The 55590-nt window shown below is 63.1% G+C and carries 55 protein-coding genes (2 of these 55 cut by a window edge); 22 read left to right on the forward strand and 33 right to left on the reverse strand.

What is annotated here, in order from left to right; all coding sequences use genetic code 11:
• The 4 genes from kdpE to AC1DY9_RS10725 all read left to right on the forward strand — a co-directional run.
• Positions 1-10, forward strand: partial view of a two-component system response regulator KdpE gene (gene kdpE, locus AC1DY9_RS10710; protein ID WP_457281362.1) — the final stretch only. It extends 695 nt beyond the left edge of the window; only the last 10 of its 705 coding nucleotides appear in the window; its start codon lies beyond the left edge, outside the window; the stop codon is at positions 8-10.
• An 84-nt stretch (positions 11-94) separates the two neighbouring features.
• Complete coding sequence (locus AC1DY9_RS10715; protein WP_457281361.1) at positions 95-955, forward strand: pseudouridine synthase; 861 nt, start codon at positions 95-97, stop codon at positions 953-955.
• A 110-nt stretch (positions 956-1065) separates the two neighbouring features.
• Positions 1066-1443: a response regulator gene (locus AC1DY9_RS10720; RefSeq protein ID WP_457281360.1), complete on the forward strand. Its 378-nt coding sequence runs from the start codon at positions 1066-1068 to the stop codon at positions 1441-1443.
• A 231-nt stretch (positions 1444-1674) separates the two neighbouring features.
• Positions 1675-3009, forward strand: coding sequence for an esterase/lipase family protein (locus AC1DY9_RS10725; protein ID WP_457281359.1), 1335 nt, complete (start codon positions 1675-1677; stop codon positions 3007-3009).
• A gap of 34 nt (positions 3010-3043) precedes the next feature.
• Here AC1DY9_RS10725 and AC1DY9_RS10730 read toward each other — a convergent pair whose 3' ends face one another.
• The 14 genes from AC1DY9_RS10730 to AC1DY9_RS10795 form a co-directional block, all read right to left on the reverse strand.
• Positions 3044-3541 carry a hypothetical protein gene (locus tag AC1DY9_RS10730; protein ID WP_457281358.1) on the reverse strand — a complete coding sequence of 166 codons (498 nt, stop codon included), beginning with the start codon at positions 3539-3541 and terminating at the stop codon, positions 3044-3046.
• 314 nt (positions 3542-3855) lie between these two features.
• Positions 3856-5949, reverse strand: a complete 2094-nt coding sequence (locus tag AC1DY9_RS10735) for an SdrD B-like domain-containing protein (RefSeq protein WP_457281357.1) — start codon at positions 5947-5949, stop codon at positions 3856-3858.
• Positions 5946-6773, reverse strand: a complete 828-nt coding sequence (locus tag AC1DY9_RS10740) for a COG1470 family protein (protein WP_457281356.1) — start codon at positions 6771-6773, stop codon at positions 5946-5948. The genes AC1DY9_RS10735 and AC1DY9_RS10740 overlap by 4 nt, the downstream gene beginning before the upstream one ends.
• A complete protein-coding gene (locus AC1DY9_RS10745) occupies positions 6770-7261 on the reverse strand; it encodes a hypothetical protein (RefSeq protein ID WP_457281355.1) in 492 nt (163 codons plus the stop codon). Before AC1DY9_RS10745 ends, AC1DY9_RS10740 begins: the two co-directional genes overlap by 4 nt.
• Positions 7258-7920, reverse strand: coding sequence for a hypothetical protein (locus tag AC1DY9_RS10750; RefSeq protein WP_457281354.1), 663 nt, complete (start codon positions 7918-7920; stop codon positions 7258-7260). Before AC1DY9_RS10750 ends, AC1DY9_RS10745 begins: the two co-directional genes overlap by 4 nt.
• A gap of 86 nt (positions 7921-8006) precedes the next feature.
• The gene (locus tag AC1DY9_RS10755) at positions 8007-8645 is read right to left on the reverse strand and encodes a hypothetical protein (RefSeq protein WP_457281353.1); all 639 of its coding nucleotides are present in this window, start codon (positions 8643-8645) and stop codon (positions 8007-8009) included.
• A 35-nt stretch (positions 8646-8680) separates the two neighbouring features.
• Positions 8681-9316 (reverse strand): hypothetical protein, encoded by a 636-nt coding sequence (locus tag AC1DY9_RS10760; protein ID WP_457281352.1) that lies wholly within the window; start codon positions 9314-9316, stop codon positions 8681-8683.
• 837 nt (positions 9317-10153) lie between these two features.
• A complete protein-coding gene (locus AC1DY9_RS10765; RefSeq protein WP_477666490.1) occupies positions 10154-10528 on the reverse strand; it encodes a Csu type fimbrial protein in 375 nt (124 codons plus the stop codon).
• A gap of 312 nt (positions 10529-10840) precedes the next feature.
• Positions 10841-11737, reverse strand: coding sequence for a hypothetical protein (locus AC1DY9_RS10770; protein ID WP_457281350.1), 897 nt, complete (start codon positions 11735-11737; stop codon positions 10841-10843).
• A 168-nt stretch (positions 11738-11905) separates the two neighbouring features.
• Positions 11906-12772 carry a spore coat protein U domain-containing protein gene (locus tag AC1DY9_RS10775; RefSeq protein WP_457281349.1) on the reverse strand — a complete coding sequence of 289 codons (867 nt, stop codon included), beginning with the start codon at positions 12770-12772 and terminating at the stop codon, positions 11906-11908.
• Positions 12769-15159, reverse strand: a complete 2391-nt coding sequence (locus AC1DY9_RS10780; RefSeq protein ID WP_457281348.1) for a fimbria/pilus outer membrane usher protein — start codon at positions 15157-15159, stop codon at positions 12769-12771. The genes AC1DY9_RS10775 and AC1DY9_RS10780 overlap by 4 nt, the downstream gene beginning before the upstream one ends.
• Positions 15160-15176: 17 nt before the next feature.
• Positions 15177-15908 (reverse strand): fimbrial biogenesis chaperone, encoded by a 732-nt coding sequence (locus AC1DY9_RS10785; RefSeq protein WP_457281347.1) that lies wholly within the window; start codon positions 15906-15908, stop codon positions 15177-15179.
• A gap of 2 nt (positions 15909-15910) precedes the next feature.
• The gene (locus tag AC1DY9_RS10790; protein ID WP_477666491.1) at positions 15911-16465 is read right to left on the reverse strand and encodes a hypothetical protein; all 555 of its coding nucleotides are present in this window, start codon (positions 16463-16465) and stop codon (positions 15911-15913) included.
• 37 nt (positions 16466-16502) lie between these two features.
• Complete coding sequence (locus tag AC1DY9_RS10795) at positions 16503-16970, reverse strand: Csu type fimbrial protein (protein WP_348044688.1); 468 nt, start codon at positions 16968-16970, stop codon at positions 16503-16505.
• 274 nt (positions 16971-17244) lie between these two features.
• Between AC1DY9_RS10795 and htpG the strand changes: the two genes are divergently transcribed.
• Complete coding sequence (htpG, locus tag AC1DY9_RS10800) at positions 17245-19134, forward strand: molecular chaperone HtpG (RefSeq protein ID WP_477666492.1); 1890 nt, start codon at positions 17245-17247, stop codon at positions 19132-19134.
• Between the two features lie 165 nt (positions 19135-19299).
• On the opposite strand, the gene AC1DY9_RS10805 is transcribed toward htpG, so the two are convergent.
• The 4 genes from AC1DY9_RS10805 to AC1DY9_RS10820 form a co-directional block, all read right to left on the reverse strand.
• Entirely contained in the window at positions 19300-20373 is a 1074-nt protein-coding gene (locus AC1DY9_RS10805; RefSeq protein ID WP_457281344.1) for a serine/threonine protein kinase, read from the reverse strand.
• 146 nt (positions 20374-20519) lie between these two features.
• A complete protein-coding gene (locus AC1DY9_RS10810; RefSeq protein WP_477666493.1) occupies positions 20520-21623 on the reverse strand; it encodes a DUF2855 family protein in 1104 nt (367 codons plus the stop codon).
• Positions 21624-21779: 156 nt separating this feature from the next.
• Positions 21780-22196, reverse strand: a complete 417-nt coding sequence (locus tag AC1DY9_RS10815) for an organic hydroperoxide resistance protein (protein WP_477647553.1) — start codon at positions 22194-22196, stop codon at positions 21780-21782.
• A gap of 67 nt (positions 22197-22263) precedes the next feature.
• A complete protein-coding gene (locus AC1DY9_RS10820) occupies positions 22264-22722 on the reverse strand; it encodes a MarR family winged helix-turn-helix transcriptional regulator (protein WP_477666494.1) in 459 nt (152 codons plus the stop codon).
• Positions 22723-22848: 126 nt separating this feature from the next.
• On the opposite strand from AC1DY9_RS10820, the gene AC1DY9_RS10825 reads away from it, so the two are divergent.
• The gene (locus AC1DY9_RS10825; protein ID WP_477666495.1) at positions 22849-23778 is read left to right on the forward strand and encodes a class I SAM-dependent methyltransferase; all 930 of its coding nucleotides are present in this window, start codon (positions 22849-22851) and stop codon (positions 23776-23778) included.
• Here the strand turns inward: AC1DY9_RS10825 and pcaQ are convergent.
• Positions 23775-24731: a pca operon transcription factor PcaQ gene (gene pcaQ, locus AC1DY9_RS10830; RefSeq protein ID WP_477666496.1), complete on the reverse strand. Its 957-nt coding sequence runs from the start codon at positions 24729-24731 to the stop codon at positions 23775-23777. The two genes, AC1DY9_RS10825 and pcaQ, sit on opposite strands and share 4 nt — an antisense overlap.
• A gap of 140 nt (positions 24732-24871) precedes the next feature.
• On the opposite strand from pcaQ, the gene pcaH reads away from it, so the two are divergent.
• From pcaH to AC1DY9_RS10845, 3 genes are all read left to right on the forward strand, one after another.
• Positions 24872-25585, forward strand: coding sequence for a protocatechuate 3,4-dioxygenase subunit beta (pcaH, locus tag AC1DY9_RS10835; RefSeq protein ID WP_477666497.1), 714 nt, complete (start codon positions 24872-24874; stop codon positions 25583-25585).
• 19 nt (positions 25586-25604) lie between these two features.
• Positions 25605-26210: a protocatechuate 3,4-dioxygenase subunit alpha gene (gene pcaG / locus AC1DY9_RS10840; RefSeq protein WP_477666498.1), complete on the forward strand. Its 606-nt coding sequence runs from the start codon at positions 25605-25607 to the stop codon at positions 26208-26210.
• 223 nt (positions 26211-26433) lie between these two features.
• Positions 26434-26817 (forward strand): VOC family protein, encoded by a 384-nt coding sequence (locus AC1DY9_RS10845; RefSeq protein ID WP_477666499.1) that lies wholly within the window; start codon positions 26434-26436, stop codon positions 26815-26817.
• A 228-nt stretch (positions 26818-27045) separates the two neighbouring features.
• Here the strand turns inward: AC1DY9_RS10845 and AC1DY9_RS10850 are convergent, their stop codons facing one another.
• Positions 27046-27861, reverse strand: coding sequence for a siderophore-interacting protein (locus tag AC1DY9_RS10850; RefSeq protein WP_477666500.1), 816 nt, complete (start codon positions 27859-27861; stop codon positions 27046-27048).
• A gap of 367 nt (positions 27862-28228) precedes the next feature.
• Here AC1DY9_RS10850 and AC1DY9_RS10855 point away from each other — a divergent pair, with 367 nt between their 5' ends.
• The gene (locus AC1DY9_RS10855; protein WP_477666501.1) at positions 28229-29338 is read left to right on the forward strand and encodes a mechanosensitive ion channel family protein; all 1110 of its coding nucleotides are present in this window, start codon (positions 28229-28231) and stop codon (positions 29336-29338) included.
• Here the strand turns inward: AC1DY9_RS10855 and ddpX are convergent.
• Together ddpX and AC1DY9_RS10865 are read right to left on the reverse strand one after the other, a co-directional pair.
• Positions 29325-29921, reverse strand: a complete 597-nt coding sequence (gene ddpX / locus AC1DY9_RS10860) for a D-alanyl-D-alanine dipeptidase (protein WP_477666502.1) — start codon at positions 29919-29921, stop codon at positions 29325-29327. The two genes, AC1DY9_RS10855 and ddpX, sit on opposite strands and share 14 nt — an antisense overlap.
• Before the next feature lie 85 nt (positions 29922-30006).
• Positions 30007-31506: an AMP nucleosidase gene (locus tag AC1DY9_RS10865; RefSeq protein ID WP_457281652.1), complete on the reverse strand. Its 1500-nt coding sequence runs from the start codon at positions 31504-31506 to the stop codon at positions 30007-30009.
• 116 nt (positions 31507-31622) lie between these two features.
• Here AC1DY9_RS10865 and AC1DY9_RS10870 point away from each other — a divergent pair, with 116 nt between their 5' ends.
• Genes AC1DY9_RS10870 through AC1DY9_RS10880 form a run of 3 tightly spaced genes read left to right on the forward strand, consistent with a single transcriptional unit; the run spans position 31623 to position 35659 of the window.
• On the forward strand, positions 31623-32981 hold the full coding sequence (locus tag AC1DY9_RS10870; protein ID WP_457281332.1) for a S1 family peptidase: 1359 nt from the start codon (positions 31623-31625) through the stop codon (positions 32979-32981).
• Positions 32978-33976, forward strand: a complete 999-nt coding sequence (locus AC1DY9_RS10875) for an FHA domain-containing protein (protein ID WP_457281331.1) — start codon at positions 32978-32980, stop codon at positions 33974-33976. Before AC1DY9_RS10870 ends, AC1DY9_RS10875 begins: the two co-directional genes overlap by 4 nt.
• 54 nt (positions 33977-34030) lie before the next feature.
• Positions 34031-35659 (forward strand): alpha/beta hydrolase family protein, encoded by a 1629-nt coding sequence (locus AC1DY9_RS10880; protein WP_477666503.1) that lies wholly within the window; start codon positions 34031-34033, stop codon positions 35657-35659.
• A gap of 127 nt (positions 35660-35786) precedes the next feature.
• Here AC1DY9_RS10880 and gorA read toward each other — a convergent pair whose 3' ends face one another.
• Both gorA and AC1DY9_RS10890 read right to left on the reverse strand, forming a co-directional pair.
• Complete coding sequence (gorA, locus tag AC1DY9_RS10885; protein ID WP_457281329.1) at positions 35787-37154, reverse strand: glutathione-disulfide reductase; 1368 nt, start codon at positions 37152-37154, stop codon at positions 35787-35789.
• A gap of 60 nt (positions 37155-37214) precedes the next feature.
• A complete protein-coding gene (locus AC1DY9_RS10890) occupies positions 37215-38105 on the reverse strand; it encodes a LysR family transcriptional regulator (protein WP_477666504.1) in 891 nt (296 codons plus the stop codon).
• 140 nt (positions 38106-38245) lie between these two features.
• Here AC1DY9_RS10890 and AC1DY9_RS10895 point away from each other — a divergent pair, with 140 nt between their 5' ends.
• A complete protein-coding gene (locus tag AC1DY9_RS10895) occupies positions 38246-38899 on the forward strand; it encodes a glutathione S-transferase family protein (RefSeq protein WP_457281327.1) in 654 nt (217 codons plus the stop codon).
• The gene (locus AC1DY9_RS10900; RefSeq protein WP_457281326.1) at positions 38896-39855 is read left to right on the forward strand and encodes a pyridoxamine 5'-phosphate oxidase family protein; all 960 of its coding nucleotides are present in this window, start codon (positions 38896-38898) and stop codon (positions 39853-39855) included. The genes AC1DY9_RS10895 and AC1DY9_RS10900 overlap by 4 nt, the downstream gene beginning before the upstream one ends.
• On the opposite strand, the gene AC1DY9_RS10905 is transcribed toward AC1DY9_RS10900, so the two are convergent.
• Positions 39852-40775, reverse strand: coding sequence for a LysR substrate-binding domain-containing protein (locus tag AC1DY9_RS10905; RefSeq protein ID WP_457281325.1), 924 nt, complete (start codon positions 40773-40775; stop codon positions 39852-39854). The two genes, AC1DY9_RS10900 and AC1DY9_RS10905, sit on opposite strands and share 4 nt — an antisense overlap.
• Positions 40776-40870: 95 nt before the next feature.
• Between AC1DY9_RS10905 and AC1DY9_RS10910 the strand changes: the two genes are divergently transcribed.
• Positions 40871-41122, forward strand: a complete 252-nt coding sequence (locus AC1DY9_RS10910; protein WP_457281324.1) for a DUF2917 domain-containing protein — start codon at positions 40871-40873, stop codon at positions 41120-41122.
• A gap of 17 nt (positions 41123-41139) precedes the next feature.
• On the forward strand, positions 41140-41925 hold the full coding sequence (locus AC1DY9_RS10915) for a crotonase/enoyl-CoA hydratase family protein (RefSeq protein WP_457281323.1): 786 nt from the start codon (positions 41140-41142) through the stop codon (positions 41923-41925).
• Between the two features lie 88 nt (positions 41926-42013).
• Here the strand turns inward: AC1DY9_RS10915 and AC1DY9_RS10920 are convergent, their stop codons facing one another.
• Positions 42014-42814, reverse strand: coding sequence for an IclR family transcriptional regulator (locus AC1DY9_RS10920; RefSeq protein ID WP_477666761.1), 801 nt, complete (start codon positions 42812-42814; stop codon positions 42014-42016).
• 106 nt (positions 42815-42920) lie between these two features.
• On the opposite strand from AC1DY9_RS10920, the gene AC1DY9_RS10925 reads away from it, so the two are divergent.
• The 4 genes from AC1DY9_RS10925 to AC1DY9_RS10940 all read left to right on the forward strand — a co-directional run bounded on the left by AC1DY9_RS10925 (position 42921) and on the right by AC1DY9_RS10940 (position 47876).
• Entirely contained in the window at positions 42921-43892 is a 972-nt protein-coding gene (locus AC1DY9_RS10925; protein ID WP_457281322.1) for a Bug family tripartite tricarboxylate transporter substrate binding protein, read from the forward strand.
• Between the two features lie 7 nt (positions 43893-43899).
• Positions 43900-45180: an alpha-hydroxy acid oxidase gene (locus AC1DY9_RS10930; RefSeq protein ID WP_457281321.1), complete on the forward strand. Its 1281-nt coding sequence runs from the start codon at positions 43900-43902 to the stop codon at positions 45178-45180.
• Between the two features lie 23 nt (positions 45181-45203).
• Positions 45204-46652, forward strand: a complete 1449-nt coding sequence (gene dbpA / locus AC1DY9_RS10935) for an ATP-dependent RNA helicase DbpA (RefSeq protein ID WP_457281320.1) — start codon at positions 45204-45206, stop codon at positions 46650-46652.
• 357 nt (positions 46653-47009) lie between these two features.
• Positions 47010-47876 (forward strand): transglutaminase-like domain-containing protein, encoded by an 867-nt coding sequence (locus AC1DY9_RS10940; RefSeq protein ID WP_457281319.1) that lies wholly within the window; start codon positions 47010-47012, stop codon positions 47874-47876.
• 28 nt (positions 47877-47904) lie between these two features.
• On the opposite strand, the gene AC1DY9_RS10945 is transcribed toward AC1DY9_RS10940, so the two are convergent.
• Entirely contained in the window at positions 47905-48552 is a 648-nt protein-coding gene (locus tag AC1DY9_RS10945; protein WP_477666505.1) for a cysteine hydrolase family protein, read from the reverse strand.
• A 121-nt stretch (positions 48553-48673) separates the two neighbouring features.
• On the opposite strand from AC1DY9_RS10945, the gene AC1DY9_RS10950 reads away from it, so the two are divergent.
• Entirely contained in the window at positions 48674-49696 is a 1023-nt protein-coding gene (locus AC1DY9_RS10950; protein ID WP_477666506.1) for a GlxA family transcriptional regulator, read from the forward strand.
• Between the two features lie 114 nt (positions 49697-49810).
• On the opposite strand, the gene AC1DY9_RS10955 is transcribed toward AC1DY9_RS10950, so the two are convergent.
• From AC1DY9_RS10955 to AC1DY9_RS10980, 6 genes are all read right to left on the reverse strand, one after another.
• Positions 49811-50791, reverse strand: a complete 981-nt coding sequence (locus tag AC1DY9_RS10955) for a branched-chain amino acid ABC transporter permease (RefSeq protein ID WP_457281316.1) — start codon at positions 50789-50791, stop codon at positions 49811-49813.
• A gap of 2 nt (positions 50792-50793) precedes the next feature.
• Entirely contained in the window at positions 50794-51678 is an 885-nt protein-coding gene (locus AC1DY9_RS10960; protein ID WP_457281315.1) for a branched-chain amino acid ABC transporter permease, read from the reverse strand.
• A 172-nt stretch (positions 51679-51850) separates the two neighbouring features.
• On the reverse strand, positions 51851-53044 hold the full coding sequence (locus AC1DY9_RS10965) for an ABC transporter substrate-binding protein (protein WP_457281314.1): 1194 nt from the start codon (positions 53042-53044) through the stop codon (positions 51851-51853).
• Between the two features lie 77 nt (positions 53045-53121).
• On the reverse strand, positions 53122-53826 hold the full coding sequence (locus AC1DY9_RS10970; RefSeq protein WP_457281313.1) for an ABC transporter ATP-binding protein: 705 nt from the start codon (positions 53824-53826) through the stop codon (positions 53122-53124).
• A complete protein-coding gene (locus AC1DY9_RS10975) occupies positions 53827-54600 on the reverse strand; it encodes an ABC transporter ATP-binding protein (protein WP_477666507.1) in 774 nt (257 codons plus the stop codon).
• Between the two features lie 545 nt (positions 54601-55145).
• Positions 55146-55590, reverse strand: the end of a protein-coding gene (locus AC1DY9_RS10980; RefSeq protein WP_477666508.1) for a DUF6600 domain-containing protein. Its footprint extends 1946 nt past the window's final position; the window shows 445 of its 2391 coding nt (coding positions 1947-2391); its start codon lies off the right edge, out of view; the stop codon is at positions 55146-55148.

The following is a 55590-nucleotide window of genomic DNA, read 5'->3' on the forward strand; positions in this document are numbered from 1 at the left end:
GGTGGCCTGAGAGCCGTACCCGGTGGCATTTAAGTGCCAAATACGCCTGTAGCCCACGAATAACCTGCGCGAGCAGCTATAAAATAGATAGCAAATGACTGAACCTCTCAAACCCGGCCCGAGGCCTGTCGGCGCCGCCGTACGAATCCAGAAAGCCGCGCCGGCAGCGACTGCACTAGGCGCACCGGCCCCCACCGTGCGGCTGAACAAGCGCATGGCCGAGCTGGGCCTTTGCTCTCGCCGTGAAGCTGATGACTGGATCGCCCGCGGTTGGGTGCGTGTGAACGGTGCACCGGCCGTCATGGGGCAGCCGGTGGCCGTGGACGCACGTATCGAGATCGACCGCCAGGCCGAGCAGCAGCAGCGCCAGCAGGTCACCATCCTGATCAACAAGCCGGTCGGTTATGTCAGCGGCCAGGCCGAAGACGGGCATGAACCGGCCGTGGTGCTGGTGCAGCCGCAAAACCGCTGGCGTGAATGCAACAGCCGCATGCGCTGGGGCCATGAGCAGTTGCGTGGCCTGGCGCCGGCCGGGCGGCTGGACATCGACTCCATCGGGTTGCTGGTGCTGACGCAGGACGGCCGGGTGGCGCGCCAGCTCATCGGTGAAGACTCGGAGATCGAAAAAGAGTATTTGGTGCGCGTTAGCTACAGAACTGAAAAAGGGGACGAAACGGCCAACGTGCAGGCTTTGTTCCCGCGCGAAAAACTGGCGCTGCTGAATCACGGCCTGAGCCTGGACGGGCAGGCACTCAAGCCCGCGCAGGTGTCATGGCAAAACCCGGAGCAGCTGCGTTTTGTGCTCAAGGAAGGCAAAAAGCGCCAGATTCGCCGCATGTGCGAGCAGGTGGGCCTCTTTGTCACCGGCCTGAAGCGCGTGCGCATCGGCAATGTCAACCTGGGCCACCTGCCGGTCGGCCAATGGCGCTACCTGGCACCGCACGAGCACTTCTAGTCTGCCCTGTCAGGCTCTGCCCGTCCTGTGGGCCGTGCGTCCCTCTGTCCTACCCGGATGCGCGTCAACGGATGGCAGTTTCCCGTAGGCCAAAGCCTAAAGTGGGTTGTATGGCACTTATTACTTACCTGGTTGAAGACAACGAGATCGTTCTTGAGAACCTGATAGAGGCGCTCAAGGAGATTGCCGCTGTCCAGGTAACGGGCCACGGCGCCACCCAGACCGAGGCCACCCGCTGGCTGAAGCTGCACAACGGTGAGTGGCATCTGGCCATCGTGGACCTTTTCCTGAAGGAAGGCAGCGGGCTGGGCGTGCTCGCAGGCTGCCGCAACCGTGAGCCCTACCAGAAGGTGGTCGTCCTGAGCAACTACGCGACGGATGAAATCCGCAGGCGCGCCGCCGAACTCGGGGCTGATGCGGTGTTCGACAAGTCCAGTGAGCTCGAGGGCCTGTTTGACTATTGCCAGGAGCAAACGACCTTGCACTAGGTGGGGATCAAGGGCGCGTACTCTTGGCATTCCCCCTGGAACGGCGCGCTGAAAGGTGGCATCTTGCGGTCTGGTGGCTCGTCTTAGCCACCAACACCGTAGTTCTTCTGCTATTAAATTAATAGCTGATTGCGCTGGTCCTGCTTGGCTTAACGCCATTTTTTCCTTATAAAACTGCTGCGGTGGAACGACCCGCTGGCGCATGGGCTCCCATAGCGCCACAATCGCGCCATGAGCACACCAGAACGGCCTGACGCCACGGCCACCATCCCCAAACCCGGGTCTTTCAGGTTGCCGACCTGGCTACATGTTTCCGACATCCAGGGGCTGGCCCAGCTTGCCACGCAGGCCACCCTGGGCGTCACGGGCCTGGCAGAAACCGTGCAGGGCAATGTGTACAAAGCCGTTGCCGCACCGTTTGGCCTGCTGGGTTCAAGGTTTGTCGACAGTGCGCCGGGAAGCAGCGGTGTCAAGCCTTCCGGCATCACGGGCTGGGTCTACGGCAGCATCAGGGGCGTCACGCGGCTGGCTGGTGGGGCGGCCAATGCGGTGTTGTCGCGCGCAGTGCCGCTGGCCGGCGCGCAGGCTTCTTCGCCGCAGCGCGAGGCCATGCTTTCGGCCCTGAACGGCGTCCTGGGAGACCTGCTGCTGGACACGGGCAACCCGTTGGCTATCCACATGAGCTTGCGCCATGAAGGCCAGCCGCTGGTGCTGGACCCAGAGGCGCTGGCTGCGCGGCTGCCGCGCGCGACGGGAAAGATTCTGGTGATGGTTCACGGGCTGTGCATGAATGACCTGCAGTGGTGCGGCAACAGCGCGCTGCCGCAGGGCCATGGCGGCCAGCTGGCGCGTGACCTCGGTTACACACTGGTATACCTGCACTACAACACGGGGCTGCATACCTCGGCCAATGGCGAGCAATTGGCCGGCCTGTTGCAGCAGCTGGTCAAGGCCTGGCCGCAGCCGGTGCAGGACGTGACGCTGCTGGTGCACAGCATGGGCGGCCTGGTGGCGCGCAGCGCCTGTCACCACGCAGCCCAGGCGGGCCACAGCTGGCTGCAGCAGCTCAAGGCCATGGTGTTTTTGGGAACACCCCATCACGGCGCGCCGCTGGAGCGTCTGGGCAGCTGGGTCGACGGCGTACTGGGCAGCAACCTGGTGACGCGGCCCTTCGCCAGGATCGGCCAGGTGCGCAGTGCCGGCATCACTGACTTGCGCCACGGCAACGTGCTGGAAGCCGATTGGCGGCAGGCGGGGCGTTTTGAGCGTGGCCCCGACGTGCGGGAGGTCGTGCCCCTGCCCGCGGGCGTGGATTGTTATGCGGTCGCCGCCACCACGCTGTCAGCCGGCCGCGGCCCCCTGGTCCCGGTCAGGGAGGCACTGGCGCGCAAGATGGTGGGCGATGGGCTGGTGTCGCTGGAAAGCGCCCTGGGCCTGCATGAAGAGGCGGCCCGCACGCTGGCGTTTGCGCCGGAAAACCAGTGGGTGGCGCAGGGCATGAACCACATGGAATTGCTGGGCCGCCCCGAGGTGACGCGCCAGCTGGTGCAATGGTTGGGCCGCTAGCCTTCCTGGCGGCCGGGGGTTTTACGCAATCTGGTCAGGGGGTGACCAGGCTCACACTGACGGGCCAGCTGAAGTTGGAGGCCGAGGCGTCTGCGCCGGGTTTGCGTTCCTTCAGGCTGAAGGCGTGTTGCAGTGCCAGTTCAAAACGGCCGGGACGCAGTGCGCAGACCCGGTAGCCGCCATCGGCAGCCTCAACGCGGGTGCCCGTGCTGCCGCTGACGTTCAGCTGCCAGCCCGCTACCTGCTGCTGATTAAGCTGCAAGTCCATGCAGAAGCCCTTGCCCAGGGTCGATACCAACACCATGCGCTGTGTGGCGGAAATGAGGGATCCCGTGGTGTCGGCAGAAAGCAGGGCTGCCGGGTGGCTGTTTTCCAGGATACGAAGCACAGCTGGAATGACGATGGCGAAATCCAGCTTTGTGCTGGCTTGGGGTTTGTCAACACTCAGCATCTCGCCAGCTCGTGAACTCTGCGGTATGCAGAACATGGCCACCAGCAGCGCCGACAGCGCCATGAGGCGGCTGAAAGACATTGGGTAGGTGCTGCAGGAGGACACGGAGCTGAGCCTGTGAAGTGATTAAGTACGCCTCAATAGTAACTAAATTGATAAAAGTGATGCAAGACATTAATGCCAGCAAATGTGTGACTTATTTACCGGTTTATTCGGTTTTTCAGCAAATTTCAGTTTGATTTTGATTGTTTCATCAAATTCCTGCCAGGCGAACCCATCGATTTGTCAATTTTTGAGTTTTCCGAGGGCTGCCGCGGCCCCGAGCTCAGACGTTCTGAGTCTTGACGCAGCTATCTCAGCTCACACGGGCTCTCCGTGGAGTGGAGGCGGTGTTTTCAGCGTTCGCGCTGCACGGCGAAGTCGAGTGAATTGGTTTGGCGTACCAGAATGACGGTCTTCGCAGGATCGCGAAGAACCGGGCTCCAGGGCAGCGGGACGTTGTCTGGAGAAACTTCGATCAAATGCTCTCCGGCTGCCACGTAGGGAAACTCGTAGCGGCCCTGGCTGTCGGTTCGTGTCACATAGCGCCGGTCGAGGATGACGGTGACGCCAGGCACGCCGCCTTCAGACGCTTCCCTGCGGCCATTGCTGTCTGCGTCGAAAAACACCGTGCCTGTGAGCCCGCCGGAGCCGGTTCCGGGCAGGCCGCCTAGCGGTGCTGTGGAGGTGCCGGCCCGGTCCTCGTAGCGCAGCAGCAGCTGGATGCTGCGGTTGGTCTGGGTGGTTGCAATGGCCTGCTGCGTTGCTGCCGTCAGGGCCGAGACCACCAGTGCCGGAAGCGGCTCCTGGCCACGTGACTCGGTATACCGGAGGGAAAGCGTCCAGCCGCCATAAGGCTGCCAGCTCACGCCGACGTTTGCATTGACCGACTCGCCTCCGTCGCTGCGGCGCGCACCTCGCACCGACCCATCCAGCGACCATTGCGACCACGGCGACAGGGTGCCGAGAATGCCCCAGATCAGCCCGGTAGTGGGACTCACATTGCCGCTCATCCGCTCCCATGCCAGCGACGTACCGAAGGTGGCCGGCAAGACAACCGGCCAGCTTTGGTCTACCCCGAGCCGGGTCGTCCGGACGCCGGATGCGTTGGCCAGGTCGGCGCGCCATTGGGTTTGGCCCCAGTCGCTGGCGCGACTCCAGGACAGCTGCGCCGACTGGCCGGGGCTGGTGATGGTGCGAAAGCTCAGCGCCGCGCCCACCGAGTTGCGCGAATCGAGCAGATAGCGGCCGTTGACGTTGATAAAAGCACTGCGTCCCGACGCACCGCTGCCTGCGCCGGCACGGCTCACGCTGTCGCTCAGCTCGACCGCATACCCGGCTTGCCACTGCCGGGTAGAGGTGTCGGCCTGCCAGTAGACGCCTTGCAGGTCGCTGGCGAGAACTGTTGTGCCCCAGCGCAAATTGGGTTCAAAGCGGAAAACACCGGCCGTGTTGCGCCAGCGTTCGGTTCGCCATGCGGCATCCAGCCAGAGGCCGGTTGCGACGCCGCCCTGCGTGCTGTCACTGCGTACCACGTTGGCCTGCATGCGCAAGCCGCCGATGCGCTCACTGGGCGACCCATAGCCGGTAGCCAGGCCCGGGCCCCACGGCGCTGCGCCTTCCCAGGACGCAGCAGCAAAGTAAGCGCGGGTGTTCAGTGCGTTGCCGAAGCCCGCGCCGTCCGAAATGTTTTTGCCGTCGATCAGCTGGAATGCGGCGTCAGTGCGGCTTCCCGCCCCCAGTGCATCCCCGGTGGGCAGGCGAAATTGCGCACCGGCAGACCCGATGCTGCCGCCGGAGGTCTGGAACCCGGCGGCATCCAGCCCGCTAAAGAGGCCGGTACGTCCCGCGGCTGCGTTCAGGTCTACGGCGTCGTTCAGGTACCACTGCCCACCAATACCCCGGATGGGCGTAGCCGGCACCGATACCCTCCCGGTACCGCGGGCCAGCCGGGTGCTGACGGTATTGATGTCACCCGCGTTGTGGTTGGCAAACCAGCCGTCGTCCAGCGGCAGGGCGCGCTGGTCAATGCGCCAGGTGCTGCCGCTGTTTTGGGCCTGGTTGCCCGGCGCATTCGATTGCTGCTGGACCAGGTTGGCATTGACCGAGAGTGCGCCGTGGTTCGGTGTGTCCACGAAGCCGCCTATGCCCAACGCGCGGGAGGTTGTGTCGCCGCCGCCGCTTTGTTTGAACAGGGAGTAATCAACACGCCAGCTGCGCGGCCAGCCGGCTTCGTTGTATTCGCTGGACTTCAGCTGCAGGGCGCCGTCAGGATCCGGCACGCCCTCCATGACACGGTCTACATAAGGCTGATCGGTAGCGGGTGTGGCGGTTGCCTGCGCCAGGGCCGTAGCCGTTGCAAATCCGGCGCCAAGCCCCACGAGGCCGATGCGCCACCACTTCGGTGGGAAGGAAGAAGGGATGATCGGCGTGTGCGCCCGTCGCTTCATGGGGCGAAGCGCTGCTCAATACTTTGTGTTTGGCCTTTGCCCCACTCGAGCTTGCCGCGCACCGTGACGGGATAGCGGATTTGCGCGGCGGTGTCCTGGTCTCCCGGCCTTGTGGCACTCAGCGAAATCGTGCGCGTTTCGCCGGGAAGTATGGGGGTGTTGGCAGGTGAGAATTCCAATGAGGTGTTGGACGCATCGGTGCCGTTCAGAAAACCGGTGATACGGCCGTGGGCGGTGCCGCTGTTGCGGATCTGCAGGACCGGTGTGGGCTTGCCATTCACGGTCTGGACGCCCGAGCCGGCGACGCTCAGCTCTGGTGTGGCGCCGCCGATGGCAACGTAGACCACCACGCCGAGACGGGCGGAAAAAGGAATGGGCGGGCCCGACTCCATGCGGGTGACCTGTTCCTGGCCTTCCAGCATGATGGCAAAACGGCATTCACCGGGCTTTGCGTCGGGCGGCACGTTGACCTCAAAACGAAACCGGTAAGGGCGCCCACCCGCGACGGTGAGTTCGCGCCGCTCGATGGACACCCATGGGCGGCAGCTGCCGGGCCCCAACTCCTCAGTGAAAGTGACGGAGTTGTCCATGCCAAACCGCCAGTCCGCTGTCTTGATGCTGAACGTGTTGGCAATTGAGGAGGCATTGGTTATTTCCATGACCTGGCGGATTCGCTCGCCTGGTTTGACTTCAAGCTCAAACCGGGGAGGCGACACTGCCAATGCAAATTCGCTTGCCGTCGCGACAGGTGCAATCAGGGCAAAGGCCAAGCCAAGAAAGCCAGCGGCATACCGCGGCATGGCAGGCAATTGGAGACGGGTCATGGCGTATCTACCTCGAAATAAAACTGCAGGGCCTGGGAAGACGTCAGCGCGCGCCCATCTGTTCTGAGAAGCAGCTCAACGGTTTCTTCCAGGGAAGCTGCACTGACGACACCGTCGAAGATCAGGGTGCGCCCGCCGGAGCGCAGTGAGCCAGGCAGCAAACGCCCCTGGGTTCGCCAGGTGACAAAGATGGGCTCGCCCGCGACTGGGGCAAGTCCCATGTAAAGCCTGACCGGCTGGTTCAGCCAGCGAGAGAGGTTCAGGCGCAGGGCGACCCGCAGGCTGGCCTCCACGGAGTTGTCGGCACCGCGGCCGGGAACCAGTTGCCGCCAGCGCATGGGGACGACGCTCTGGGTCGCGACGGTGCCGGTGTCATCCACGCGGGTCGTGGTGGCGGCTGCGTGTTGCGCAGTCAGCACGTTGGCAAGCAGCAGGAGGGCGGCAAATCCGATGAGGTGTGACAGGCTGACCGGTCTTTTCATCATCATGGGGAGGTCAGGGTGTAGCTGACGCGGCCGGTAAAGGTGCCCGAACCCACCAGTTGGGTATTGGCGTAGTTGAACTGCAGGCAGCTTTCAAACCAGGTGTTGCGTGTAACGCTGAGCAGCGTTTGTGATGCACCGCCTACAAACGTTCCGCTGGGGATGGTGGCGGTTGGGTCTGATGCGCCGCCGGAAACCCAGGAGATCGTATTGAACGGAATGGTGTCGCCCGTGGCATTGACCAGAGAGGCCGGTGCGGTGGCGGTGAGTGTGGCGTTGGCGCCGGTGCCTGGTGTGCGGTAAAAGCCGCCGACGTAAACCTGCGCGGGCACCGTGCAAAAGGCAAAGCTGTCATAAGGGCTGGCCGTAACGGTGCTGTCGGTTGTCATGGCGCTGGTGCCGGCTCCGATGTTGGCCGCTGGAATGGTGACCGAAACGCGATTGATGGTGGAATTGTTGCCGGGCGTGCCCCCTGTACTGAAATTGCCGCCGGTCATGGTTCCGGCGCCTACCTGCAAAAACAATGACTTGGTGCCTGCTGTGATGGTGACGACAAAGGCCTGGGCGCCCACGCATGCCAACGCGCTGCCTGACAATGTGACGATGCGCAGCATTGGCAACACACTGCTGCGAGTGGGCAGGAGGAGCTTTGATGGTGCGCGCATAAGTGTCACTTTACGCTAACTGACAAGCATTAACAAAAAAAGCCCCGTCAGACGGGGCCTCCATTCAAGCGCTCATGTGGCGCTGCTTACATCTGGGTGGCGGTGTAAGTGACGCGGCCACCATTGGCAGATGTGCCGTAGGTACCAGCCGCAGGCAGCGTGGAGTTCAGGTAGGTGTAAGTCCACTTGCCTTCGACGCGAACCAGCCTGTTGGTGGCGGTCAAACTGGTCAACGTGCCAGCTCCACCGGTCGCGTTGAACGTGGGATGGGTAATGGCGGCGTTGGTAAAGCCGGGTGTGGTGGCTGCCAGTGCGGCGCTGGCCACACTGATCTGGCTCCAGGGGATTGCTTCGGCGGCGACACCGGTCGTCAACTGGCCGGTGGTGTTTGAATTGAGGTTGATGTTGCCACCGTTGCCATAAACACGCACTGTCACGGCACCTGCGGTCAGGTCGCCGCCGACACCGGCGATCACGGTGCTGTCGCCCACATTGGCGCCGGGCACAGTAAAGGAAATACTGTTGATGGTGCCATCGGTAGCCGTGTTGCCACTGCTGGTGCCGACGCGCAGGAACAGCACTTGCGGAATCACGATCGACATGTCCACGCGCGCGTTGGCTGTGGAGCCGGTCACCGCGGCTGGGACGTATGTGGATTCCGCATGGGCGGTAGCGCTGAACAGGCCAGTCAAGCCCAGGGTGCTGACAAGAAGGAGTTTTTTCATGATGGTTCCTAAGGGATAAATGGTTAAGGGTTAAGTTACATCTGCGTGGCGGTATAGGTAACACGACCACCGTTGGTGGAAGTGCCATAGGTGCCGGCTGCGGGAAGGGTGGCGTTGAGGTAGGTGTAAGTCCACTTGCCTTCGACGCGAACCAGCCTGTTGGTGGCGGTCAAACTGGTCAACGTGCCAGCTCCACCGGTCGCGTTGAACGTGGGATGGGTAATGGCGGCGTTGGTAAAGCCGGGTGTGGTGGCTGCCAGTGCGGCGCTGGCCACACTGATCTGGCTCCACGGAATTGTTTGGCCGGTGGCGTTTGTGAGCGGACCGGTGGTGTTTGAGTTCAGGTTGATGTTGCCACCGTTGCCATAAACACGCACTGTCACGGCACCTGCGGTCAGGTCGCCGCCGACACCGGCGATCACGGTGCTGTCGCCCACATTGGCGCCGGGCACAGTAAAGGAAATACTGTTGATGGTGCCATCGGTAGCCGTGTTGCCGCTGCTGGTGCCGACGCGCAGGAACAGGACCTGCGGGATGACGATTGAAAAGTCCAGGCGCGCAGTGGCTGTTGAACCAGTTACTGCGGGCGTGGTGAATGTGGACTCTGCGTGGGCCGGTACGGCCAACAAGCCAGCGAGGCTCAAGGCGCTTACTAAAACAATTTTCTTCATTAAGTTTCTCCAGATCATGGTGATGAGGTGAATCGGGTGTTCAGGCTTTTTTTGAACGTGAATGGACTGTAACTAGGCGTTTCGAAAAAAGGTGGCTTTACATTCGTAACGCGGGCGACAAATGGTAAATACGTCACGCTTAAGTCATTGAAAACAATGGATTTATGCGAAATGGCGACAAGAAAGAAGCCTGCTGAGAGAGATGTAACGAAAGCCGATGGTCGCTAACTGTGAGATATTTCCCAAATTACTGTAACGAGTCAGAAACAAATTACCGTCGCCTGCTCGGCGGATGTTTTTCTCTGCTTTTCGCGAAGCAGTACGGTTGCTTGAGGGGTGGCGCTCTGCTCTTGTGTGAGCGATGAGCGGTGGCATTGGTCGATGAGCCCGTAGAACGCGCTGCTTGAAGCGCCAGCTCGAAGCGGGCATTCAAGCGATCACGAGAGAAGGGAGCTTGGTTTGAGCAGGTTGCCTGCGCCCCTAACGAGAAGGTCTGGCGCGCGAAGCTTGTGAGGGTCTTTGTCCGTGGAAGCGATGAGTGCGCCGCTGGGATCGCGTGCTGCATTCGCAGGCGCGCAGACAACACAGCAGCAGAGGCTGGATCGCTGATCTGTTGGCTGTAGCGTGCGAAGAGTTATCGGCAGAACTGCAACGCTCAGTGTCGGCGTCACGGTAGATGCTGTGGGGACGTGTATTCCAGAGGCGCCAGCAGATCGCCGTTCCTTTTGCGGAGATGGCGGTCAGGCGCGTAGCCGCACGCATGCTGATTGCCAACAGCAGCTTGAAGGCCGGATTCGCGAGGCGCGGAGCGAAGATGGGGCGGTGCGTCGCCTGCCGCTACCAGGAAATGGTCAATTCAACCGGGTCGCGGGAATTCATGGGTTTGCCCGCCACCACAGCCAGGCGGCTACCTGCGCCGGAATCAGACATGGTGTTCATGCGTTGTGTCTGACCGCTTCTATTGGTCGATGCGGCAGCAATGGCCTGAATATCCACGGTCGCCGGGCAACTGATGCGCAAGGTGCCAGCCTGGCCGTCTGGCTGGCCGCGATGGGTGCAGCGATGGTCTGCCGTGACGGCTTCGCTGAAACTGCGCAGCATGATGGTCACACCGAAGGAGCCGGAACTGGTTTGCGCCTGGGCTGCACTGTGAATCCCGAGCAGGGACTGGGCGGCCAGGACGGCGATAAAAGCAAATTTGATGGTTTTCATGGTGCAACTCCTTAAAACTATCAGTTGTTGCAGTCATGCTATCGAATTTATTAATTTGAATCAATTGGTAAAAGTCACCTCATAACTGTTAATTAGTGACATTTCACACAAATTGATTTTTTAATTTGATTTATTCATTTAATTGATGAAATCCCAATTTTATTGGGGTTTTCTTCAGTATGAGGGGTGTCAGCCTCAATTGGGGCGCGACAGGGCTGTGGAATGCTGCCCTTATTGGGCATAAAAACAGCAAAGCGCCCGGCGGCAGGCGCTTGCTAATAGCGCGCCAGGGATGCGCGCTGGCCGTTAGTGTTAATAGGTGACGGTGACCGTAACCCCGGTCTGGGTGGCAGTGCAGGTGGCTGTGGAACAGGTGCCCGCCTGGCCGGCTGCAATGGTGCCTGTCACCGTATAGGGCTGAGCCCGGCCATCGCCCGTTGCGCTTGCACTGCTGAGTGCCAACGTGTAGTTGAGACCCAGCAATGTGCCCGCTGCCGGCGATAGCGCCAGGGCATAACTGGTGCCGCGAGTGCAGTCGACCGTGAAGTTCATGGTACTGGTCTGGGGGGTGGGCGCAAAAGAGATGTAGTTCAGCGTCAGTGTGGACGGAGAAATGGCGCCCGGGGCCGTATTGCCTGCAGCCACCTGCCCCACAAAGCATTGGGCGATGATGCTCACGGTGGGTGTAAAGGTCGTGGTGGCAACGACGGGGCCGGCAGTGGCTAGCTGAAGGGTCGTGATAAAGGTTTCGTCATAAATGCCTGCCGTGTTTCCGGTTTGTCCGGCCACCACGCGGAAGTTGTAGGTCAGGGTGGTGCTGGCGCTTAGCGCAGCGCCAAAATTCAAGGTCCCATTCACCCGCCCGGTGCCGGTATTGACCCAGTCGGTCGTGGTCGCATTCTTGTAGATATTGACATCGAGCCGGTCGGCATTGATGGTGCCGCCGCCGTGACGGAAAACCCGGCGGGAGAGGCCCGTGCGGCTGCCGTAATCAATGCTGACCCAATAAGTGGTGCTGTTGGCGTCCGTCGACAGCCGGGTGCAGTTCACGGTGATGGTGCCGCTGGCATTGGCGGCGGCGGCCCCGTTGGTGTAATTGAGGTCTACAGACGTGGCTGCGAGTGTGCAGGTAATGGCTGCTTTAGCTTGCAGCGCGCAGGTGCACAGCAGGGCTGCCAGGGCAATGCGCAATGCGTAAGAGACAATCATCGATGGGCTCCGTTAATCGCCCGGGCCTTCGCTGGCGGGACGACTTCTAACTGCTGATGGTAACGTTTTGTAGCAGTACTGTGCATGGTGCCGTATTGCGTCGTTCCCGTGGGTACTGGTGTCGAAAAATCGTGACAAAAATCACGCCGGCGGAAAACAAGATGGATGTCAGTAAGTAATGGTCAGGGTCCGCATCTGCGTGCTGGTGCACGCGCCCGTTGCACAGGTGCCGGATTGGCCGCCTGGGATGGTTCCGTTGATCGCGAAATTCTGCGGAAAACCCGTGCCAGTCTGACCTGCGGGATTGCTCAAAGCCAGGGTGTAATTGAGCGCGAGCAGGTTTCCCGCCGTCGCGTCCAGCGCCATGGTGTAGGTTTCGCCGATGGTGCAGCGCACGGCATATGCCGTGCTGGCTGCGGCCGCGGCGAGCTGAAAGGAGGCGTAGTTGAACTGGATGTTGCCCGGCGGCGTGCTGAGCAGACAGACGGACTGGTTGTTGATGCTCACGGGGAATGTGGGGAAGACATCCACGTTGCCGGGGCCGTTGTCATAGCGCAGACGCATGGTCACGGTGTCGGTGAAGAGTTTGGCGCTCTTGTTAAGCCCGGCCGCTATGCGGCTGTAGAAGACATGGGTGGCACTGGCCGTCAGGGCGCCGCCGAAGTTGACCGTTCCGGCGAAGTCAGTGGCCGTGGTTCCGCCCCATGCGCCGTTGCCTGGTGCCGTCCTGTAAAGCTCGTAAGCGATGCGGTTGGTCTGGCCGTTGCCGTTGACCGCCTGGTTGGTGTTCCCGGTGGGGTTGAAGCCGTTATCGGCCTGCAAGGTGTAGTCTGAGCTGGCTGGATCTGTGGGGCCGCGCGTGCAGTTGATCGTCACGGTCCACGCGCCGTCTGTGGGATTCGGGTCGTTCTCAAAGTACACCGTCTGCACAGGCGTCGCCGTGGCGTTGCAGATCAGCGCGGCCCAGGCCGGTGCCGCGCCCAGCAGGGACAGGCAGGCCGCAGCGGCGAGGCGCCAGGGTTTGGTGTCAATCATCGTTTGACACCACTGCAGCGTACCGGGCCTACCCGGGCGATATCCTCAAGGTTGCCGGGCGGCAACTCCACCGCAAATGTGCAGGTAGCCCCGTTCCATTTCAGGCGCAGGCGGTTCTGGGCCTGCAGCCCGGTGACAAAGGCCTCGCCGCGGCGAGCGGTAAAAAACTCTTTCTTGTCGCCGATCAGCTCAACCTCTGCACCCGAGGGCGCCGGCTCGCCATCGTCCAGCTCAATACGAATCAAGGCGCCCCGTCCTGAGCGGACGGGAAACGCGATCTTGACCGCCCCCCGAAGCGCCGGCACGGCTTCGAGCTCGATGGAGTCGAGTTCGGCGCTGATCGGCAGCTCGCTCGGATCCAGGCGTACGCTGTTGCGCTGGAACGGTAGCAGGCGCGGCAGCAGCGCGACGCCGTCTGAATTGGTTCGGGTCAGGGTACTGCCCTGGAAGCCCACGCCCACGTTGGCATAACCTGGCACCTCGACAATGGCAAAGCTTTCCTGTACGCGGCGCGTGGCAAAGACTTGGCCTTCGGCCGCCACCATGCCCCCGATCAGGCCCAGGCGCAGGTTTTGCTGGCTCTCTCCATTGCTGACGTCAGCCGAAAACAGGCCTTTGGTGCCCTGGTAATAAGCGCCGCCTTCCGCATAGCGGCCGTCCGCACGGGAGCCCAGCGCCGTTCGCCAGCCCCAGCCGGTTTCGGCACTCACTGCTCGGCTGGCGTTTACATATCCTTCGGTGCTTCCACTGCGGGTAGTGACACCTGCGGCGATGGTGACCCGATTTTCAAGCGGCACGATCAGGGTGGCGCCCACTGAAGTCCCCGAGCTGATGCCGCTGAGGCGGGTGGCGCTCAAAGTCAGGGCTGCGCGTTGACCGAGGCGCAGGGTGTAATTCACACTGAGAGTGTTGAGCTTTCCGAGGTCGTAGTTGTCAAAGCCAGCGTAACTCACGTTGAAGGCGCCGAAGTTGTCGCTGCTGTAGCTGTAACTGGCGGTGGTTTGCAGGCGGGGCGATGGCGTATCGATACCGATTTGCCGGTAGCCGCGCGATGCGCCTTCCGCGCTGAGTGACACGCCGTGCCGCAGTCCGCTGCGCTCGACCCCGACCATCCAGTTGGTGCCCTGGCCCGCCGCGTCACTGCGGCTGGCCGAAAACGCCGTCTGTCCCAGCATCTGGAAAGGCAGCTCATAGCTGGCGCCGGCGCCGGCACGCATCAGAGACTTCGACCATTCGCCGTTGGCCTCGACCGTGAGGCTTTTGCTCAGGCCCTGGCGCCAGAGGCCTGAAACGAAACGATCCCCATAGTCGGCATTCTCGAGCCCGAGGTCGCGGCGTACGGCCCCCAGCTCAAAGCTCCAGTCGCTGAGGTTTTCTTCCAGCAGGTTGGCATTGCTGAAAAAAGACTGGGTAATGACGGTCTCCCGGCCCAGGATGTCGCGCACCACCACGCGGGCTTCCCCGGCGCCGGTCAACGCGGGAAAGTTGTCGATGCTGAAGGGGCCGGATGGGACCTTGGAAGTTTGCCGCAGTGCGTCGTTGACATAGAGCTCAACGGTGCTGGGCGCCGCCGACAGGCCGGTCACCGTGGGAATGGGCTGGGTGACGAAGCCTGGTTGCAGCGAGAAGTTTTTGCTGAACTGGATCCCGCCGAAATACACCTGGCGTCCCGAAATGCCGGTGCGCGTGCTGCTGTCACCCAGTCGCAGGGAGCTGTTGCTGTCCAGGAAATTCCGGGTGTAGGTGGTTTCAAGCCGACGCCATGAGGCCTTGAGCGTCGGGTCCTGGCTGATGAGGTTGCGACCCACGTAGCTGCTTGTCAACAGCCCCATCTCGCCCGACACGCCGAATTCAGTCAGGGCACCCAGGTCTTTCGAGTCCATGGTGTTGCCGCCGACGCGGTTGCGGGTGGTGATGTAGTTCAGGTCATAGTTGGCAAATGCGGCGGGAATCGACGGTGACAGCGGAGGGCGCATGGCCGATTCCTGCGTCAGGCGCACGGCGTTGAAGGCGGCCGGCGAAAACACCAGATCCACTGACTGGTCGGCAAAATTCAGCCGCGCTTCGAATCCCGGAATAGCAGACAGCGGAAACCACTTTTGGCCCTGGAAATCAACGTCCTGCGCGCTGGGCCGATGGTTCAGCCGCCACTCTTCAAAGGCATCTTCCGGCGCATACAGGATGCCGTTGCGCTCAAGCAGGGTCCAGACGCCGCCCTTGGTGCTGTTGATGAAGACTTCCAGCGGAAGGAGCCGGTCGCTGGATGACCGGGCCGCTGGCGGCGCATTAGAGGAGGCGGGTGTCTGGGCGTGTGCCAGCAGGCCGTAACAAAGGCCTGCAATGCCAATCGCTACGGGGTGTTTTCGTAAAGTCCACCAGCGCCTCATTGAAATCGGGTACCAAATCAAGGCAGCGTGATGCTGGTCGTCAGGCTTTGTCCGTCATCAAAGGTCACCACCAGTTGGGCGTCCCCTTTTGTAAGGGCCTGCTCTGCCTTAAGCCCGACCGTTTTACGGGCACCGGGCAGGATGTAACTGCCACCCTCAAACCGGGCCAGGACTTGTGTGCTGCGCGTAACGGTCGCTTCCCGTATCTGGGCGTAAGCCGTACCGGTATTGCTGCATTGCAGGTTGAGGGTTTTGGCGTCCGCCAGCTGGTTAGTGCAACTAACCTGGCGTTTGGCCACAGGGGGCGTGATGAACACGGGCATGCTCAAGGCCAGCGCGATGGGAACCTGAATGCCAGTTGCGGGTACAGCTTCAGGAACTTCGCGAATGATCATGCGATAGGTCAGCTGCCGGCTTGCATCTGCGGGTTTCAGCAGGGCAAGGCGTACCACTTGCCGGGCCTTGGGTGCCAGCTTGATGATGGGAGGGGCCAGGATCAGATCTTCGGTCAGGACGAGTTCGTCAGTACCGTCGGGTTTCTGGGTCCAGGTGTTGATGTCAGCCTGCAGCACGACTTCGGTATCGGCTTCGTTGGACAGTGTGACGGCGATGGCGCGATCGCGCGGGGTCATGTAGAGCCGCACCGGTGTCACGGAAAAAACGCCTGCCGTAGCAGCCGCCCAAGGCCCCAGCAGGCTTAGCAGGAAGGCGTAGGTAACAAGCTTGCTTCGGCGCTGTGAGACGTTCATCCTCAGAAGGATACCAGCATCTCAACCGATTTAGAGAGGTTACCGGCATGGGCGAGGTGCAGTGCCGTCACGGTACCGCGGTCATCCTGAAGCCGCAAACGGGCCTGTTTTTCAACCGCTGCGGCATCTGTGTCAAGGGCGTAACGCCGGCTTTCGATTTCCCAGCCGTCATCCGATTCTTCATCGGCCGTGGCCACCTGGCGCTGGTCTTGAAGCCGGCAGGTATAGCGGGCGCCAGGGTCGTTGCGGGACAACTCATTGCGGCAGTAGTCGGGCAGCAGGGAGTCCCGCGTGGGCCGGTAACCGGGCATGAAGCGGGCATCCCCTAGGCTGCGGACTTGCGAGATATTGACAAAGACATTCGAATTGCAGGTCACCTGTACCGAGGCGCCGCTGCCGCCAGAGCCGGTGGCGCTGGTACAGGCGTTGCCATTGCCGGTGGTGTTTCCCGGGACGTTCAGCGTGATCTGGACCGACAACTGCCCCGCCGCCGCGCCCGCAAAGCAGGCAGCAGCGGCAAGCATCAGGAGAACACCGAAGGCGGCCTTGCGGATCATGACTGTCGACGTGGCTGACATCAAGCCCGGGGGGCGATCAGTAGGTGATCGTCAGGGTCTTGGTCTTGTTGGTCGCGGCGGTATTGGTGCAAGTCGCCGTGGCGCAGGTACCAGCCTGGCCGGCGGCCATGGTGCCGTTGACCGTGAAGGCCTGGTCGGTGCCGTTGCCGGTGCCCGCAGCAGCGCTCAGTGCCAGGGTATAAGCCAGGTTGACGGCATCATCGGTCACGCCGGAGTTGCTCAGTGCCAGGGTGTAAGGCAGGGAGTTGGTGCAACGAACATTGAAACCGCCGCCGGTGGAGGTGGCCGCCGTGGTCTGGAACGAGGTGTAGTTGAACACCACGTTGTTGATGACCGCGCCGGTGGCGGCGTTGGTGGAGTTGATCTCGCACTTCGAGGTCAGGTTGATCACCACGTTGAAGGTGCCGGCAGCCGTGGCAGCGTAAGCAGGCAGGGTGGCGATAGCGGCAAGGCCGAGGGCGATTACTAAAATGAGCTTTTTCATGACTGTTCTCCAGTTAAAAAACGAATAACAAACAAGGGAAATGTGAAGGTGAATGGACTGTAACTAGATATTTCTGAAATCGGGTGATTTGTATCTGTAACAGCGCACTCTAGTGGGGAATTTGTCACGTCAAACCGTTGAAATTATTGGATTTATTCATAAATAGAGTCAAAAGACTTACAAGTAACAAGCGTAAATACTGCCGTCTGAAACGGCTTTTTCTTTCCGGATCCAGTGAATCAGTAACAAACCTGAAACAACCATGCCTCAAACCATGCAGAAACAAACCCTGTCTTTTCAAGCCGAAGTCGCGCAGCTGCTCAAGCTGGTCACGCACTCCCTGTACTCGAACCCGGACATCTTCTTGCGCGAGCTGGTTTCCAACGCGTCGGATGCCTGCGACAAGCTGCGCTTCGAAGCGTTGAACGATGCGTCGCTGTATGAAAGTGATCCCGAGCTCAAGGTGAAAGTGAGCTTTGACAAGGCGGCCGGTACGTTGACCATCACCGACAACGGCATCGGCCTGTCGCAGCAGGAAGCCATCGACAACCTCGGCACGATTGCCAAGAGCGGCACGCGCGACTTCATGGCCAAACTCTCGGGCGACCAGAAGAACGACGCGCAGCTGATCGGCCAGTTCGGCGTCGGGTTTTATTCGGGCTTTATCGTGGCCGACCGCATCGCAGTGGAAAGCCGCCGCGCCGGCCTTCCGGCAAACCAGGGTGTGCGTTGGAGCAGCGACGGCACTGGCGAGTTTGAAGTCAGCGAGCTCGACCGCGCCGAGCGCGGAAGCAGCATCATCCTGCACCTGAAAGAAGAGTCGCTCGACTACCTGAACGCCTGGAAACTCAAAGGCATCATCAACAAATACTCCGACCACATTTCGCTGCCCATCCTGATGCAGAAAGAAGCATGGAAGGAAGGCGAAAACGACCAGCCCGGCGAGATGGTGGTGACCGGCGAATGGGAAACCGTCAACCAGGCCGCGGCGCTGTGGACGCGCGCCAAAAAAGACATCACGCAAGACCAGTACGACGAGTTCTACAAGCAGATCAGCTACGACAGCGAAGCGCCGCTGGCCACCACGCACAACCGCGTGGAAGGCGCCACCGAATACACGCAGCTGCTGTTCATCCCGGCCAAGGCGCCCATGGACATGTTCAACCGCGACAAGGCCGCGGGCGTCAAGCTCTACGTCAAGCGCGTCTTCATCATGGACGACGCCCAGGCGCTGATGCCGACCTACCTGCGCTTCGTCAAGGGCGTGGTGGACTCGTCCGACCTGCCGCTCAATGTCTCGCGCGAATTGCTGCAGGAAAGCCGCGCCGTCAAGGCAATCCGCGAAGGCTGCACCAAGCGCGTGCTGTCCATGATCGAAGACCTGGCCGCCAATGACGCCGACAAGTTCAAGGCTTTTTATGGCGAGTTCGGCGCCGTGCTCAAGGAAGGCCTGGGCGAAGACTTTGCCAACCGCGAGCGACTGGCCAGGCTGCTGCGCTTTGCCAGCTCAACGACGGATACCGTCAGCGTGGGTTTTGCCGACTACAAGGCCCGCATGAAGGAAGGCCAGGACGCGATTTACTACATCACCGCCGACACATTGGCCGCCGCCAGGAACAGCCCCCAGCTCGAAATCTTCCGCAAGAAGGGCATCGAAGTGCTGCTGATGGCCGACCGCGTGGACGAGTGGGCGCTCAATTACCTGCACGACTTTGACGGCACGCCGCTGCAGTCGGTGGCCAAGGGCGCGGTAGACCTGGGCAAGCTGCAGGACGAAGACGAGAAGAAGGCCGCCGAAGAGGCGCAGACACAGTTCAAGCCCATCCTCGACAAGCTGAAAGAAGCATTGAAAGACAAAGCCAAGGACGTGCGCGCCACCTCGCGCCTCGTCGACTCACCTGCCTGCCTTGTGGTGCAGGACGGCGACATGTCGACCCAGCTGGCCCGCATGCTCAAGCAGGCCGGCCAGGCCGTGCCCGAGTCCAAGCCCATCCTGGAAGTCAACGCCCAGCACCCGCTGGTCAAAAAACTCGAGGCCGGCGTGGACGGTGCGCATTTTGACGACCTGGCCCACATCCTGTTTGACCAGGCCTTGCTGGCCGAAGGCGGCATGCCTGAAGACCCGGCGGCGTACGTGCGCCGGGTGAACGCGTTGCTGGTGTAGGCACCGCGCGCCGGCTGAGAGAATACAGGGCCTCCAGAAAGGCGGAGAGAGGCCTTTTTGTGAGTCAATTCGGCCTCTGGCCCTTTAAGGGTGTGCGCGAGCAGCTATTAAATTCATAGCGACAGCATGGACATGGCTGACTGCCTGGAGAGAGCCAGCAGTCCCTCAGCACACCAGCGGCGGATCCTGCATGGCCTCGGTTTGCTCTTCCAGCATGTCGACCTGGCTCTTCCAGTAGTCGCTGGAGCCGAACCAGGGGAAGTTGATCGGGAAGATCGGGTCATGCCAGCGCTGCGCCAGCCAGGCGCTGTAGTGCACCAGGCGCAGCGTGCGCAGCGGTTCGATCAGCGCAAGCTCACGCCGGTCGAATTCGCGAAACTCCTCATACCCGTCCACCAGCGCACCCAACTGGCGGGTGCACTGCGCGCGGTCGCCTGACACCAGCATCCACAAATCCTGCACCGCCGGCCCCGTACGCGCATCGTCCAGGTCGACAAAATGCGGGCCGGCCAGCGGCAGGCCCTCGGGCGTCCACAAAATGTTGCCGGGGTGGCAGTCACCGTGCAGGCGCAGGTTTTTCACGTCGCCCACGCTTTCAAATATTGTTTGCGCCACCAGCATGGCTTCTTCAAAGGCCTTGCGCCAGCGCGACTCCATGTCCAGCGGGATGTAGCCGTGGGAGCCTTTGGCACCATGGTCGCTGCCCGCCAGCAGGATGTCGCGCGAGGCATAACCAAAGGTTTGCAGGTTCAGGGCCGGCCGGTGCGCAAAGGGCTTGGCGCTGCCGACGGTGTGGATGCGGGCCAGGAAACGGCCTATCCATTCCAGCACTTCCAGGTTGTCCAGCTCGGGCCGCCGCCCGCCGCGGCTGGGCGAAACGCTGAAACTGAAGCCCTTGAAGTGGTGCACGGTGCGGCCTTCCAGCACCAGCGCGCCCACCACCGGTATCTCGGCGGCCATCAGCTCGGCGGCAAAGGCGTGTTCTTCGGCAATCTGTTCGTCGGTCCAGCGGTCCGGCCGGTAAAACTTGGCCACCACGACATCGCCCGCCAGGTCGGCGTCACCCACGGGGCTCTCCAGGTGAATCTGGTAAACCCGGTTCTCGTAGCTTGAAAGTGCCATCAGGCGGCCGTCGCCCAGCAAACCGACGCTGGCCAGCGCATCGAGCACCACGTCGGGTGTCAATGTCTCGTACGCGTGCAGCGTTGCGTGCGCCTCAGCCTTGTGTTTTTCTGTCATGCCTGATTGTCGGCGCAGATGATGGTGCGCTGCCAGCAGGGGCTTGTAATCGCCTGTTTCTCGGATGAAAAAGGCCTGTGGCCCAATGAAAACGAGCGCGAACAGCTATAAAAACCATAGCGCCTGTCCGTTGAAGGCGGAAAGAATCAGGGCTGCAGGATGTGGCCGGTGCGCGGGTCTCCCTTGCCGGCCAGCACTTCCTGGTAAGCGGCTTGCACCGCAACTTGCCCGGCATGCCGCTGGGCGATGAGCCAAGGCGTTTTGGCGCCCGTCACTTGCCGCGTGAAATCCCGCCAGGCGCGCACCAGCTGCTTTCCAAAGCCTTCTTTGCCCCAGTCGGTGATGCGTTTCTTGACCTGCGAAGGCGCAAAGAACAGCGTGGGCCGGGGGCCGGGCAACTCCTTGGCGCTGCCTTTGGCGGCCAGGTCGTCCACATGCGTGCCGCCTATCGAGCAGTTGTAGCGAAGCTGGCCAAAGCGGCTGTGAATGCGCTGGCGCAGGCTGGCGCTGCCCGCGAAGTCGACGTAAACGCAAGCCGTGTCGGCGCCAATCGCGTCGAGCTGGTCATAGGTCACCACACGGCTGTAGCACCCCAGGCTTTCACAAAAAGCGACGTTGCCTGGCGACGTGAGGGCGATCACCTCGATGCCCGGCCGCTTGGCCAGCTGGAAAGCCGTGCCATACGCCGTCTTGCTGGAGGCGCTGGACAGCAGCATGGCATTGGCACCAAAGAAGTCGTTGTCCGCCAGGAAGTCGTCAATCAGGAAGGAGGTGATGAACAGCGGGCGCAGCAGCGACTGCACATCTTCGGTGGCCGCGTCATAAAACGGGTCCGCGCTGCAGCGCATGTACTGGTTGTAGGCGACCGGCAGGGGCCGCCGGTGCGCAGCGCCGTCGAAAAAACCGGCGGGCGTCACGCGCGCCGGCTGCAGCACCAGCTCGCTGGCCATGGGGTAGTAGCCGTAAAACTTCTCCCCCACAGCCACGCCTTCGCATTGCGACTCCGCCACCACGGCAAAACCCCAGACGGGGATGCTGCCCCAGCCCTCTTCCCCGGTCGGGAAAAACTGCCAGTAATTCATAGCGTCGCCAAAGGCCGCATAGGTGATGTTGTTGGAGGTCAGCGCAAATGATTCGATGCCGAGCCGCACCTGGCCGGGCGTGAGCGGCAGAGGCGCATCGGTATGCCAGCGGGTTTCGGCAAGGGCGTCCTTTCGGACCTGGAAGGTGGTTGAAGCTGCGGTGTTCATGCGCACACCGTAAATGAAACGGCCCGCCGGTTCAACACCGGCGGGCCGCGTAGGTGACAACCACCCCCGTCCAGGCTCACTGCGTGTAGCCTGTTCCCCCCTCGAGGGGGCGGCGCCTGCGGTCTGGCAAAGCCAGTCCCGCGGCCCCTGCTGGCTTTATTTCAGGGTAATGGTCACGTCAATATTGCCGCGGGTCGCGTTGGAGTACGGACAAACCTGGTGGGCTGCATCCACCAGCGCTTGTGCAGCGGCGCGGTCCATGCCGGGCAGGGTGATGTCCAGGCGCACGGCGATGCCGTAGCCGTTCGGGATCTTGCCGAGGTCAACGCTGGAGTCGATGGAAACGTCTGCAGGCACGTCGATTTTCTTCATGCCGCCGACAGCCTTCATCGCGCCGATGAAGCAGGCTGCGTAGCCGGCAGCAAACAACTGCTCGGGGTTGGTGCCGGTGCCGGCGGTGCCGGGCGAGCTCAGCGTGACGTCCAGGCGGCCGTCGTCGGTCTTGGACTTGCCGTCACGGCCGCCGGTGGTGTGGGCGTGGGCGGTGTAGAGAACTTTTTCGAGTGTGGTCATGGTGGCTTCCTTTGGAAAATACCCCGGATCGGGGCGGGTTAAAAATTCAGTGAAATGGTGAAAGAAATCAGGCGGTGAGGCGGTTGCGAAACGACTGCACCTGCTGCGTCAGCGACACCAGCTCGGGAATCGAGCACTGGGTGGCACTCAGGATGCAACCCGGAATCTTGGCGGCCTTGGCCTTGAGCTTGCGGCCAGCCGCCGTCAGCGTGATGTGAACGCGGCGCTCGTCTTCCACCGCGCGGATGCGTGATACCAGCCCGGCGGATTCCATGCGCTTGAGCAGCGGGGTCAGCGTGCCCGAGTCCAGGTAAAGCCGTTCACCGAGTTCCGAGACCGTCAGGCCGTCTTGCTCCCACAGCACCAGCATCGCGAGGTATTGCGGGTACGTGAGGCCCAGCTCTTCGAGCAGGGGCTTGTACAGCTTGGTCATGGCCAAAGAGGTGGAATACAGCGCAAAACACAGCTGGTTGTCCAGCTGCAGCATGGCGTCAGTGGCATTGGCGGTGTCGGTTTTGTTGGGCATAGGATGAATTATAGCGAGCAATTAAATTGTGTGCAAGTTAATTGTTTCCGGATGTTCCATGGGCGCTTTTCAAGGGCTTTGTACCGGGGCAGCCTGTAACGAGGGCGCGCCACTAAACTTGAGGCCATGCAAACACCCAGCACCGCGCGCGCGGCAAAGCCTTCGAAGGGCTCAGGAAAGCCCGCATCCGCAGCACAAATCATCGAAGAACTTCGCCCCGGCCAGTCGATCGAGCTGCTCAAGGAACTGCACATCCTCACGCGCGAAGGCAAGCTCAACCAGGACACGCGGCGCAAGCTCAAGCAGGTCTATCACCTGTACCAGTTCATCGAGCCCTTGCTCAATGAGGTGGCTGCGGAGAAGGCCGCCTTCAGCCTGGCCGACCACGGCGCCGGCAAGTCCTACCTGGGCTTCATCCTGTACGACCTGTTCTTTAATGTCGCGCACCGCGGCGAAAAAACCGCAGGCCATGTGTACGGCATTGAAACGCGTGCCGAGCTGGTTGAAAAGTCACGCGTGCTGGCCCAGCGGCTGGGTTTTGCGCGCATGTCGTTCCTGAATCTGTCGGTGCAGGAGGCCACCACTTCGGCTGAACTCCCGCCCACCGTGGACATCGTCACCGCCCTGCATGCCTGCGACACCGCCACCGATGACGCCATTGCATTCGGGCTGGCCAAAAATGCCCGCCACATGGTGCTGGTGCCGTGCTGCCAGGCCGAAGTGGCCGGTGTGCTGAAGAAAAGCCGTGCCCTGTCACTGTCCCGCACGCCGCTGGCCGAACTCTGGCGGCACCCGCTGCACACGCGTGAATTCGGCAGCCAGATCACCAATGTGCTGCGCTGCCTGCAGCTCGAAGCCAACGGCTACCAGGTCACCGTGACCGAGCTCGTGGGCTGGGAGCATTCGATGAAGAACGAGCTCATTCTTGCCAGCCGGCCTGCGCAGCCGCAGGCCGGTAAAACCCGTGCCGCCCAAGCGCGTTTGCGTGAGGTGCTTGAAGAGTTGGGCCTGGGTGAACTGACCGCCCGCTTTGCGGTGCAGGCCGAGCCAGCCTAGAGCAGGGCCGGCGCTTCGCTGCGGCGCTCTGCCGCCAGCACCCGGATGGTGGTGATCAGCTGGTGCTGAGCCTCGGTGGGCGCCATGTCGGCGCGCAGCGTCAACCCCACCAGCTCTTCGGTGCCGGCCATGCTGACGGGCAGGCGCACCAGCGTGCCCTTGTCCAGGTCCGGCCGCACAGCCCCCAGCGGCGAAAGCCAGACTGCATCGCTTTGCTGCGTGTAGCCGCGTGCGATGGACACCGACAGCGTTTCGACCAGGCGCACGGGGGGCGGCAGGCCGCGTGTGAGGAAAAATCCGTCGGCGGTATGGCGTATGGCCGTGCCCTGCGTGGGCAGGATCGTGGTGAAGGCCTGCAAGCCGACCAGCGGATCGGCCTTGCGCCCTGCTTGCGCCAGCAGCGGGTGGTCGGGGCGTACCGCCAGTACCAGTGGGTCGGCATACAGGTGCTCAAACGTCAGGCCCAGCATATGGGCCGGTTCGGCAAAACGCCCAATCACCAAATCCAGCGCGCGCTGGCGCAGGCTGGCCAGCAGTTCTGGGTTGGCGCCGGTCTGGATGCGCAGGCTGGTGTGCGCATCCGGCCCGGACTGGGCCTCTTGCCGCGCCAGCAGCAAGGGCATCAGCCACGGTGCCACCGTCGGCAGCACACCGATGGCAATCACCGCGCTGCCCTGCCGCCGCGTCTGCGCAACGCTGGCGACAGCTTCGCGCAGCGCGCTCACGCTGGCGCCGGCATGCCGCAAAAAGGCTTCGCCCTCGCGCGTGGGCACGGCGCCCTTGCGCCCGCGCTCAAACAATCGCACCGCCAGCAGGCCCTCAAGTTCTTTCAGGGTTTTGGATACGGCGGGCTGCGTGATGGCGAGCACGTCGGCCGCCTTTTGCAGGCTGCCATGCTGCGCCACCGCCAGAAAGCACTGCAGGTGCCGGTATTTGATGCGTTCATCGACCATGCTCCAATTTGACCATTTGGTTATGGATAAGTCGAGAAAATGTCAATATACATAACCATTGAGGCCGATTAAAGTCGCGGCAGCGTAGAAAAGCGCGCCGCGACCAGGGCGCCAGCGCATGCAACCCATTGGAGACATCGATGAAACCCGACCTGAACAACAGTTTTCTGGCCCCACGCGACTGGACCAGCCATTCGCCCCATATTTATCCCGGCTACAAATCCACCTTGCTGCGCGGCCCCAAGCAGCCGCTGGTGCCCATCAAGCAGGCGCTGGCGCAGCTCAATGCGCCCGTCTATGGCGCCGGGCAGTTCGGCCCGCTGGACAGCGACCTGACCAAAAACGCCGTCATGAATGGCGACCCGCTGGGTGAACGCATCATCGTCACCGGCCGCGTGCTGGACGAAGACGGCCGCCCCGTGCGCAACACGCTGGTGGAAGTCTGGCAAGCCAATGCGGCGGGCCGCTACGTGCACAAGGTCGACCAGCACGACGCGCCGCTGGACCCGAACTTCCTGGGTGCCGGCCGCTGCATGACCGACAACGAAGGCCGCTACAGCTTCAAGACCATCAAGCCCGGTGCCTACCCCTGGGGCAACCACCCCAACGCCTGGCGGCCGCAGCATATTCACTTCTCGCTGTTTGGTGATTACTTCGCCAGCCGCCTGGTGACGCAGATGTATTTCCCCGGCGACCCGCTGCTCGGCTACGACCCCATGTACATGGGCGCGCCCGAAAGCGTGCGCGACCTGATGGTCTCGAAATTCAGTCTCGACGTGACCCAGCCCGACTACGCGCTCGGTTATGTGTTCGACATCGTGCTGCGCGGCCCCAAAGCCACGCGTTTTGAATAAGCGGCAGGAAGACAACGCCATGACGACTACAAGCCCACTTAAACAAACCCCTTCGCAAACCGTCGGCCCCTTCTTTGCCTATGGCCTCACACCTACGCAATACGGCTACGACCTCAAAAGCCTGTTCACGCCCGTGCTGGCCCAGCCGAATGCCAAGGGCGAGCACATCCGTATCACCGGCCAGGTGTTTGACGGCGCCGGCAATGCCGTGATGGACGCGATGGTCGAGATCGCGCAGCCCGACGGCAGCGGCCTGCCCATTACCTCGGTGGCCGACGCCGAAGCGCGCGGCTTCACCGGCTTTGGCCGCTGCGGCACCGGCACCCTGCCGCAAAGCCATTACGAATTCTTCACCGTCAAGCCCGGCGCTGTGGCGGGGCAAGCACCGTTCATCAACGTCTGCGTCACCATGCGCGGCCTGCTGGTGCATACCTTCACGCGCATCTACTTTGATGATGAGGCGGAAGTGAACGGCAAAGACGCGGTGCTGGCCAGCGTGCCGGCCGAACGGCGCAACACGCTGATCGCCCGGCGCGACATGACGGGCGCCGGACCGGTTTACCGATTCGACATCCGCATGCAGGACAGCGCGGCCGGCAAGGAGACGGTGTTCTTCGACCTGTGAGTGTGGACCGGGGTTGTGCGGCCGGTCTCAGTTGCTATTAATTGGATAGCTGGTTGCGCTCGTCCCTATTGGTCTGCAGCCATTTTTCTTATAAGAACTGCCCGTAAGGCTACAGCCATGCGGCCATGGCGGCAACGCCGCCATGAAGGTTGTTACGCACGCTGGTGTACAGGCGCGGCCCGCACACGCTATAAAACAGGCCATCACCATCAAGAGGCCTGCCATGACCATTCATCTGGACCACTTCATCGTATCGGCGCGAGACAAGGTGGCTTCGGCCAGGTTTTTGGCAGAGCTGCTCGGCGTGCGGTGGGCTGAAACCACGATAGGGCCTTTTTCAGCCGTCTACATCAACGACGGCTTGACGCTGGACTTCATCGACACCGACGAAGACTTTCCCGTCGAGCATTTCTGCTTTCGCGTGAGCGAGCAGGAATTCGATGCGATCCTGGGGCGCATCCAGGCGGCAGGAATCCAATACCGCAGCTCGGTTCGCGGCCCCATGGACATGCAGGTCAGCACATACCTTGGCGGCAAGGGCATCTACTGGAATGAGCCCGAAGGGCACCAGTGGGAGATGCTCACGGTGAGTTATGCGCGTGGATGAGATCCACCCCCGTCCAGGCTCACTGCGTGTAGCCTGTTCCCCCCTCAAGGGGGCGGCGCCTGGGGCCGGCGAAGCCGGACCCTCGGCCCCCGCTGGTAAATAACTTCGCCCCTGTTACGCTCCTGAATTCTTAACCCAGCATGAGCCGCGGGACTGGCTTTGCCAGACCGCAGGCGGGCGGCCCCCTTGGGGGGCAGGGAGCTACACGAAGTGAGCGACCGTGGGGGCTCAGTCACCCTCCCCGTAATCGTGATCCGGGTGATTGACGGTGCCCAGCTTCCAGTAACCGCGGCCCACGATGTGTCCACGCTCCATGCCCAGCTCTTCAATCAGCAACTTGCGAATGCGGCGCATGGCCGCGGCCTCGCAGGCCAGGTAAATGCGCGTGCCGGGTGCGGGCGCGCCGGCTTTGCGCAACGCGGCTTCCAGTGCCTGGCCAGCCTGCGTGTTGTCACTGCCGCGTGCGGTCCAGTGCGCTTCTACTTTGGCAGCACTGTGCAGCGCGCGTTCTTCCGCCGCATCCACCACTTCGACCAGCACGCGCGCCTGCGCCGTGGCGGGTAGGGCGGCCAGAATGGTTTCAAACGCGGGCAAGGCACTGTCGTCACCGATCAGGAAATGCGCAGGCGCATCCAGCTGAACTTTGTAGCCAGGGCCGGGGCCCATCAAATACAGCACCTGGCCCGGTTGAGCCTGCGCAGCCCAGGTGGAGGCAGGGCCGTCGCCGTGCAGCACAAAATCCACATCGACCTCGTGCACATCGTTGCGCACTGCCAGCGGCGTGTAAGTGCGCATGGACTTCGGCCGCGGCCCATCGGGCAGTGGGCGCTCGGGCTCGGTCTGACCTGGCTCAGGAAAAATCAGTTTCATGTAGCAGGCCGGGTCGGCCACCTCAAAGCCTTCCAGCTCAGCGCCTTGCAGCGTGATGCGGCGCATCAGCGGGCTCAAGGTTTGCACGCGGGTGACCTGCACATGGCGCGGCGGCCGGCGCTTGCGCGGCGCGGCGTCGGGAGAAGGGACGGCTGCTGAGGGTGTTGTGGACATGGTGTCTTTCAGGGAGGGCGGCGCATGCTGCGGCCCACAGGTTAAAACTCTAATTGAGAATAATTATCATCTGATTGCAATGGACTGATGGTTTGCAGGGGAAAGACTGGCACGCGTCCTACTTGAGGCGCAACTCTGCTGCAGTAGAGTAAGGACGGGCAAAGTAAAAAGCTCGGGCGTGAGCTGTTACCCATGCCCCAAGGCCTCCGGCCCCCGGCGTTACCCCATTCCCCGTTTTCCGTCCCCCGTTTCCATTTGCCACTTCATCTCCAGCGTATGACCACCATCGGAACCTCCGCTTTCCCCGCGCCACCCAAAGTCGTGCAGGGCCGTCGGAGAGCTGAAGGGTGAACGAGGGGGCCACTGAATGAACTTCGCAGCACTGCTTTCCTGGGCGGACGACTCGTCGCTGCACGTGTTGCTGGCGGCCTGCATCGGCGTTGCCCTGGCGCTGGTGGTACACACGATAGGCGCTGTCGTGGTCCTGCGCCTGACGCGTTCCATGCCGGTCATGGCCCGGGTCGCAGAGCAATGCCGCTCTCCGGTGCAGGTGCTGCTGCCCCTGATTGCCCTGCAGATCGTCTGGCACAGCGCACCGGATACCTTTCCGCTGATCAACGGGGTGCGCCATGCCAATGGCCTGCTGCTGCTCGCCGCCCTGACCTGGGCGGGCATGCGCGCGGCGCGCGGGGCCGCACTGGGCGTGATCGGCCTGCACCCGGTCGATGTGGAGGACAACCTCAACGCCCGCCGCATCCATACGCAGACCCGCATGCTGGCGCGCACCGCCATGTTCATCGTGCTGCTGACGGGGCTGGCCTTGATGCTGATGACCTTTCCCGGCGCGCGCCAATTCGGGGCCAGCCTGCTGGCTTCGGCGGGTGTGGCGGGGCTGGTGATCGGTATCGCGGCGCGGCCCGTGTTCAGCAACCTGATTGCCGGCCTGCAGCTGGCGCTGGCGCAGCCCATCCGCCTGGACGACGTGCTGATCGTGCAGGGCGAATGGGGCCGGGTGGAGGAGATCACCGGCACTTACGTGGTGCTAAAAATCTGGGACGAGCGGCGCCTGATCGTTCCGTTGCAGTGGTTCATTGAAAACCCGTTCCAGAACTGGACGCGCACCGGCGCCCAGATCATCGGCACGGTCTTTATCTGGGTTGACTACCGCACGCCCCTGGCCCCGCTGCGCGACGCGGCACGGCGCGCCTGCGAGGAAGCGCCCGAGTGGGACAAGCGGCTGTGCCTGCTGCAGGTGGTGGAGGCGGGCGAGCGCAGCATGCAGCTGCGGGTGCTGGTGACCTCCGCCAACTCCAGCCTGAACTGGGACCTGCGCTGCAAGGTGCGCGAGGCGCTGGTGGACTTCATGCAGCGCGAATACCCGCAGCATTTGCCGCTGGTGCGTACGGAGTCGGCCGAGTCGCGGCAGCCGGCGGAACTGCCGGTGGCCGGCCCGGCCGGCGAGCTCAGGCGGCCCTGAGCCGGGCGGGCTGCTGGCCCTCGCCCACGCAGCGCATGAAGGCATGGCTGTCGATCAGCGGAAAGCCTTTGGCGTCCGGCAACTGGTAGTGCCACCATTCGTTGGGGTGGTGCACAAAGCCTGCTTCCAGCATGACCGTGAGCAGCCGCATGCGGTTGACCTGGACGGCCACAGGGTGTGCCGTGTGAAAGTGATGGGACCCGTGCGTCATGGTGTCGACCGGCGTGCCCATGTCCAGCTCTTGCCCGCCCGGTGCCAGCAGCGTGACATCAAGCGCCACGCCCCGTGTGTGGTTGGAGCCCTTGGCCGGATCGGCGATGTAGGCGGGGTTGGGCGCCACGGCCCAAAGTGCCTCCTGCGCTTCCTGCGGCCTGAAGGCGTCGAAAATCTTGAGCTGAAAGCCCATGTCTTTTGCGGCCGCTATGGCTTTGCGCAGGCCGGCGTCTGCCTGCGGATGCAAGAAGCACAGCGGGCTGTCATAAATCACCTGGCCGGTGAAGTTGTTGGTGCTTGCGTAGATCAGGTCGATCACCACGCCATGACTGGCTTCTGTGACAGGAACGAGCGGTGAAAGATTTTCCATGGGCGGGTGATATTTATAAAAAATAAGGCTGCAGGCCAAGAGGGTCGTGCGCAAGCAGCTACCAAAAGTATAGCAACTGACGGACCTACTGGAACGCGACTTCCGAAAAGCTGCGCAGCTTGCGGCTGTGCAGCTGCGTGATGCCTTCGGCGCGCAGTAGCTCGATGGCACGGATGCCAATGCGCAGGTGCTGGTCGACGCGCTCGCGGTAGAAATGGTTGGCCATGCCGGGCAGCTTGATCTCGCCGTGCAGCGGCTTGTCGCTCACGCACAGCAGGGTGCCGTAGGGCACGCGAAAGCGAAAGCCGTTGGCGGCAATCGTTGCGCTTTCCATGTCCAGTGCCACGGCGCGGCTCTGGCTGAAGCGGCGCTGCGGCTGGTTGCCCGGCAGCAGCTCCCAGTTGCGGTTGTCGGTGGAGGCCACGGTGCCGGTGCGCATGATGCGCTTGAGGTCGGGGCCCACGGCGTGGGTCACGTCAGCCACGGCTTTTTCCAGCGCGACCTGGATTTCAGCCAGCGCCGGGATCGGCACCCACAGCGGCAGCTCTTCGTCCAGTACGTGGTCTTCGCGCACATAGCCATGGGCCAGCACGTAGTCGCCCAGTTGCTGGCTGTTGCGCAGGCCGGCGCAGTGGCCCAGCATGATCCAGGCGTGCGGGCGCAGCACGGCGATGTGGTCGGTGATGTTCTTGGCGTTCGCCGGGCCCACGCCGATGTTGACCATGGTGATGCCGGTGCGGTCGGCGCGCAGCAGGTGGTAGCCCGGCATTTGCGGCAGGCGGGGCGGCTGCACGCCAAGCTCGTCGCCGGCCTCGGCGGGCAGGCCGGCGCGCCGGGTCACCACGTTGCCGGGCTCGATGAAGGCGGTGTACTCGCTGTCCGGGTCGGCCATGGCTTCATGGCCCAGGCGCACGAACTCGTCGATGTAGAACTGGTAGTTGGTGAACAGCACGAAGTTCTGGAACCAGTGCGGCGAGGTGCCGGTGTAGTGGCGCAGGCGCTGCAGCGAATAGTCGACGCGCGCCGCGGTGAACAGCGACAGCGGCTGCGGCTCGCCGGGCAGGGGTTCGTAGGTGCCGTTGGCAATGCCGTCGTCCATGGCGGCCAGGTCGGGCAGGTCGAACACGTCGCGCATCAGCATGCGGCGCGCTGCATCCATGCTGCCTTCAATATGGTCGTTTTCCGCAAACGAAAAATGGATGGGGATGGGCTGCGTGCTGGTGCCTATTTCCAGCTCCACATCGTGGTTCTGCATCAGCAGGCGGAATTGTTCAAGGTAATAGTTGCCGTAGAGGTCGGGCCGGGTCAGTGTGGTTTCAAAGCGGCCGGGACCGGCCACAAAGCCAAAGCTCAACTGCGAAATGTCGGGCGTCTCCAGGATGGCCCGGGCCACGGTGTCGGTGTGGATGCGCACGAAAGGGTAGCAGGCGCGCACATGGCCGGGCAGGGTCTCGCCGGCCACATAGCGCTGCATTGCATCGCGCAGGTGGGCAATCTGCTGGTCATAAATGGCGCGAACCTGTGCCAGTGCGGCGGCCGGGTCGCTGTAGCGGGTCGGGGCTATGAAAGGCGGCAGATAGGGCATGAAAAAAGCCTTGTTTTTATGGTGAAGGTCCATCAGGTGGTTTTCGCAAAGCGTAGCACCGCAGGGCATGCACATCATTGTGCGGCAAGTGCCGCGGCACACCCTAGAATGCCCTGATGAAACACCACAACCTTTCGGGGCACCTGCGCACGCTGGCGGCAGTCTTGCTCGGTACCCTGTGCCTGCAGGTGGCCCAGGCGCAGGCCCCGGCACCGGGCCGTGCCCCGCAGGCGCCTGCTGCCGCCGCACCGGCGCAGATCTCCCGTGACGCCCAGCGCGCCTATGAAACCACGCGCGACAAACTGGTGCAGATCCGCACCCTGCTGCGTAACTCCAACACCCAGGCCAGTGTGGGCTCGGGCTTTTTTGTCTCGGCCAACGGGCTCATCATTACCAACTTCCATGTGGCCAGCCAGCTGGCGCTGGAGCCCGAGCGCTACCGCGGCGTCTACGTGCCGGTGGACGGCAAGGAGGCCGAGGTTGAATTGCTCGCCTTTGACGTGCGCAACGACCTGGCGCTGCTGCGCGTGAAGACGCCGGCAACGGGAATGCCGCAGCTGGCTTTTCGCGGGGCGGACAGGCCCCTGGCGCGCGGCGAACGCATTTATTCACTGGGCAATCCGCTGGACATCGGTTTTGCGGTCACGGAAGGCACCTACAACGGCCTCGTGCAGCGCAGCTTTTACCCGCGTATCTTTTTCGGCGGCGCGCTCAACCCCGGCATGAGCGGCGGCCCGGCGCTGGACGATGCCGGCCAGGTGGTCGGTATCAACGTATCCAAGCGGCTGGACGGCGACCTGCTGAGCTTTCTGATCCCTGCCGAATTCGCCCAGGCATTGTTGGCAAAGGCCGCTTCGGCCAAGCCCATTACCAAGCCGGCGCATGCCGAGGTGGCGCGCCAGCTGGGCGAGCACCAGGCACTGCTGACGCAAAAATTCACCGCGGTGCCGCTCACGGCGCAAAAGCACGGTGGCTACAGCGTGCCCGTGCCCGAAGATTCCCTGGCCCGCTGCTGGGGCCGCGGGCGCGAGCCCGACTTCAAGGCCTTTGACCTGGAGCGCACCGACTGCCAGATTGACAGCCACGTGTTCGCGGGCGATTTCAACACCGGCTACATCCGCCTGCGCTACGAAGCCTACAACGCGCCCAAGCTGGGCCCTCTGCGTTTTGCCGTCATGTATTCGCAAAGCTTCGGTAATGAGTACTTCTCCACCCGGGGTTCACGCAAGGCCACGGCGGCCGAGTGCTCTGAACGCTTCGTCGAAACGGGCGGCATGCCCATGCGCGCCGTGGTGTGCATGAGTGCCTACCGCAAGCTGCCGGGTCTGTATGATGTGTCGGTGCTGACGATGTCCGTCAACCAGTCCACACGCGGTGTGCAGGGACGCATGGACGCGCAGGGCGTAAGTTTTGACAACGGCCTCAAGCTGGTGGCGCATTACCTGGGCGGTTTTAAATGGGAGGCCGCACCATGAGCGCCGGCAATCTCGCCCTGCTGCAGGCCACCGACCGCAATGGCGCACTGGTGGGCCGCCTTGACGTGCGGCACTGGCCCGTTACCGTGGGCCGTGCACTCACCGCCGACCTGGTATTGGATGACGGCCATGTGGCCGCTGAACACCTGCGCATAGACCGCACGCCGGAAGGCGAAGTGATGGTGCAGGTGCTGGACACGGTCAACGGTGTCGCGCTGAACCGGACGCTGCATGGCCAGGGCACGCAGTTCAGCTGGCCTGCCGGCGAGGCCCTGACCCTGGGCCGGCTGAAGCTGGGGCTGCGCCTGGCGGAAGCGCCGGTGGCCGCTGAAGAGCGGCTGCCGCACTTTCCGTGGCGCACGACCGGCTGGACTTTGCTGGCATTGGCCGCCATGCTGACCCTGGTGGTGGGGCAATCGTGGCTGACCCTGACCGAGCCTTCCCAGCTGGCGCGGCAATTGCCCGGCCTCATGGCGATGGTGGCCATGGCGATCACCGTGTGGGCGGGCCTGTGGGCTCTCGCCACCAAGCTATTTACCGGCCATCTGCAGTTCTGGCGCCATGTCCGCATTGCCTGCACCAGTTCCGTGGCGATACAGCTGGCGGCCACGCTGGCCGGCCTGCTGGCTTTCATGTTCTCGCTCGAAAGCCTGGCGCGCTTTGAAACGCCGCTGCTGCTATTGGGGGCGGCTGCGGCCATCTATGTGCACCTGTCGGTCATCGTCCCGCAGCGCCGCCGTGGACTGGCGGGGCTGGTGGCCGGCGTGACCGTGCTGGGCATTGTGGCCATGCTGGGCACCAACTGGCTGCAGAACAAGCGCCTGTCCAACAAGCTCTACATGTCCACCCTCTACCCGCCGTCCCTGCGCATGGCGCCGGCTGTGCCCCTGGTGCAGTTTCTCGGAGAGGCCGGCACCATCCGCCAGCGCCTCGACGAACGCCTGAAAGACCGCGAGCCGGATTCGGATACGCCTGAAGATCCGGACGCGGACTAGGCAAAGCCTCCGGCCTGTTTCATGCAAGTTCAAAGTCGAGGTGGAGCCCGGGAAATGCAATCACGTCATCTGATGGTGCTTTCCGCCTGCATTCGTTTTGCATTGGCTGTGCTGCTGCTGGGCGGCGCTTTGCAGTCGAAGGCCCAGGACTGGACCGTGCAGACTTTGTCCACCCGTGTATCGCCAACCGGACAGAGTGTCACGCTGGCCATTGCCCTTTACGGCGATGCGGTTGGGGGCAACCAGCCGGTCAGGCACGTGCTGGTCTACCCGCAACCCGGCGGTGTACCCCAACTCAAGGTTGCCAACGGCCCTGCCGCGTTAACCCTCGGCGGGCCCTGGGTGCGTGGGGCGGTTCAGCTGCAGGCCCAGGGTGTGGCCCTGGTGTACGTGGACCCGCCCAGCGATGCCGAACGCCGTAACCTCAACGCCAGGCCGCGCCGGGAGGTGCGGCAAGACCTTGCCGCGGCGCTCAAGCAGGCGCAGCAGTCGTTTCCCGGAGCGCAGGTTCATCTGGCCGGCTTTTCCCTGGTGGCTCCGCTGCTGGACATCGCCGACGACCTGGAAGGATTCGGGAAGATCGTCGTGGCCTCCAGCGTATTGAAGAACAACCGCACCAGCGACTGGAGCGCCTTGCGCAAGCCCGTACTGATGCTGCACGCGCCTGGCGCTCAATGCGACAGTGCACCTTTTCCGGAGGCGCAAATCCTGGCCCAGCGCAGCCGTTTTACTTTTGTCCAGGTAGGTTACGAGCAGCAGGACGGCAAGGATGATTGCGGGCGTGGTAGCCAGCACGTGCTGCAGGGGCAGGAGGCCATTGTGGCCAAGGCCGTCGCCGGCTGGCTTGAGGGGCAGGAACCGGCCCCTGTTATCGGCTATGCCAGCCCGCCCATTGCCTGGCGAGAGGAAGTCATCACTTACCAGGTGCCCGGCACCTTCGGCACCAACCGGCTGGAAGCCACTTTGCTGTTACCCGAGGTCCGTCGTTTTGGCGGGGGCCCTTATCCGGTTACGGTATTCAGTCACGGGGATATCGTATTCAATCGCGACAAGGAACGGTTCCGCGATATGGTGGTTGCGCGCGAGTTTCTGCAAATGGGCGTGGCCGTGCTGATGCCCGCACGCCGTGGCGTGGGCATGTCTGAAGGCACTTATCCGAAAAACTTTTCCCATGAGGACGGCGACGCCACTTACAAGGCGCGTGTACAGTCCGAAGACGTCTTGCCCGCATTGGTCTGGCTCAAGACCCGCCCGGAGCTTGATGCCAGCCGGCTCATCCTCTCGGGCCAGTCGGCCGGAGGCTACCTCTCGATGTACCTCGCCAGCCAGAGCCCGACGGGGCTCATCGGGACCATCGATTTTTCAGGCGGGCGAAACGATATAAGAAAAATCGGCAGCGGCCCCGGCCACCTCAACCGGATGATGGTGGATGGGTTCGCGGAGTTCGGAAAAACCACGCGCGTTCCCACGCTCTGGGTCTTCGCGGAAAACGACAGCCGCTATACCGCCAACACCATACGCGCTTCCTACGAAGCGTTTCAGGCGGCAGGGGGCAAGGGACGCTTGCTGCTTCAGCCCCCGATCGAGGGTGACGGACATCATATTTATCACAAACCTGCTTTATGGCGCACCGCCCTCAAAGAGTATTTGAGCGAGATCGGAGTGGCGGCGCGTGCTAACTGAAGTTTCGGCGGTCTTGCCATTTTTTCGTGGCGATGTCGTGCATCAAAGACCTTGAAACACAGCTGCATCGGCCCGCCAACGTGCGTGCCGGGCATTGCGTTGAGATTGCACCGGGAGGGCGCTGAAATCAGTCCTTGACCGGCTCGCGCATCGTCACAAACTCTTCCGCCACCGTGGGGTGGATGCCGATGGTGCTGTCAAATATTGCCTTGGTCGCACCGGCCTTCATGGCCACGGCAAAACCCTGCACGATTTCGCCGGCGTCCGGCCCCACCATGTGCAGGCCGACCACACGGTCGGTGGCGTCTTCGACCAGCAGCTTCATGAGCGTGCGTTCGGTGCTGCCGCTCAGCGTGTGCTTGAGTGCCTTGAAGTCGGCGCGGAACACCGTGACCTTGCCGAACTTTGCGCGCGCATCGGCCTCTGAATAGCCAACCGTGCCGATGTTGGGATGGGTGAAGACGGCGGTCGGCACAAACTCATAACTCATGTTGCGCGGCTTTTTGCCGGCGGCCGGCCCGAAGAGCTGGTCCACCACCACCATGGCTTCGCCCAACGCCACCGGTGTCAGCTGCATGCGCGCCGTCACATCGCCCAGCGCATAGATGGACGGCACCGAGGTCTGGTAGTGCGCATTGACCTGGATCGCACCGGCTGCGTTGACGGCCACACCGGCAGCTTCAAGCCCGATGCCATTCGCATTGGGAACCCGGCCCGTGGCGTAGAGCACGGTGTCCACCTCCAGGCCGCCGCCGTCCTTGAGCGTCACCTGCAGGCCTGTGGCGGTTTTGGCGATAGCGGCGATCTCTGCGCCCAGCTGCAGGGTGATGCCGGTCTTGCTCATCTCGGCGGCAATGAAGCGCCGCACATCATCGTCAAAGCCGGTCAGCAGCATGTCGCGACGATGCACCTGGGTGACCTGTGAGCCCAGCCCATTGAAGATCGAGGCGAATTCGCAAGCGATGTAGCCGCCGCCCACCACCAGCAGGCGCTTCGGGAAGGGGTTGAGGTCAAACATGTGGTCCGAGGTCACCACATGTTCGCGTCCCGGCACGGCAGGCACTGTGGCGGTACCGCCTGTGGAGATCAGGATGTTTTTGGCCGTGAACTTTTTGTCGTCGACCTCGACGGTGTGCTCGTCAAGCAGCCGTGCCCAGCCGGTGATGATCTGCACGCCGGCGCTTTCAAGCAGCTGCACATAAATGCCGTTGAGCCGCGAAATCTCGCGGACACGGTTGGCCTTGAGCGTGTCCCAGTCAAACACCGGCGCCTCGCCGGTCCAGCCGAAGCCGCGCGACTCTTCAAAGCTGTCGCCGTAGTGGGCCGCATAGCTGTAGAGCTTTTTGGGAATGCAGCCCACGTTCACGCAGGTGCCGCCCATCGCAGCGAATTCGGCCAGTCCCACACGGGCGCCGCGCTGGGCCGACATGCGCGCGGCGCGCACACCGCCGCTGCCGCCGCCGATCACGAAAAGGTCAAAATCAAAAGTCTGCATTCGCTGTCCTTGTTCTGGTGTCTGCTGACGTTGCTTTTTCGGGTGCCTTGATGCCGGCTCTCAAGACTGGAATTCCCGGAGCTCTTTTTTCATCCACTCAATGAACACTCGCGTGCGCATGGGCAGCAGCCGGGCGTGCGGGTAAACAATGTTGATGGGTCGGGGCGGCGGCTCGAAACCCTCCAGCACGGTGCGCAATTGTTTGGTTTTTAAAAACGGCGCCACCTGGTAAGACAAAAAAGAACCGAATCCCACACCCGCCGCGCAGGCCGCCACAGCCGGTGCGATCTGGTTGAACTCCAGATTACCACTGACGGCAAGCCGAAGCGGTCGGCCCTGGTCTATGAACGGACCCCATGTGGGGGAATGGTCCGTCAGTCGCACGCAGTTGGCCTTGAGCAGGTCCTTGGGGTGTTTTGGTACGCCGTGGCGGCGAACCCAGGCCGGGCTGGCCACCACCAGGCGGCGGATGGTGCCCACCTTCTGCGCCACCAGGCTGGAGTCTTCAGGCTCGCCGATGCGAATACCGACGTCGATGCCTTCTTCCAGCAGATTCACCACGCGGTCCAGCAGCACCATGGAGCAGCGCATCTTGTCATGGTGCTGCACAAAGCGCGTGACGGCGGGCGCCACATGCATCTGGCCGAACAGCATGGGCGCGGTAATGGTCAGGTGTCCGGCGGGTTCGGCCGCGTCGGCCGTCAGTGCCGCTTCTGCGTCCGCGAGTGTGGCCAGCACCTGCCGGCAGCTCTCCAGGTGGCGCCGGCCTTCCTCGGTCAGTGAGATGCGCCGGGTGGTGCGGTTGAAGAGGCGCACGCCCAGCTGCGCCTCGAAGCCGGCCAGCGTGCGCACCATGGCCGGCAGCGACGATTCCATGACCTGGGCTGCGGCCGTGAGGCTGCCTTGTTCGGCAATGTGAATAAAGGCCTGCATGGCCCGGAGTTTGTCCATGGCGACATGCTACGCCTGTTGCGAGGATTCATCCACTTAATGGATTAGTTAAATATCATTAGAGCCATTTATTCAGAATAACGGTTCAAACACAATCCATTCCCGAGAGCAAGATTTTTCAACCCGCCGAAAGCCCCGCCATGAGCACACCCGCCGCCAAAGCCCAGCCCGCACAACCCATACGCCTGTACCGCGTCGCCATCTCCGGCCATTCGCACCGGGTGGAACTGTTTCTCTCGCTGCTGGGCCTGCCCTTCGAGCGCATCGAGATCGACCTCGCCACCAAAGGGCACAAGACGCCGGACTTCCTGGCCATGAACGCCTTCGGCCAGGTGCCGGTGATCCAGGACGGCGACGTCACGCTGGCCGATTCCAACGCCATCCTGGTCTACCTCAACGCACGCTACGCGCCGGATGCCGAGCAATGGCTGCCGCGCGACCCGTTGGCCGCTGCGGCGGTGCAGCGCTGGTTGTCGGTCGCTGCGGGGCAGCTCGCCTCCGGCCCGGCCGCCGCGCGCGTCATCCAGCTGTTCAAGCGGCCGGAAAGTCCGGAAGCCATTGAGCGCGCGCATGCCCTGTTCGCGGTGATGGAGCAGCAGCTGGGCCAGTCGGCTTTTCTCGCGGGCAGCACCCCCACACTGGCCGACATCGCCAACTACAGTTATTCGGCCCATGCGCCGGAGGGCAAGGTCTCGCTGGAAGCCTACCCGCGCATACGCGCCTGGCTGGCCCGCATAGAGGCCTTGCCGCGCTTTGTGCCCATGGTCAGGACGCCGATAGGGCTGGCCGCATGAGCACCGCCACTTTCCACGAAGGCGAGCGCGCTGCGCAAGCGCGCGTGGGCGCGGCCGTGCGCGCGCGCATGGCGGAAATCGGCCCGCGCGTGATTCGCGACTTCATGCCCGACCAGCACCGTGAGTTTTTTGAGCAACTGCCTTTTGTGGTTGCCGGCACGGTGGACGCGAGCGGCCAGCCCTGGGCCTCGGTGCTGGCCCAGCCGCCGGGTTTTATCCACTCGCCCGATGCGCATCACCTGGTGGTGCGCACGCAGCCGCTCGCAGGTGATCCCCTGCAAGGCACGCTGGCAGACGGCGCCGCGATAGGCCTGCTGGGCATAGAGCCGCACACGCGCAGGCGTAACCGCATGAACGGCATCGTTCGCGGCGTGAGTGCCTCGGGCTTCGCTGTGGAGCTGAGCCAGAGTTTCGGCAACTGCCCCAAATACATCCAGGCGCGCGAGCCTGTCTATGCGGACCGTCCCGCGCCCGCAGCCGGGCCGGTGGTGCACGCGTCGGCGCAGCTCAATGACGCGGCGCGCCGCATGATTGAACAGGCGGACACGCTGTTCATCGCCACAGCCTATGAGGGCAACGGTGAGCAAGCCGGCCGCGCCGGCGGCGTGGACGTGTCGCACCGCGGCGGCAAGCCCGGCTTTGTGCGCGTGGAGGCCGACGGCACCCTGACCGTGCCGGACTTCGTCGGCAACTACTTCTTCAACACCTTGGGCAACCTGGTAGTGAACCCGCGTGCCGGCTTGCTGTTCATTGATTTCGACAACGGCGACCTGCTGTACCTGGCCGTCACGGCCGACATCATCTGGGACGGGCCCGAGGTGCAGTCCTTCACCGGCGCGCAGCGCCTGATGCGTTTCAAGGTGCAGTCCATGCGGTTGGTGGAATCTTCCTTGCCGCTGCGCTGGGGCGAGGCGGAACTCTCCCCGGTGCTGGAAGCTACCGGCGCCTGGGCTTAGCCTATGGCTTCGAGCGCGAGTTCGCGCTCCAGCCACGCGCGAAACTTCTGCACGGCCGGCCGCTCTGCACTGTGGGCTGAGATCACGATGCGATAGCCCAAACCCGCGACCGTCTCGCCGGGCAAGACAACCGTGAGCTGGCCGCTGCGCAACAGCGGCAGCACCAGTGGCGTGCGCCCTATCGCGACGCCGGCGCCTTGCACGGCCGCGGTCAGGACATGCTCATACTGCGAAAAATACAGGCACGGCTGCTGCGCCGATTGTTTCAAGCCCAGGCGCTCGTACCAGTCCGGCCACGACATCCAGGGGAAACGCGTGGCCGGGTCGTAATAGACCAGTAGCGGTGTGGCCGTGATGTCGGCGGCGTTACGAATGCGCGTCGCGACGGCCGGCGCCGCCACCAGCAGGGCCTGCTCCTGCAGCAGGGGTGGCGGGTCTTCGCCGCCCGGCAGCACAGGGTAGAGCCGCACGGCCAGATCCATGCCTTCGCGCTCCAGGTTGACGCGCGCTTCCGTGGCGTCGACGCGCACATCGATGGCGGGCTCCAGCAACTGGAACCTGGCGAGTTTGGGCGCCAGCCACAGCGCGGCGAAAGAGGGCGTGGTGGTGACAGCCACAGAGACCCTGTCCACCGCCAGCAGGCGGTCCACGGCCGAGGCCAGCTGCGCCAGCGCGGCGCGGGCCGTCTCATAAAGCTCACGGCCTTGCGGCGTCAGGCTCAGGCCCTTGCCGCCACGCAGGAACAGCGTCGTGCCCAGCGCATCTTCCAGGCTTTTCACTTGCTTGCTCACAGCTGATTGCGTGATGCAAAGCTCTTCGGCCGCTGCCGTAAAGCTCAGGTGCCGCGCGGCGGATTCGAAACCGCGGATGGCATCGAGCGACATGGCGCGCAATGCGCTGGTGGAAGGGCTGTTCAGCATGGCATGAATGATTGGAATACCCCGTATGACAAACCATCCGGCCGCGCGGACCGGTTCCAAAGAAGAATCAAACCACACTTTTCAAGGAGTCCGCCATGCATGCCTCGCAAACCCCGCTGGAGCTCGGGTCCATCCCCAAACCCCTGCGCCTGCCGCGCGGCCAGGTTTTGGCCTGCACTGGGGGCTGCCTCTGGATCACCAGCGATGCGTTGGCCGGGCGCCGGGACAGCGACGTCGTGCTGGAGAGCGGCCAGTCCTTTGTCACGCCGCAAGCCGCGACTTATTTTGTGGGCGCCCCGCGCGGTTGCGGTGTGCTGTCGTTCGTATTCCCCGACGCTGCTGCCTGAAGCCCTGAGGAGACCCCATGCTGATAGAAACCGAACGCCATGGCCAGCACGTGGTACTGACCCTGAATCGCCCCGAAAAACTCAATGCGCTGAGCTACGCCTTGATCGATGAACTCATGGACAGGCTGAGTGCCCTGGAGCGCGACGACAGCGTGCGCTGCCTGGTGGTGACGGGGCAGGGTGACAAGGCTTTCAGCGCGGGCGCCGATATCGCGGGCTTTGCGCCCGACATCGCAGCGTCGCCCGAGGCGGCTTACCGCAACTTCGTCATGCGCGGCCAGACGATGACGCGGCGCATCGAAAACTACCCCAAGCCCATCATCGCGGCCGTCAACGGCATCGCCTTCGGCGGCGGTTGCGAAACCATGGAAGCCTGCAGCCTGGCGATTGCGGCGGAGCACGCCAGCTTTGCCAAACCGGAAATCCGGCTGGGCTTTCCACCGCCCTTTGGCGGCACGCAGCGCCTGCCGCGCCACATAGGGCGCAAGCGCGCCAACGAAATGATCCTCACCGGCGACGCCATCAGTGCAGAGGAAGCCCTGCTGATCGGCCTCATCAACCATGTGGTGCCGGCCCATGAACTGATACCGGCCTGCCTGCGAATGGCCGACCGCATCGCCGAAAACTCCGCCGTGGCCGTGACAGCCTCGCTGCGTGCGGTGACGCGCGGCCTGAATGTTTCCATCGACGAAGGCCTGGCGATCGAGGCCGCGCAGTTCATGATCGCCGCGGCTTCGCCAGACGCACGGGAGGGAACGGCAGCGTTTGTGGAGAAGCGGCAGCCTGTATTTCTTCATCGCTGAGGCTGCATTTTTCGCAGGCCGCACAGGATAGTGCATCACATCACATCAGGTGCGCCCGGGTGACATTTCGCGTCGTTTGCGACGCAGATCACGGATGCCAGGTTGCCCGCAGCGCCGTGGAAGGCATGGCGCCGAGCGCTTGCCCGAGCTGCTTCGCCGCCAGAACCGTGGCGGGCGCGTAACGCGCGAGTACCGCACCCGTCAGTCGTTCCACCGGGCCCGCCGTGCTGACAGAGCCCAGCACGGCGCCATGGCGTCCGCGCACGGCCGCGGAGACGCTCGCGATTTTCGAGTTCCGCTCGCCGCGGGTGATGTGGAAACCGCATCGACGGATGCGCTCATTCAGATCACCCGGTTCGCCCAGGGCAGCCAGAATCACCCGGCCGGCGGATCCGCGGTCCAGGGGAAAAACCTCGCCAGAGCGAATTTGGCTCTGAACACCTGCCGTTCCCTCGCAACGCATCAGGCAGCTGCGCAGGTTGCCTTCGAAGACGAAGAACGAGGCGCTTTCTCCCGTGGCCGTACCAAGCTGGCGAAGGATGGGTTCGATGGCGGAGTCGAGGTCGAACTGCGCCTGGTAGCGGGAGCCCATCCAGCCTACTGCAGGGCCGAGCCGCCACGCACCGTCTTCGCGCCTGACGAGGAATCTGGCTGCAGCGAGCGTGCGCGCAAGCCGCAGCACCGTGGGTTTGTGCATGCTGGTACGGCGTGCGAGCTCCGCCAGCGGGAGAAAGAGCTCGTCGCCTTCGAAGGCAGTGAGGATAGCCAGCGCACGCGCCACGGCCGTGACGTTCTCGCCGCCTGGACGCGTCGAGGTTCCCACCGGCCCGTCCGCGAGAAGTCGCTTCGGCGTCGCATGCGGCGGCTTGGACCTGGACTCTTGCGGCATGGCCGGATTGTATTCAAGCCCGCGCACCGTTACGTCAGGCGTAACGCATTGCCTATCCTGTATCTTTGTTCGGATCATGCGCTCCTTGATCCAGGAGACACGTTCCATGACAAACATGCACGCCAGGCGCCGTAGCTTCCTTGCTTCGGCGGCTGCAATCGCCGCGTTCGGCGCCTGGGCGCAGGGCGCCTCTTCGGTTTCGACCAGGATGGTGATTCCATTCGCTGCCGGTGGCGCGACGGACGTCCTCGGCCGCGATCTGGCCCAGGCCATGAGCGCCGCCCTGGGACAGCCTTTCATCATCGAGAACGCCGGCGGCGGCGCCGGCGTGCCTGCCATGCAGAAGGTGACAGGCTCGAAGGCCGATGGCCATACGCTGCTCTTCGCCGCCTCCGGCAACATCACGGCACAACCCCTGCTGCAGAAGCCGCGTGTGGACATCCTGACCCAGCTCACGCCGGTGGGGATGATCGCCACGGCACCACACGTGCTGGTGGTGACGGCGAAGATGCCGTTCAAGACGATCGCGGAGCTGGTTGCGTATGCCAGGGCACATCCGGGCCAACTGAACTTCGGCTCTGCAGGCGTCGGGGGATTGGCTCACCTCGGCACGGAACTGTTCGCGCGCGCCGCGCAGATCGACATCAAGCACGTGCCGTACCGCGGGGCTTCGGCGGCGACCACGGACCTTGTCTCCGGCCAGATCCATGCGATGTTCGGAACCATGCCTTCGTTCACCGGCATGGCCCAGAACGGCTCGCTGCGCGTCATCGGCCTCACCGCCCCCAGCGCCGCAGTACCTCTGAAGGGGATCCCCTTGATTTCGAACACCGTTCGCGGCTTCGGCTACAAGAGCTGGAATGCCATCTTCGCGCCCAACGGAACGCCGGCGCCCGTCGTCGCGCGCCTCTATGCGGCGATGAAGAAGGCGTCGCTCGACCCTGGGGTGGCCAGGCGTTTCGAAGAACAGGGGGTCGACATCGAGCTTGCGGACGCGGCCGAGCTCACCGACATGATCCGCAAGGAGACCGGACTTTGGGACAAGGTGATCCGCGAAGCAAACATCCAGGTGAACTGATCTCCATATGTCGCAATTCGCCTCTTCCGAGGCCGTGCCGAGGGTGACGCGCCTGTCACCGGGAGCACGTCCCGTCGCGGTACCGAGCTTGCGAAAATTCCTGTCGTTGCAGGATTTCGAAACAGGCGCCCGGCGCCACCTGCCGCGCCCGCTCTTTGAATACATCGCCGGCGGAGCGGAAGACTCGGCCTCGCTGCACGATAACCGCGCAGCGTTCTCGGAGTTCGGTTTCATCACGCGAGTGCTGCGCAACGTGTCCGGCCGCAGCCAGGCGGTCGATCTTCTGGGGAGGCGCTACGCATCACCGTTCGGCATCGCGCCTATGGGCATCAGTGCGCTCAGCGCGTATCGCGGCGACCTCGTGCAGGCCCGCGCAGCGGCGGCCGAGGGCGTGCCGATGATCATGAGCGGCTCCTCACTTATCCCGCTGGAAGAGGTGATGGCCGCGGCCCCGGAGACGTGGTTCCAGGCTTACCTGCCGGGCGAGACCGCCAAGATCGAGGCGTTGATCGACCGCGTTGACCGTGCGGGCGTCAAGACGCTCGTGCTGACGGTCGACACCGCCGTGCTCGCCAACCGCGAGAACAACATCCGTGCAGGCTTTTCCACGCCCCTGCGACCGGGCTTGCACCTGGCGTGGGAGGGGCTCACCCACCCCCGCTGGACGATCGGCACCTTCCTGCGGACGATGGTGGTGCACGGCATGCCGCACTTCGAGAACTCGTACGCGACCCGTGGCGCTCCGATCCTCTCGTCGCGGGTGGCACGTGACTTCGGCGCCAAGGACCACCTGGATTGGGAGCACCTGGCCCTCATCCGCCGCAAGTGGAAACGCACCCTGGTGGTCAAGGGCATCATGAACCACGAGGACGCACGCAAGGTGCGGGACATGGGCGCCGACGGTCTGATCGTGTCGAACCACGGCGGCCGCCAGCTCGATGGCACGGTCTCGCCGCTGCGCGTACTGCCCGAGGTTGTCCGGGCGGTTGGCGCCGACTTCCCGGTCATGATGGACAGCGGCATCCGGCGCGGGACGGACGTCCTGAAGGCGCTCGCACTTGGCGCCAGGTTCGTGTTTGTCGGCCGCCCGTTCAACTATGCGGCCGCCGTCGCCGGCGAAGAGGGCGTGCGCCATGCAATCCGCATCCTGGCCGACGAAGTCCAGCGTGATCTGGGCCTGCTCGGTCTGACCTCCATTTCGGAAGTACACGGTGCACAGTTGCGCGAGCTGGCACTCGCGAGGGATGGTGGCCATGGGCTGCAAATGCAGTCTGGTTCAGGCCGCTGAAGGCCCGGCACCGATAATGGGGGATGAGCTCCTCTCCTTCCCCTTCCTCCTCCTCTTCCGCCGGCAATACCGACTTCGCCAGCCTGCCCCTGAATGCCGCCGTGCTGGCCAACCTGCGGCAGCTCGGCTACCTCAGCATGACGCCCATCCAGGCTGCCAGCCTGCCGGTGGCGCTGCTGGGCAAAGACCTGATTGCCCAGGCCAAAACCGGCAGCGGCAAGACCGCCGCCTTTGCGATACCTCTGCTGGCCAACCTCAATGCACGGCGCTTTGCCATACAGGCCATGGTGTTGTGCCCCACGCGAGAGCTGGCCGACCAGGTGGCGACCGAGATCCGCCGTCTGGCGCGGGCCGAGGAAAACACCAAGGTGGTGGTGCTGTGCGGCGGTGTGCCGCTACGCAACCAGACCGCCAGCCTGGAAAACGGCGCGCACATTGTGGTGGGCACGCCCGGCCGCATCATGGACCACCTGGCGCGCGGCAATTTGACCCTGGAAGCGCTGAACACCCTGGTGCTCGATGAAGCCGACCGCATGCTGGACATGGGATTCTTCGAAGACATCGTCACCGTCGCCAAGCAGTGCCCGAAAGAGCGGCAGACACTCCTGTTCTCGGCAACCTATCCTGAAGGCATTGCCAAGTTGAGCCAGCAATTCATGAAGGCGCCGCAAACCATCACGGTGCAGGCGCAGCATGAAAAAACCAAAATCCAGCAGCGCTGGTACCAGGTGCCGGACAGCGACCATGACGAAGCCCGCCTGGGCGCCGTCGCGCAGGTGTTGCGGCATTTCCGCCCGGTCAGCACGCTGGCGTTCTGCAACACCAAGTCGCAGTGCCGCGCACTGGTGGCCTATTTGAAAGAGCAGGGTTTTAGCGCGCTGGCGCTGTTCGGCGAGCTGGAGCAGCGCGAGCGCGACCAGGTGCTGGTGCAGTTTGCCAATCGCAGTTGCTCGGTGCTGGTGGCCACCGATGTGGCTGCCCGCGGCCTGGACATCGCGCAGCTTGCGATGGTCATCAACGTCGACGTGACGCCCGACGCCGAGGTGCACATCCACCGCATCGGCCGCACTGGCCGCGCTGATGAAGAGGGTTGGGCCATCAGCCTGGCCAGCATGGACGAGATGGGTTATGTCGGGAAAATCGAGGTGCTGCAAAAGGCTGAATCCGAGTGGCACAAATTGACCGAACTGACACCCGCCAGCAATGAACCGCTACTGCCGCCCATGGTGACGCTGCAGATCGTGGGCGGGCGCAAGGAAAAAATCCGCGCCGGCGACGTGCTGGGCGCGCTGACCGGCGAGGCCGGCTTCACGCGTGAGCAGGTCGGCAAGATCAACGTCAACGAGTTCTCCACCTATGTGGCGGTGGACCGTGCGATTGCTGCCGAAGCCCTGCACAAGCTGTCCACCGGGCGGGTCAAGGGCAAAAGCGTGAAGGTGCGGCTGCTGGATGACGAGCCTGAGGGCCGTTGACCTGGATTTTTAAACCAAATCGGCCTCAGCCCATACCTGAATTGCGTGAGCAGCTATTAAATTTATAGCAAAGAGAGCGCTGATTCGTGCCGGCAGCCCTGACGTGTAGGCGCCCATGCCACCCGCAAGCCGGACGCCGCGTGGTCATGGCGGACGCCAAAGCCGCAAACCGCCGCAAATCGCCGGTATCCGCCTCGAAGAGGTCCACAATGACTGGTACCCCAGATCAGCGCGCTTTTGCGCAGGTGCCCGCCTGCGGCGAGCGCCACGCTGAGAGGCTCCCTTCATTGATTGACGATTGCGCGGCGGCAGGCTTGCTCCAGGCCTGACCCTTGCGCAACGGCAAGGAAAGAATCCATGGTCAGGCTCCAGTTTTCCGTCGAACTCAACTACGACGTCGCGCCTCCGGGCGGCGACTTCATCTTCAACGTCCACGCGGCGCACACGCAGCAACAGATCGTGCAGGCCGAAAACCTGCAGGTCAGCCAGCCGGTGCCCTTCACCATCGACACCGACCCGGCGAGCCGGAACCGCTACCTGCGCCTGCAGGCCCAGCCCGGCCCACTGAGCGTGCGCTATGAAGCCACCGTAGACATTTACCACTACACAGCGGCGCCCGGTGAGTTGGGCGAGGTGCCGGTCTGCCAGCTTCCCGGTGCCGTGCTGCCCTACATCTACCCGAGCCGCTACTGCCAGTCCGACCGGCTGCAGAAGCTGGCCTCCAACGAGTTCGGTCATTTGCAGCAAGGCTACAGCCGGGCAGAGGCCATCTGCCAGTGGGTGCAGCAGCGCGTGAGTTTCGAGTCCAACAGCTCGCACGGCAGCACCTCGGCGATCGACACGGTGGTGGAGCGCGTCGGTGTGTGCCGCGATTTCGCGCACCTGATGATTGCGCTATGCCGCGCCCTCAACCTGCCGGCGCGTTTTGCCACCGGCATTGATTACGGCGCCGACCCCGCGCTCGGCCCCACCGACTTCCATGCCTATGTCGAGGTTTACCTGGGCCATCGGTGGTACCTGTTCGATCCGTCAGGCACCGCCATTCCCATGGGCTTTGTGCGGTTTGCCACCGGCCGTGATGCGGCCGACGCGGCTTTTGCCATGTTGTTCGGCAGCGTCACGTCCAGCGCACCCATCATCCACATCCAGGCTGTGCCCGATGGCTATGGGCAACTGGTCGTGCCGCAGCGCGTGAACCATGCGCTTTCGACCGACGGCCTTTGAGCACGGGAGTCGGTAGCCGGCTTGGCTGCTAGCGTGCTGCGAGCGCCGCGCGGTTCGACGCGAGGACGTTGTTCTTCTCCAGCCGACCGCCGGCCTGGACCGCGGCGATCCAGGCGTCGGTGGAGCCTGTGGCGGCAAAGCGCGAGTGAAACACCACGCTGAAAACGCGGTGAATTTCCTCGGCACTGGCCCGGCCAGCCTCGTTGGCATACGGCAGTGCGCCACTGGCATCCTGCAAGAACTCCACATGCAGGCCGCGGTGCGTGGCCTCAAAAATCGTGGAAGCGTCGCAGTTGTGTGTCATGTAGCCGATCACGGTGAGGGTGTCGATGCGGTTTTTTTCCAGCCATCCGGCGAAGTCGGTGCCGGTGTAGACGCTGGGCCAGGATTTTTCAACGTAGTGGTCGCGCGGGCGGCTCGCCACGGTCTCATGCAGTTCCCACAGGGGGGAGCCTTTGGCGAACAGCGGCGACGCGGCCGATTCGCTGTGCTGCACCACCACCACCGGGATACCCGCAGCGCGCGCCGCGTCCATGGCGCGGCCGATATTGGGCAAGGTTTTTTCCACCGGCGGGTATTCGATGAGCAGGCCGCCGCCGCTGAAATATTCCTTTTGCACATCGATGACGACGAGGGCGCGGCGTGGTGCTGCGGGCTTTGAGTTCGGGATGGCCATGTGTTTGCTCCTGCGGGTTGTTGCTGAATCAAGTGATCAACGAATGCTGATGGTGTGATTGTTGGGCTGGGGGAGCTTTCATGAAAGTGGCCCAATTGACAATATTCGATAGAATCGGGTCATGTCGAAAAACACACTTTCACAGGTGCCGACAGCTGGCAAGTCACGCATCAAGTCGCGCACCACAAGTCAGCTCAGCACGGTCGCTGTGGTGGCGTTTGACGGCATCAGTCCGTTCCACCTCTCCGTGCCGTGCATGGTGTTTGGCAACGATTTTTCAGGGCCAGACCTGCCGCGCTTCAGGCTGCTGGTGTGCGCCGAAACGCCGGGCAGCCTGCGCACGACCGCCGGTTTCACCATTGCGGTGGAGCACAGCTTGAGCGTGCTGGCCAAGGCGCAAACCGTGGTGGTGCCGTCGTGGCGGGACCCGATGGAGCGGCCGTCCGAAGCCCTGCTCAAGGCTTTGCGTGCGGCGCACAAGCGCGGCGCGCGCATCGTCGGGCTGTGCCTGGGGGCTTTTGTGCTGGCCGAGGCCGGCTTGCTGGACGGCCGGCCTGCCGCCACGCACTGGGCGCTGGCGCCGGCTTTTGCCGAGCGCTATCCGCAGGTCAGGCTGCAGCCCGATGTGCTGTATGTGGACGACGGTGACGTGCTGACCTCGGCAGGCACGGCCGCCGGCATTGATTGCTGCCTGCATTTGCTGCGCCGGGACTTCGGCGCAGAAACCGCCAATCGGGTGGCGCGCCGCATGGTGGTGGCGCCGCAGCGGCAGGGCGGCCAAGCGCAGTATGTGGAGCAACCCCTGCCTGCCACAGGCTCCGACCACCGGCTGTCGGCCATCCTGGCGTGGGTACAGGAAAACCTGCGCCAGCCCCACAGCCTCGACACGCTGGCGGCGCGTGCCCTGATGAGCCGGCGCACCTTCACCCGGCATTTCCGGCACATCACCGGGACCACCGTGGGCCAGTGGCTGACCAGCCAGCGCCTGGCGCTGGCGCAGCGGCAACTCGAATCAACCGGCCGCTCGATGGAGCAGATTGCCCTGGATGCGGGATTCGGCTCGGCGGTATCCCTGCGGCAGCACTTTGCGGCGACGCTTGGTACCTCGCCGTCGATGTACCGGCGCGAGTTCCGGGGTGACTGATGTTGAGAAAATGAGGCTGTTAGCCAATGGTGACAAGCGCAAGCAGCTATTAAAATAATAGCAAATGAAGGACTTTAAAAGCAGCCGGACGGGACGGCCGCCCGGCCCTGCCGGTCAGGGTTTTGCCGCGGCAGCCTTGGCCGCGGCGCGGCGGCGTTCGAGGAAGGCCTGCAACTCACCGATCACGCCCTTGCGGAAGGCGAGCACGCACAGCACAAAGATCGCGCCGATGATGACGGTGACCCAGGAGCCGACCTTGTCGGCCAGCAGGTTCTGCAGCGCGATCACGATGCCCGAGCCCATGACCGGGCCGAAGAAAGTGCCGACGCCGCCCAGCAGGGTCATCAGGATGACCTCGCCCGACATGGACCAATGCACATCCGACAGCGTGGCAAAACCCATGACCAGGGTCTTCATCGAACCGGCCAGGCCGGCCAGCGCGGCCGACAGCACAAAGGCCAGCAGCTTGTAGCGGTCGACGTTGTAGCCCAGCGAGATGGCGCGGGGTTCGTTTTCGCGGATCATCTTGAGCACCTGGCCGAAGGGCGAGTGCACGATGCGCGAGATGAACAGAAAGCAGGCCACAAAAATCGCCACCACCACGTAATACAGCGTGACGTCGGATTCAAGCGGCAGCAGGCCGAACAGCTTGCCGCGTGGCACGCCCTGCAGGCCGTCCTCGCCGCCGGTAAAGCTCGCCTGCAGGCAGACGAAGTAGACCATCTGCGCAATCGCCAGCGTGATCATGGCGAAATAAATGCCCTGGCGGCGGATGGCCACCAGGCCGACCAGCAGGCCGATCAGCCCGGCCGCCACCGCGCCGGCCAGCAGAGCCAGTTCGGGTGTCCAGTTTTGCGACTTGATGAACCAGCCGGTGACATAAGCGGCAGAGCCGAAGAATGCGGCATGGCCGAACGAGAGCAGGCCGGTAAAACCCAGCAACAGGTTGAAGGCGCAGGCGAAGAGCGCAAAGCACAGCAGCTTCATCACAAACACCGGGTAGAGACCCAGGAAGGGCGCAGCCAGCGCAAAAGCCAGCAGGACGAGGTAAGTGATGCGCAGCATGTTGGCGGCTTTGGTGGAGAGGGCGCTCATGGTCAGGCTTCCTTTCCGAAGAGGCCGGCGGGCCGGAACATCAACACGATGACCATGATGACGAATACCACGATGTTGGACGCTTCAGGATAAAACACCCGGGTCAGGCCTTCGACGATGCCCAGGCCCAGGCCGGTGATGACCGAGCCGAGGATGGAACCCATGCCGCCGATCACGACGACGGCAAAGACCACGATGATCAGGTTGGAGCCCATCAGCGGGTTGACCTGGATGATGGGCGCGGCCAGCACGCCGGCCAGGGCTGCCAGGGCGGCGCCCGCGCCGTAGGTCAGCATCACCATCATGGGGACGTTGATGCCAAAGGCCTGCACCAGCGGCGCGTTTTCGGTGCCGGCGCGCAGGTAAGCGCCCAGCCGGGTGCGTTCGATCAGGAACCAGGTGCCCAGGCAGACTACCAGCGACACCACGACTACCCAGGCGCGGTAGATGGGCAGGCGCATGAAGCCGAGGTCCATGGAGCCGGCCAGCAGGTCTGGCACGTTGTAGTTCTGGCCCGAGACGCCGTAGATTTCACGGAAGACGCCCTCGAGCACCAGCGCCAGGCCGAAGGTCAGCAGCAGGCCGTAGAGCGGGTCCAATTTGTACAGATGCTTGAGGAAGAGCCGCTCAATGATGACGCCGAGAATGCCGACCGTCAGCGGCGCCAACACCAGCGCGAACCAGTAATTCATGCCGAACTGGTCCAGCATGATCCAGGCGGCGAAGGCGCCCAGCATGTAGAGCGCGCCGTGCGCAAAGTTGACGATGCCCAGCAGGCCGAAAATCACCGCGAGCCCCAGGCTCAGCATGGCGTAGAAGGCGCCATTGACCAGGCCCAGCATCAGCTGGCCCATAAACGCTTGCAGGGGAATACCGAAAATTTCCATGGGAACCTGTCAGGACACCGATACCGTGAGTTGTGGCGGGAGCGCAAGGGTTTTTCAAAGAAGCAGCCGGTCATTCTGCATTTCTGCGAAATGACCGGCTGGATCGAACCCTCGTTCTACCCCGTTTTTTGTTTTTTCGTCAGTTCAACGTTTGCGCAGTTGCAGTGATGCTTTACTTCTTGAGAGCCGAGCACTTGGATTCGGCCACCGTGGTGAAAGCCTGCTCGCCAGGCACCTTGGCGATGGTCTTGTAGTAGTCCCATGGCGTGCCCGAATCCTTGGAGCTCTTGACTTCATACAGGTACATGTCGTGGATCATGCGGCCGTCGGCGCGGATCTGGCCCTTGTTGTAGAAGTCTTCGATCTTCATGCCCTTGAGCGTGCTCATGACCTTGTCGGAATCGGTCGTGCCGGCGGTTTGCACGGCCTTCAGGTAGCTCAGGGTGGCGGAGTAGTCGGCCGCCTGCAGGCTGGAAGGCATGCGCTTGTATTTATCGAAGAAGCGCTTGGCGAACTTGCGCGAGGCGTCGTCCTGGTTCCAGTACCAGCTGTCCGCCAGTTGCAGGCCTTCGGTGTTGGCCAGGCCCAGGGAGTGCACGTCGTTGATGAACACCAGCAGGCCGGCAACCTTCATGGTCTTGCCGATGCCGAATTCCTTGGCGGCCTTCATGGCGTTGGTGAAGTCGCCGCCGGCATTGGCCAGTGCCAGGATTTGCGCCTTGGAAGACTGCGCCTGCAGCAGGAAAGACGAAAAGTCCGAGGCGTTCAGCGGATGGCGGACGGTGCCGGCGACGGTGCCGCCGTTGGCCTTGACCACGGTGGAGGCATCGCCTTCGAGCGAGTAGCCGAACGCATAGTCGGCGGTCAGGAAGTACCAGCTCTTGTTGCCGGCCTTGACCAGCGCGGAACCGGCGACCTTGGCCAGCGAGACCGTGTCGTAGGCGTAGTGGATGGTGTAGGGCGAGCAGTCTTCATTGGTCAGGCGGGCCGAGCCGGCGCCGATGACGAGGAAGGGCTTTTTCTTTTCGGTGGTGACTTTGGACATGGCCAGCGCCGTGCCGGAGTTGGTGCCGCCAATCAGCATCTGCAGACCATCCTTGTCGATCCACTCACGCGCCTTGGATGATGCAACGTCGGCCTTGTTCTGATGGTCGGCGCTCAGCACTTCGATGGGGCGGTTCAGGACCTTGCCGCCGAAATCCTGCACGGCCCACCTCAGCATTTCAGCGCCGGCGGGGCCGTCGATGTCGGCGTAAAGGCTGGACATGTCGGTGATGATGCCGATCTTGATCGGGCCGGTGTTCTGTGCGAAGGCTGCGCCTGTGAGGCCAAGGGCGAGTGCGGCGGCAAGTGCTTTGAGTTTCATGATGTCTCCTGTTATGGATGGGGGGTGAACTGGGGGGGACCAAATGAGGACTGAAAAGGGATTCGGCGCACCCGGCCTCAGACGCCGAGGTATTCCTGCAGCATGCCCATGTTTTGTGTCAGCTCGGACTGCGCAAATTGCTTGACGATGCGGCCGTGCTCCATGACATAGAAGCGGTCGGCCAGCGGCGCGGCGAAGCGGAAGTTCTGTTCGACCAGCACGATGGTGTAACCCTTGGCCTTGAGCGTGAGGATCATCTCTGCCAGCTTCTGCACGATGACCGGCGCCAGGCCTTCGGAAATTTCATCGAGAAGCAAGAGGCGCGCGCCTGTGCGCAAAATGCGCGCCACGGCCAGCATCTGCTGCTCGCCGCCGGACAGCCGCGTGCCGGGGCTGCTGGCGCGTTCCTTGAGGTTGGGAAACATTGCGTAGATTTCGTCCAGGCTCATGCCGCCGGGCGCTATGGTGGGCGGCAGCATCAGGTTTTCTTCGGCTGTCAGGCTGGCGAAAATGCCGCGCTCTTCAGGGCAGTAGCCCACGCCCAGCCGGGCCACCTTGTGCGGCGCCAGCTTGATGGCTTCTTCGCCGTTGATGCGGATCGAGCCCTTGCGTGCACCCGTCATGCCGACGATGGCGCGCATGGTGGTGGTGCGGCCGGCGCCGTTGCGGCCCAGCAGTGTTACCACTTCGCCTTCGTTGACGCTGAGGTTCACGCCATGCAAGATGTGCGACTCGCCGTACCAGGCGTGCAGGTCTTCTATCTTGAGGAGCTCTTTGGTCATCTAGTGCGCCCCTTGAAGCTCGGTGTTCGCTGTGCCCATATAAGCTTCGATCACCAACGGATTCGCTGACACTTCTGCATAAGGCCCGTCGGCAATGATGGCGCCGCGCTGCAGCACCGTGATGCGATCGGCGATCGACGACACCACGTTCATGTTGTGTTCGACCATCAGGATGGTGCGGCCGGCCGAGACTTTCTTGATCAGCTGCGTCACGCGGTCCACGTCTTCGTGGCCCATGCCCTGCGTGGGTTCGTCCAGCAGCATCAGTTCGGGTTCCAGCGCCAGCGTGGTGGCGAGTTCGAGCGCACGCTTGCGGCCGTAGGGCAGGTTCACGGTGAGCTCGTCGGCGAAGTCGCTGAGGTCGACCTCGGCCAGCAGCTCGCGAGCACGGCCATGCAGGTGAAACAGGGTGTCTTCCGCTTTCCAGAAATGGAACGAGGTGCCGAGGTTGCGCTGCAAGGCGGCGCGCACGTTCTCCAGCACCGTCATGTGCGGGAAGACCGCAGAGATCTGGAATGACCGCACGATGCCGCGCCGCGCGGTCTGCGCGGGTTGCTCAAACGTGATGTCATTACCGTTGTAGACAATGCTTCCGCGCGTGGGGATGAGGAACTTCGTCAGCAGGTTGAAGAAAGTCGTCTTGCCGGCGCCGTTGGGCCCGATCAGCGCATGGATATGCCCGCGCTGGACTTTCAGGTCCACGTTGTTGACCGCCACGAATCCCTTGAATTCCTTGGTCAGCCCTCGTGTTTCGAGAATGAACTCCACTGACAAATTGGTTCTCCGGAAGATGGGTTGGATATCACGGGCGCAAGGTGCCGCGGCGGCTGATGCGGCAGCAGGCGCGAACCCGTGAAACACAGGTGGTCATCCTAGCCACCCACCCTCCGAGGCGGTACCGGGTCAGACCCTTAAGTAGTTTTGCGTGATCCCCTAAAGCCCCCACGCTCCCCATTGCGTGTGGTTCGCGAGGCCTTGCAGGCCGCAGCTTGCGAGACGCTTCGCCTCTGTCGCCCGTCCAAGCCTGCGCAGGCAGGCTTGGAGCCGCGGGCTCCAGCCCCTCGGGGGCGCTGCGCCTGCGGCCCGGCAAAGCCGGTTCCGCGGCCCCTGCTGGTTTAAGAGTTCAGCGGGCCCAACCAAACGGGGGCCGAGGGTACGGCTTTGCCGGCCCTAGGCGCCGCCCCCTTGAGGGGGAGCAGGCTACACGAAGTGAGCCTGGACAGGGGTGGGCTTGTTCTGCCCGGCAAAGCCGGTTCCGCGGCCCCTGCTTGATGAAGAGTGCCCCCTCCGGTAGGAAACCGGCGCCCGTATTGGCTTTTTTATTGCTCGCGGTTGCGGCCTGGGCCGCCTTCGCCGCGCTGGCCGCGCGGATTGGTTGCGTCGGCCTGGCGGGACGGTTTGTCTGGGGTGGCGTCGCGTTGTGACTGCTGTTGCTGCTGCTGTTGCTGCAATTGGTGTTGCCGCCGCTGTTGTTGTTCCTGGGCTTGGGCCTGGCGCTGCTGCTCCTGCTGCGCACGTTGTTGCTGTTGTTGCAAATGCTGCTGTTGTTGCAAATGTTGTTGTTGCTGCAGTTGCTGTTGGTGTTGCTGCTGCTGCTGCTGCTGTCTTTGCGCGGCCTGTTGCTGGCGGGTGTTTTCCTGGTCGCGCTGGGCCTGTTCGCGCAGGGCGCGCTGGCCTATGGATTCTTCACCGGAACGGCGCTGCTGTTCCAGCTGGGGACCCTGAAGCTTTTCTCGTTGTTCCTGTTGCTGGCGCAGCTGTTCG

Source organism: Polaromonas sp. P1_F6 (assembly GCF_056405695.1).

Coding starts and splice junctions, on each gene's coding strand:
- AC1DY9_RS10715 (WP_457281361.1), top strand. CDS start 95: ATGACTGAACCTCTCAAACCCGGCCCGAGGCCTGTCGGCGCCGCCGTA.
- AC1DY9_RS10720 (WP_457281360.1), top strand. CDS start 1,066: ATGGCACTTATTACTTACCTGGTTGAAGACAACGAGATCGTTCTTGAG.
- AC1DY9_RS10725 (WP_457281359.1), top strand. CDS start 1,675: ATGAGCACACCAGAACGGCCTGACGCCACGGCCACCATCCCCAAACCC.
- AC1DY9_RS10730 (WP_457281358.1), bottom strand. CDS start 3,541: ATGTCTTTCAGCCGCCTCATGGCGCTGTCGGCGCTGCTGGTGGCCATG.
- AC1DY9_RS10735 (WP_457281357.1), bottom strand. CDS start 5,949: ATGAAGCGACGGGCGCACACGCCGATCATCCCTTCTTCCTTCCCACCG.
- AC1DY9_RS10740 (WP_457281356.1), bottom strand. CDS start 6,773: ATGACCCGTCTCCAATTGCCTGCCATGCCGCGGTATGCCGCTGGCTTT.
- AC1DY9_RS10745 (WP_457281355.1), bottom strand. CDS start 7,261: ATGATGATGAAAAGACCGGTCAGCCTGTCACACCTCATCGGATTTGCC.
- AC1DY9_RS10750 (WP_457281354.1), bottom strand. CDS start 7,920: ATGCGCGCACCATCAAAGCTCCTCCTGCCCACTCGCAGCAGTGTGTTG.
- AC1DY9_RS10755 (WP_457281353.1), bottom strand. CDS start 8,645: ATGAAAAAACTCCTTCTTGTCAGCACCCTGGGCTTGACTGGCCTGTTC.
- AC1DY9_RS10760 (WP_457281352.1), bottom strand. CDS start 9,316: ATGAAGAAAATTGTTTTAGTAAGCGCCTTGAGCCTCGCTGGCTTGTTG.
- AC1DY9_RS10765 (WP_477666490.1), bottom strand. CDS start 10,528: ATGAAAACCATCAAATTTGCTTTTATCGCCGTCCTGGCCGCCCAGTCC.
- AC1DY9_RS10770 (WP_457281350.1), bottom strand. CDS start 11,737: ATGATTGTCTCTTACGCATTGCGCATTGCCCTGGCAGCCCTGCTGTGC.
- AC1DY9_RS10775 (WP_457281349.1), bottom strand. CDS start 12,772: ATGATTGACACCAAACCCTGGCGCCTCGCCGCTGCGGCCTGCCTGTCC.
- AC1DY9_RS10780 (WP_457281348.1), bottom strand. CDS start 15,159: ATGAGGCGCTGGTGGACTTTACGAAAACACCCCGTAGCGATTGGCATT.
- AC1DY9_RS10785 (WP_457281347.1), bottom strand. CDS start 15,908: ATGAACGTCTCACAGCGCCGAAGCAAGCTTGTTACCTACGCCTTCCTG.
- AC1DY9_RS10790 (WP_477666491.1), bottom strand. CDS start 16,465: ATGATCCGCAAGGCCGCCTTCGGTGTTCTCCTGATGCTTGCCGCTGCT.
- AC1DY9_RS10795 (WP_348044688.1), bottom strand. CDS start 16,970: ATGAAAAAGCTCATTTTAGTAATCGCCCTCGGCCTTGCCGCTATCGCC.
- htpG (WP_477666492.1), top strand. CDS start 17,245: ATGCAGAAACAAACCCTGTCTTTTCAAGCCGAAGTCGCGCAGCTGCTC.
- AC1DY9_RS10805 (WP_457281344.1), bottom strand. CDS start 20,373: ATGACAGAAAAACACAAGGCTGAGGCGCACGCAACGCTGCACGCGTAC.
- AC1DY9_RS10810 (WP_477666493.1), bottom strand. CDS start 21,623: ATGAACACCGCAGCTTCAACCACCTTCCAGGTCCGAAAGGACGCCCTT.
- AC1DY9_RS10815 (WP_477647553.1), bottom strand. CDS start 22,196: ATGACCACACTCGAAAAAGTTCTCTACACCGCCCACGCCCACACCACC.
- AC1DY9_RS10820 (WP_477666494.1), bottom strand. CDS start 22,722: ATGCCCAACAAAACCGACACCGCCAATGCCACTGACGCCATGCTGCAG.
- AC1DY9_RS10825 (WP_477666495.1), top strand. CDS start 22,849: ATGCAAACACCCAGCACCGCGCGCGCGGCAAAGCCTTCGAAGGGCTCA.
- pcaQ (WP_477666496.1), bottom strand. CDS start 24,731: ATGGTCGATGAACGCATCAAATACCGGCACCTGCAGTGCTTTCTGGCG.
- pcaH (WP_477666497.1), top strand. CDS start 24,872: ATGAAACCCGACCTGAACAACAGTTTTCTGGCCCCACGCGACTGGACC.
- pcaG (WP_477666498.1), top strand. CDS start 25,605: ATGACGACTACAAGCCCACTTAAACAAACCCCTTCGCAAACCGTCGGC.
- AC1DY9_RS10845 (WP_477666499.1), top strand. CDS start 26,434: ATGACCATTCATCTGGACCACTTCATCGTATCGGCGCGAGACAAGGTG.
- AC1DY9_RS10850 (WP_477666500.1), bottom strand. CDS start 27,861: ATGTCCACAACACCCTCAGCAGCCGTCCCTTCTCCCGACGCCGCGCCG.
- AC1DY9_RS10855 (WP_477666501.1), top strand. CDS start 28,229: ATGAACTTCGCAGCACTGCTTTCCTGGGCGGACGACTCGTCGCTGCAC.
- ddpX (WP_477666502.1), bottom strand. CDS start 29,921: ATGGAAAATCTTTCACCGCTCGTTCCTGTCACAGAAGCCAGTCATGGC.
- AC1DY9_RS10865 (WP_457281652.1), bottom strand. CDS start 31,506: ATGCCCTATCTGCCGCCTTTCATAGCCCCGACCCGCTACAGCGACCCG.
- AC1DY9_RS10870 (WP_457281332.1), top strand. CDS start 31,623: ATGAAACACCACAACCTTTCGGGGCACCTGCGCACGCTGGCGGCAGTC.
- AC1DY9_RS10875 (WP_457281331.1), top strand. CDS start 32,978: ATGAGCGCCGGCAATCTCGCCCTGCTGCAGGCCACCGACCGCAATGGC.
- AC1DY9_RS10880 (WP_477666503.1), top strand. CDS start 34,031: ATGCAATCACGTCATCTGATGGTGCTTTCCGCCTGCATTCGTTTTGCA.
- gorA (WP_457281329.1), bottom strand. CDS start 37,154: ATGCAGACTTTTGATTTTGACCTTTTCGTGATCGGCGGCGGCAGCGGC.
- AC1DY9_RS10890 (WP_477666504.1), bottom strand. CDS start 38,105: ATGGACAAACTCCGGGCCATGCAGGCCTTTATTCACATTGCCGAACAA.
- AC1DY9_RS10895 (WP_457281327.1), top strand. CDS start 38,246: ATGAGCACACCCGCCGCCAAAGCCCAGCCCGCACAACCCATACGCCTG.
- AC1DY9_RS10900 (WP_457281326.1), top strand. CDS start 38,896: ATGAGCACCGCCACTTTCCACGAAGGCGAGCGCGCTGCGCAAGCGCGC.
- AC1DY9_RS10905 (WP_457281325.1), bottom strand. CDS start 40,775: ATGCTGAACAGCCCTTCCACCAGCGCATTGCGCGCCATGTCGCTCGAT.
- AC1DY9_RS10910 (WP_457281324.1), top strand. CDS start 40,871: ATGCATGCCTCGCAAACCCCGCTGGAGCTCGGGTCCATCCCCAAACCC.
- AC1DY9_RS10915 (WP_457281323.1), top strand. CDS start 41,140: ATGCTGATAGAAACCGAACGCCATGGCCAGCACGTGGTACTGACCCTG.
- AC1DY9_RS10920 (WP_477666761.1), bottom strand. CDS start 42,814: ATGCCGCAAGAGTCCAGGTCCAAGCCGCCGCATGCGACGCCGAAGCGA.
- AC1DY9_RS10925 (WP_457281322.1), top strand. CDS start 42,921: ATGACAAACATGCACGCCAGGCGCCGTAGCTTCCTTGCTTCGGCGGCT.
- AC1DY9_RS10930 (WP_457281321.1), top strand. CDS start 43,900: ATGTCGCAATTCGCCTCTTCCGAGGCCGTGCCGAGGGTGACGCGCCTG.
- dbpA (WP_457281320.1), top strand. CDS start 45,204: ATGAGCTCCTCTCCTTCCCCTTCCTCCTCCTCTTCCGCCGGCAATACC.
- AC1DY9_RS10940 (WP_457281319.1), top strand. CDS start 47,010: ATGGTCAGGCTCCAGTTTTCCGTCGAACTCAACTACGACGTCGCGCCT.
- AC1DY9_RS10945 (WP_477666505.1), bottom strand. CDS start 48,552: ATGGCCATCCCGAACTCAAAGCCCGCAGCACCACGCCGCGCCCTCGTC.
- AC1DY9_RS10950 (WP_477666506.1), top strand. CDS start 48,674: ATGTCGAAAAACACACTTTCACAGGTGCCGACAGCTGGCAAGTCACGC.
- AC1DY9_RS10955 (WP_457281316.1), bottom strand. CDS start 50,791: ATGAGCGCCCTCTCCACCAAAGCCGCCAACATGCTGCGCATCACTTAC.
- AC1DY9_RS10960 (WP_457281315.1), bottom strand. CDS start 51,678: ATGGAAATTTTCGGTATTCCCCTGCAAGCGTTTATGGGCCAGCTGATG.
- AC1DY9_RS10965 (WP_457281314.1), bottom strand. CDS start 53,044: ATGAAACTCAAAGCACTTGCCGCCGCACTCGCCCTTGGCCTCACAGGC.
- AC1DY9_RS10970 (WP_457281313.1), bottom strand. CDS start 53,826: ATGACCAAAGAGCTCCTCAAGATAGAAGACCTGCACGCCTGGTACGGC.